This window comes from Leyella stercorea (assembly GCF_019052365.1).
Lineage (GTDB): Bacteria > Bacteroidota > Bacteroidia > Bacteroidales > Bacteroidaceae > Prevotella.
Map to the genome: position 1 here is coordinate 1 of NZ_JAHQUY010000027.1, position 40,416 is coordinate 40,416.

General features: G+C 49.2%; 33 protein-coding genes and 1 pseudogene. 17 read left to right on the forward strand and 17 right to left on the reverse strand.

Annotated elements, in window-relative coordinates:
- Window positions 1–646 precede the first annotated feature (646 nt).
- The 4 genes and pseudogenes from KTQ90_RS14035 to KTQ90_RS06550 form a co-directional block, all read left to right on the forward strand.
- A pseudogene (locus KTQ90_RS14035) lies at window positions 647–846 on the forward strand (IS1634 family transposase); the annotation flags it as partial.
- Between the two features lie 239 nt (window positions 847–1,085).
- Window positions 1,086–1,616: a GIY-YIG nuclease family protein gene (locus KTQ90_RS06540; protein WP_217317675.1), complete on the forward strand. Its 531-nt coding sequence runs from the start codon at window positions 1,086–1,088 to the stop codon at window positions 1,614–1,616.
- A 24-nt stretch (window positions 1,617–1,640) separates the two neighbouring features.
- Window positions 1,641–1,961, forward strand: a complete 321-nt coding sequence (locus tag KTQ90_RS06545) for a hypothetical protein (RefSeq protein WP_217317676.1) — start codon at window positions 1,641–1,643, stop codon at window positions 1,959–1,961.
- Window positions 1,958–2,131, forward strand: coding sequence for a hypothetical protein (locus KTQ90_RS06550; protein WP_217317677.1), 174 nt, complete (start codon window positions 1,958–1,960; stop codon window positions 2,129–2,131). Before KTQ90_RS06545 ends, KTQ90_RS06550 begins: the two co-directional genes overlap by 4 nt.
- A 643-nt stretch (window positions 2,132–2,774) precedes the next feature.
- Here the strand turns inward: KTQ90_RS06550 and argS are convergent.
- Window positions 2,775–4,592 (reverse strand): arginine--tRNA ligase, encoded by a 1,818-nt coding sequence (argS, locus tag KTQ90_RS06555; protein WP_217317678.1) that lies wholly within the window; start codon window positions 4,590–4,592, stop codon window positions 2,775–2,777.
- Window positions 4,593–4,910: 318 nt separating this feature from the next.
- On the opposite strand from argS, the gene pckA reads away from it, so the two are divergent.
- Entirely contained in the window at window positions 4,911–6,512 is a 1,602-nt protein-coding gene (pckA, locus tag KTQ90_RS06560; protein WP_217317679.1) for a phosphoenolpyruvate carboxykinase (ATP), read from the forward strand.
- Between the two features lie 316 nt (window positions 6,513–6,828).
- Here pckA and KTQ90_RS06565 read toward each other — a convergent pair whose 3' ends face one another.
- The 7 genes from KTQ90_RS06565 to KTQ90_RS06590 all read right to left on the reverse strand — a co-directional run bounded on the left by KTQ90_RS06565 (window position 6,829) and on the right by KTQ90_RS06590 (window position 14,759).
- Complete coding sequence (locus KTQ90_RS06565) at window positions 6,829–7,728, reverse strand: PfkB family carbohydrate kinase (RefSeq protein WP_217317680.1); 900 nt, start codon at window positions 7,726–7,728, stop codon at window positions 6,829–6,831.
- A gap of 21 nt (window positions 7,729–7,749) precedes the next feature.
- Complete coding sequence (locus tag KTQ90_RS06570; RefSeq protein WP_217317681.1) at window positions 7,750–10,824, reverse strand: C10 family peptidase; 3,075 nt, start codon at window positions 10,822–10,824, stop codon at window positions 7,750–7,752.
- A 368-nt stretch (window positions 10,825–11,192) separates the two neighbouring features.
- A complete protein-coding gene (locus tag KTQ90_RS06575; protein ID WP_022158965.1) occupies window positions 11,193–11,702 on the reverse strand; it encodes a hypothetical protein in 510 nt (169 codons plus the stop codon).
- 625 nt (window positions 11,703–12,327) lie between these two features.
- Entirely contained in the window at window positions 12,328–12,843 is a 516-nt protein-coding gene (locus KTQ90_RS06580) for an RNA polymerase sigma factor (RefSeq protein WP_217317682.1), read from the reverse strand.
- 351 nt (window positions 12,844–13,194) lie between these two features.
- Window positions 13,195–14,052 carry a sensor histidine kinase gene (locus KTQ90_RS06585; RefSeq protein WP_217317683.1) on the reverse strand — a complete coding sequence of 286 codons (858 nt, stop codon included), beginning with the start codon at window positions 14,050–14,052 and terminating at the stop codon, window positions 13,195–13,197.
- Window positions 14,037–14,168: a hypothetical protein gene (locus KTQ90_RS13870; protein WP_302180500.1), complete on the reverse strand. Its 132-nt coding sequence runs from the start codon at window positions 14,166–14,168 to the stop codon at window positions 14,037–14,039. The genes KTQ90_RS06585 and KTQ90_RS13870 overlap by 16 nt, the downstream gene beginning before the upstream one ends.
- A 66-nt stretch (window positions 14,169–14,234) precedes the next feature.
- Window positions 14,235–14,759: a response regulator gene (locus KTQ90_RS06590; RefSeq protein WP_217317684.1), complete on the reverse strand. Its 525-nt coding sequence runs from the start codon at window positions 14,757–14,759 to the stop codon at window positions 14,235–14,237.
- Between the two features lie 182 nt (window positions 14,760–14,941).
- Here KTQ90_RS06590 and KTQ90_RS06595 point away from each other — a divergent pair, with 182 nt between their 5' ends.
- The 4 genes from KTQ90_RS06595 (at window position 14,942) to KTQ90_RS06610 (ending at window position 21,079) form a co-directional block, all read left to right on the forward strand.
- Complete coding sequence (locus KTQ90_RS06595) at window positions 14,942–16,246, forward strand: TolC family protein (protein WP_217317685.1); 1,305 nt, start codon at window positions 14,942–14,944, stop codon at window positions 16,244–16,246.
- Between the two features lie 111 nt (window positions 16,247–16,357).
- A complete protein-coding gene (locus tag KTQ90_RS06600) occupies window positions 16,358–17,605 on the forward strand; it encodes an efflux RND transporter periplasmic adaptor subunit (RefSeq protein WP_217317686.1) in 1,248 nt (415 codons plus the stop codon).
- A 166-nt stretch (window positions 17,606–17,771) separates the two neighbouring features.
- Window positions 17,772–18,452 carry an ABC transporter ATP-binding protein gene (locus KTQ90_RS06605; protein ID WP_217317687.1) on the forward strand — a complete coding sequence of 227 codons (681 nt, stop codon included), beginning with the start codon at window positions 17,772–17,774 and terminating at the stop codon, window positions 18,450–18,452.
- A 248-nt stretch (window positions 18,453–18,700) separates the two neighbouring features.
- Window positions 18,701–21,079 (forward strand): ABC transporter permease, encoded by a 2,379-nt coding sequence (locus KTQ90_RS06610; RefSeq protein ID WP_217317688.1) that lies wholly within the window; start codon window positions 18,701–18,703, stop codon window positions 21,077–21,079.
- Between the two features lie 480 nt (window positions 21,080–21,559).
- Here the strand turns inward: KTQ90_RS06610 and recA are convergent, their stop codons facing one another.
- The 6 genes from recA to KTQ90_RS06640 all read right to left on the reverse strand — a co-directional run bounded on the left by recA (window position 21,560) and on the right by KTQ90_RS06640 (window position 28,101).
- Window positions 21,560–22,582, reverse strand: a complete 1,023-nt coding sequence (gene recA / locus KTQ90_RS06615) for a recombinase RecA (RefSeq protein ID WP_022158958.1) — start codon at window positions 22,580–22,582, stop codon at window positions 21,560–21,562.
- A gap of 25 nt (window positions 22,583–22,607) precedes the next feature.
- The gene (locus KTQ90_RS06620; RefSeq protein WP_007900564.1) at window positions 22,608–23,834 is read right to left on the reverse strand and encodes a saccharopine dehydrogenase family protein; all 1,227 of its coding nucleotides are present in this window, start codon (window positions 23,832–23,834) and stop codon (window positions 22,608–22,610) included.
- Between the two features lie 138 nt (window positions 23,835–23,972).
- A complete protein-coding gene (locus KTQ90_RS06625) occupies window positions 23,973–24,581 on the reverse strand; it encodes a DUF6621 family protein (protein ID WP_217317689.1) in 609 nt (202 codons plus the stop codon).
- A 99-nt stretch (window positions 24,582–24,680) separates the two neighbouring features.
- Window positions 24,681–26,291, reverse strand: coding sequence for a hypothetical protein (locus KTQ90_RS06630; protein WP_217317690.1), 1,611 nt, complete (start codon window positions 26,289–26,291; stop codon window positions 24,681–24,683).
- A 389-nt stretch (window positions 26,292–26,680) separates the two neighbouring features.
- Complete coding sequence (locus KTQ90_RS06635; RefSeq protein WP_217317691.1) at window positions 26,681–27,022, reverse strand: hypothetical protein; 342 nt, start codon at window positions 27,020–27,022, stop codon at window positions 26,681–26,683.
- Between the two features lie 74 nt (window positions 27,023–27,096).
- The gene (locus KTQ90_RS06640; protein WP_217317692.1) at window positions 27,097–28,101 is read right to left on the reverse strand and encodes a hypothetical protein; all 1,005 of its coding nucleotides are present in this window, start codon (window positions 28,099–28,101) and stop codon (window positions 27,097–27,099) included.
- A gap of 424 nt (window positions 28,102–28,525) precedes the next feature.
- Between KTQ90_RS06640 and KTQ90_RS06660 the strand changes: the two genes are divergently transcribed.
- The 8 genes from KTQ90_RS06660 to KTQ90_RS06695 all read left to right on the forward strand — a co-directional run bounded on the left by KTQ90_RS06660 (window position 28,526) and on the right by KTQ90_RS06695 (window position 36,380).
- Window positions 28,526–30,739, forward strand: a complete 2,214-nt coding sequence (locus KTQ90_RS06660) for a site-specific integrase (RefSeq protein ID WP_022328232.1) — start codon at window positions 28,526–28,528, stop codon at window positions 30,737–30,739.
- A 126-nt stretch (window positions 30,740–30,865) separates the two neighbouring features.
- Entirely contained in the window at window positions 30,866–31,612 is a 747-nt protein-coding gene (locus KTQ90_RS06665) for a hypothetical protein (protein ID WP_022328233.1), read from the forward strand.
- Between the two features lie 157 nt (window positions 31,613–31,769).
- Complete coding sequence (locus KTQ90_RS06670) at window positions 31,770–32,234, forward strand: helix-turn-helix domain-containing protein (protein WP_022328234.1); 465 nt, start codon at window positions 31,770–31,772, stop codon at window positions 32,232–32,234.
- Between the two features lie 2 nt (window positions 32,235–32,236).
- Window positions 32,237–33,349, forward strand: coding sequence for an AAA family ATPase (locus tag KTQ90_RS06675; protein ID WP_071122664.1), 1,113 nt, complete (start codon window positions 32,237–32,239; stop codon window positions 33,347–33,349).
- Window positions 33,350–33,527: 178 nt separating this feature from the next.
- Window positions 33,528–34,436: a toprim domain-containing protein gene (locus tag KTQ90_RS06680; protein ID WP_022328236.1), complete on the forward strand. Its 909-nt coding sequence runs from the start codon at window positions 33,528–33,530 to the stop codon at window positions 34,434–34,436.
- 130 nt (window positions 34,437–34,566) lie between these two features.
- A complete protein-coding gene (locus KTQ90_RS06685) occupies window positions 34,567–35,151 on the forward strand; it encodes a type IV toxin-antitoxin system AbiEi family antitoxin domain-containing protein (protein WP_010537134.1) in 585 nt (194 codons plus the stop codon).
- Window positions 35,152–35,161: 10 nt separating this feature from the next.
- On the forward strand, window positions 35,162–36,016 hold the full coding sequence (locus KTQ90_RS06690; RefSeq protein WP_022328238.1) for a nucleotidyl transferase AbiEii/AbiGii toxin family protein: 855 nt from the start codon (window positions 35,162–35,164) through the stop codon (window positions 36,014–36,016).
- Between the two features lie 112 nt (window positions 36,017–36,128).
- The gene (locus KTQ90_RS06695; protein ID WP_071122663.1) at window positions 36,129–36,380 is read left to right on the forward strand and encodes a hypothetical protein; all 252 of its coding nucleotides are present in this window, start codon (window positions 36,129–36,131) and stop codon (window positions 36,378–36,380) included.
- Window positions 36,381–36,427: 47 nt separating this feature from the next.
- On the opposite strand, the gene KTQ90_RS06700 is transcribed toward KTQ90_RS06695, so the two are convergent.
- The 3 genes from KTQ90_RS06700 to KTQ90_RS06710 are packed head-to-tail and all read right to left on the reverse strand — an operon-like array spanning window position 36,428 to window position 40,117.
- Entirely contained in the window at window positions 36,428–36,697 is a 270-nt protein-coding gene (locus tag KTQ90_RS06700; RefSeq protein ID WP_071122662.1) for a helix-turn-helix transcriptional regulator, read from the reverse strand.
- Between the two features lie 15 nt (window positions 36,698–36,712).
- Window positions 36,713–39,019, reverse strand: a complete 2,307-nt coding sequence (locus tag KTQ90_RS06705; protein ID WP_071122661.1) for a S8 family peptidase — start codon at window positions 39,017–39,019, stop codon at window positions 36,713–36,715.
- A gap of 6 nt (window positions 39,020–39,025) precedes the next feature.
- On the reverse strand, window positions 39,026–40,117 hold the full coding sequence (locus tag KTQ90_RS06710) for an AAA family ATPase (protein WP_071122660.1): 1,092 nt from the start codon (window positions 40,115–40,117) through the stop codon (window positions 39,026–39,028).
- Window positions 40,118–40,416 lie beyond the last annotated feature (299 nt).

Consider the following 40,416-nt stretch of genomic DNA (forward strand, 5'->3'; position numbering starts at 1 on the left):
TTAATCCGTTGTAATTCTACACACTTGTCTGTGTTTTATTTTTACAACGGATTGAACGGATTAAACGGATTTTTTTTGCTTGGTATATTTAACAACGGATTAAACGGATTTACTGCTGATATTTTTTTAACAACGAATTTATCGGATTAAACGGATTTTTTAGGGGGTGCACTTGTCTCAAGTGCACCAACCGAGCAAGAAGTGCACCAACCGAGTAAGAGAACGGATTAGATGGATGTCTGCTGCATTAAATTAACAACGGATTTATCGGATTAAACGGATTCGATGGCTGCGTAATATTAACAACGGATTTATCGGATTTACTGCTGATATTTTTTTTACAACGGATTTATCGGATTAAACGGATTCGATGGCTGCGTAAAAAAATCCGTTTAATCCGTTGTTAAAAATATCGTTGGTTGCTTAAAGAATCCGTTTAATCCCCTGACTTCGTCACTCAAAAAACACTGGTTGATAAACAATATTTTGTATCTTTGCGTCACCTAATATTGGGTGACGCGAAAGGTATTTTAACTATGTTTATCAGAAAGAAAAGGCATCGTTCCGGCAATATCGGAGTTATAGTTGTCGAGAAAATCGGTGGCAAGATGAAGGAACTTGCCACAATTGGAGTCGCATATAATGTGCGAAGATAAAGAACGAAAGTCAGGAAGTGAAAGACTGGATACAGGAACAGCCTAAGCTAGACTGCCAGATGGTTGAATATGACAAAGGAGGGGGACGTCGTCTCCTGGTCGGCTATACTGATGACCGCGCAAAGAAAGATGCTTATACCGAGAGAAGGGAATACGCAGGTTGGAAAAGGCTTACAAGCATGGTGCGCTTAATGCCAAATGACCTTAATGGCCACGAACAATGGCGCACTTATGGGGCTCATTTATATGTCACTTATGGGGTTCATTTATATGTCACTCATGGGGTACATTCACATGTCACTTATTGGGGTACGCTTATATGTCACTCTTTGAAAGACAAGGGGTTAGGCTACCTATTTTATTAGAAATATTCTAAAAAACTTGGTGCATTCTTAACAAATAACTACTTTTGCAAAAAACATTAAGAATATGGAAAATTTCAAACTTTTCGATCCTATGACAATGGACAGCAATACGCTTCCAAATGTAGCAGGTAATTATGTTTTCCTTTTACGCAAAGGAAATCAGTTACCTAAAGTAGACATTGAGCCCCAAATACCCGAAGTCACTTTAGATGGTAATACTTATCAAGCAATCTATACCGGTATTGCAAGTGAGAGTCTCAGACAGAGGGTCTACCGCACTCACTTTGTAGGCAATAACGCAAGTCGTTCAACTTTGAGGAAATCTATAGGTAGCCTTTTCGGATATGATTTAATACCACGAAAAGAGGGTGATTTAAAACATAAAAAATTCAAACTGGCTGATGAAGAAAAGTTGACAGAATGGATGATGAGCAACCTGTTACTTGCCTTTGTTGAAAATGCTGACCCTGAGTCGATGGAAGTCAAACTTATCGCAGAGCTAAATCCGCCTCTAAATCTTGACAAAAACACCAACATGGTGAATAAAGAGTTCAGAGCCTTGTTAAGTAAGTTGAGATGCAGACCTGTTATTTGATCTGCAGAACACTTCACTTCTTCTATGAAAACAACAATAAAAAAAACAATACATACACAATCTTGTTATCCTATAAATGGAGGAAAAATGGTAAAAATTATCCGTAGAAACGTCAACTTTAACAGAGAAACCAACAATTATAAATGTAAGTTTAACGATAGCTCAACCTTTGATATTTTAAGAGTAGAATGCTCTTATAATGGAGAAACAAAAGTGTATGAGATAGAGTCAAAATACCTGACAGACAGAGATACTATCAGATTCTATGCCTATCAGAACAGTGAATCATTCACTATTGTATGGCAAAAAGCTGTTGCAGATTATATAAAGGAGATAAAGTTATGAATCTCTACCAAGTAGAAATAACAACAGACGCAGACTTCGTTACCATAACTGTTAATGCAGATGATGAAAACGAAGCTGTTTCAATTGGACTCGGTATGTTTGATGCAGGACAATTAGACACAGCAGGCTCTTTTGTTGTAAATATCGCAGCCTTTCCGGCTTGTATTTAAAAAGAAATAAGTAGGTGTCTATTAGAGCTTAATCCGTTGTAATTCTACACACTTGTCTGTGTTTTATTTTTACAACGGATTGAACGGATTTTTTAGGGGGCGCACTTGTCTCAAGTGCACCAACCGAGTAAGAGAACGGATTAGATGGATGTCTGCTGTATTAAATTAACAACGGATTTATCTCTCGCACACTAACATCCGTGCAGATCCGAAATCTGTGGGAGAATATCGATTTTGCTCGGTTGGTGCACTTGAGACAAGTGCACCCCCTGGAAAGCACCCAAACTCCGTTTAATCCGCTTAATCCGTTGTTAAAAAATATCGTTGGCTGCTTAAAAAATCCGATTAATCCGTTGTTAACTTAACCAATGTTTTCTTACCTCGAATTAGGTTGATGCCTAAGAAATGGTTGTTACCACGAACAGGTAACGGCATTACATCTATGGTGTAACGATGTTACATATATGTGGTAATGGCATTTTCTCTATGCGGTAATTCTGCTTGGGATGTTTAACAACGGATTTTTGTGCTCCACCCTCCTACGAAAAAGCCACGCTTCCCGATGGAAAGCGTGGCTTTGTTTTGATTTATGCGGTGTGCGGCGTACGCCGCCCGTCACATTTCTTATTATTAAACGCTCCGATTACATGCGCTCCGGCACCTCGATGCCGAGCAGCGCCATGCCGTTCTTCAGCGTCTTGCCTACGTTCTGAGCGAGCACGAGGCGCACCACCTTCTCCTCTTCGGTGTCGGCACCGAGGATAGAGTAGTCGTGGTAGAACTGGTTGAACGCCTTTGTCAGCTCATAGCAGTAGTTGGCGATGCCGCTTGGTGAGTAGTCTTTGCCAGCCTGCTCTACAGCCGCACCGAACTCGTTGAGCTTCTGTATAAGCTCAATCTCCTTCTCGTTGAGCGGCATTGTGCCCTCGAGAGTAGTCGGGATGCTGATGCCCTCAGCCTGAGCCTTGCGCAGGATAGAGCGGATACGAGCGTATGTGTACTGGATGAACGGACCGGTGTTGCCGTTGAAGTCGATAGACTCCTCTGGGTTGAAGAGCATGTTCTTGCGAGCGTCAACCTTAAGGATGAAGTACTTCAGTGCGCCAAGACCCACGATGCGTGCAATCTCGTTGCGCTCCTCCTCGCTCATGTCCTTGAACTTGCCCAGCTCCTCGCTTGTCTGCTTGGCGTCAGCCACCATTGCTGCAATCAGGTCGTCGGCGTCTACGACAGTACCCTCGCGGCTCTTCATCTTACCGTTAGGCAGCTCCACCATACCGTAAGAGAAGTGTACGAGCTCCTTGCCCCACTTGAAGCCGAGGCGGTCGAGCAGGATAGAGAGCACCTGGAAGTGGTAGTTCTGCTCGTTGCCCACGACGTAGATCATCTTGTCGATGGGGAAGTCGTTGAAGCGCATCTCGGCTGTGCCGATGTCCTGAGTCATGTATACGCTGGTGCCGTCGCTGCGCAGCAGCAACTTCTGGTCGAGACCCTCGTTGGTGAGGTCAGCCCATACCGAGTTGTCGTCCTTGCGGAAGAACAGGCCCTTAGCCAATCCCTCTTCCACCTTCTTCTTGCCTACGAGGTAGGTGTTCGACTCGTAGTAGATCTTGTCGAAGCCCACGCCGAGCGCCTTGTATGTCTCGTCGAATCCGGCGTATACCCAGTCGTTCATCTTCTTCCAGAGCGCACGCACCTCGGGGTCGTTCTGCTCCCACTTCACGAGCATCTCGTGAGCCTCCTTGATGAGCGGCGACTCTTCCTTCGCCTTCTTCTCAGCCTGCTCCTCGTCCATGCCCTCAGCCACGAACTTAGCCTTCAGCTCAGCCACCTCAGCGCGGTAGTGCTTGTCGAACGCCACGTAGTAGTCGCCGATGAGGTGGTCGCCCTTCTTGCCCGAAGTCTCCGGAGTCTCGCCGTTGCCGAACTTCAGCCAAGCCAGCATCGACTTGCAGATATGAATACCGCGGTCGTTCACGATGTTGGTCTTCACCACTCGGTTGCCGTTAGCCTCCATGATCTGCGCCAGCGACCATCCGAGCAGGTTGTTGCGCACGTGTCCGAGGTGGAGCGGCTTGTTGGTGTTAGGCGACGAATACTCTATCATCACGAGCGGCGAAGCCTCGGTGACGGGCTTCTCGCCGAACTTCTCGTTCTGGTTCATCTCGTTGAGCAGTCCGAGCCACGCCTTCTTGTCGATGACGATGTTGAGGAAGCCGCCCACAGCGTTGAAGTCGGCGATAGCCTCGCAGTTCTGCTTGATGTACTCGCCGATTTCGCGCGCCGTCTCGTCGGGCTTCTTGCGCGAAATCTTAAGGAACGGGAACACTACGAGCGTGAGGTTGCCCTCAAACTCCTTCTTGGTCTTCTGAAGCTGCACCATCTTTTCGGGCACTTCCTGACCGTAAAGCTCTTTCACTGCCGCCAGGGCAGCGTTGATAATCTGCTGTTCTATTGTCATTGTTATATTGTATTTTTATATGCGATTACGCCGCATTACACACAACCTGTTACACCTTAATTATGTATAATGCTAAATGTTCAGTGCAAAGTTACAAATATTATTGCACAGAACGCCCCCGATAGCCGGCTTAATTGCAAACTGCGTATTGCAATACGCCATGCGTACGCCGCAATTTCTGATTATTTAACAAAAATAAGATAATGCGATGCAAATTTTGTACGTATGAAACGTGGGTTTATAGAAGATTTTTAATACCTTTGCGGTGGAATTTAAAGGATAATACAATTCACATCTAATAAATAATTATTTTTAAAAATGGCAAAGTTAGATTTGACACAGTACGGCATTACTGGTTCTACAGTAATCGCTCACAATCCTTCTTACGAGCAGTTGTTCGAAGAGGAGACAAAGGCAGGTCTCGAGGGCTTCGAAGTAGGTCAGCAGACAGAGCTTGGTGCAGTTAACGTTATGACAGGTATCTACACCGGTCGTTCTCCTAAGGACAAGTACATCGTGATGGACGAGAACTCTAAGGACACTGTATGGTGGACAACAGAGGAGTACAAGAACGATAACCACCCGATGTCTGAGGAAGTTTGGCACAAGGTTAAGGCTATCGCTAAGGAAGAGCTCTGCAACAAGAACCTCTATGTAGTAGATGGTTTCTGCGGTGCTAACAAGGATACACGTATGGCTGTTCGTTTCATCGTTGAGGTTGCTTGGCAGGCTCACTTCGTAACAAACATGTTCATCCGTCCGACAGCAGAGGAGCTCGAGAAGTTCGAGCCTGACTTTGTTGTATACAACGCTTCTAAGGCAAAGGTTGCTGACTACAAGGAGCTCGGCCTCCACTCTGAGACTTGTGTAGCATTCAACACAACAAGCCGCGAGCAGGTTATCATCAACACATGGTACGGCGGTGAGATGAAGAAGGGTATGTTCTCTATGATGAACTACTACCTCCCGTTGAAGGGCATCGCTTCTATGCACTGCTCAGCTAACTGCGACAAGAACGGTCAGAACACAGCTATCTTCTTCGGCCTCTCTGGTACAGGTAAGACTACTCTGTCTACAGACCCGAAGCGTCTGCTCATCGGTGACGACGAGCACGGATGGGACGACAACGGCATCTTCAACTTCGAGGGTGGCTGCTACGCTAAGGTTATCAACCTCGACAAGGAGTCAGAGCCGGACATCTACAACGCTATCCGCCGCAACGCTCTCCTCGAGAACGTAACAGTTGACGCTAACGGTAAGATCGACTTCGCTGACAAGAGCGTTACAGAGAACACACGTGTTTCTTACCCGATCTTCCACATCAACAACATCCAGCCGGGTTCTTCTGCACCAGCTGCTAAGCAGGTTATCTTCCTCTCAGCTGACGCATTCGGCGTACTGCCTCCGGTTTCTATCCTGACACCGGCACAGACTCAGTACTACTTCCTCTCAGGCTTCACAGCTAAGTTGGCAGGTACAGAGCGTGGCATCACAGAGCCGACTCCGACATTCTCTGCTTGCTTCGGTCAGGCATTCCTCGAGCTGCACCCGACAAAGTACGCTCAGGAGCTCGTTAAGAAGATGGAGAAGAACAACGCTAAGGCTTACCTCGTAAACACTGGCTGGAACGGCACAGGCAAGCGTATCTCTATCCGCGACACACGTGGTATCATCGACGCTATCCTCAACGGCGACATCGACAAGGCTCCTACAAAGCAGATCCCGATGTTCGACTTCAAGGTTCCGACAGAGCTTCCTGGTGTAGCTACTGAGATTCTTGATCCGCGCGACACTTACGCTGAGGCTTCTCAGTGGGAGGAGAAGGCTAAGGACCTCGCTGCTCGCTTCATCAAGAACTTCGCTAAGTACACAAACAACGAGGCTGGTAAGGCTCTCGTTGCTGCTGGTCCTCAGCTCTAATCCATACGTAAGTATGGGTCTGACAGCGTAAGCTCTTCGCTTCAGCGCAAGAGCTTGCGTCATTCGTAGACTTTACGATAAAGACCAAATAAATAAAGGTCTGCTTCCCTTGCGGGAGGCAGACCTTTTTGCTTTTATAGCCTTTGAGCCTTTGAGGCTTTTCTGAGCCTTTCTAAGCCTTTCTGAGCCTTTTTATTTTCTAAGCCTTTCTGAGCCTTCTTGAGCCTTTCTGAGCCTTTTTATTTTCTAAGCCTTTCTGAGCCAAGGAAGAACTGCTAACTAAGCCCTCCCCGATGGGGAGGGTTGGGAGGGGCTTTTACTCCGCGTACTCATTGAAGCACGGCGTGGTTGCAAGCACAGCCTGCACATCGTCTATTGTGCCCTCGAACGGACCGCTGTGTTCCAGTTTGCGTGTACACATGGCAGCCGCGAAGCGTCCAGACTCCTCTACGTCCATGCCCTGCGCACGACACCACAGATAACCAGCCGAGTAGGTGTCGCCACAACCCGTAGCGTCCACAATCTCCTTCGGCTCATAAGCCGGTATATCGTGGAACTCGCCGTCGACGAGGATGATAGAACCATAGCTTCCGAGCGTCACGCACACCTCCTTAACGCCCCATTCAGCCAGACGGAGCGCAGCCATGCGCGGGTTGCGCAGTCCGGTAATCACCTCCATCTCGTGCTCGTTCACCTTAATGATGTCGGTGTTAGCGAGTATCTCGCGCTTCTCAGCCCAGTCGATGGCGAACACCTCCTGATTGCGCACCTCGCGCAGATAGCCCTGAGCGTCGATAGAAATCTTGCCCTTCGTAGACAGATACTTCACAAGCTCCGGCGAGATGTCGTCGTTGAGCAGCGTACCGAGGTGGTAGACGCGTGCATCCACGTTCTTCATCTCCTCGATGGTGAACGGATCGGCACGCTCGAGCACACGCTGAGTGCGGTCGTTCTGGTCTTCGCCGTACTTGTTCTCGAAGTAAACGGTGTGGCTGCTTGGGTAAGTAAGCACGTCGATGCCCACGTTGCGCATGTCCTCTACAGCTTTCATCTCGCCCTCTCCGAGTTTCGTCACAAGCTGGAACGAAACATTGTCGGGCAGATGGTTTATGGCATAAGAGAAGTAAAAAGACGTGCCGCCAGCCATGTATACGGTCTGGCGCGGGGTGATGATCTTGTCTTTCGTGATGTGTCCTATGCAACAAATATCCTTCATACTTATATCTTTAAAGTTGTTTTATTTTGCGATGATTATGCTTGGCTCGTCAGTCCATACGCTGTTGGCGCCCTTCTGCAGTTGTGCTGTGCGCAGCAGCGTGCCGTTCAGCGTGTAGATGTATGCAGTCTGCGCCTTGTGTGAGTGGAGCGTTGTCCACTGCTTGCCTGCCACCTTCACTGGGAATGTGGTGCTGGAGTCGGCTGCGGCGTCCGTAATAGCGTCTGTCGGAGCGTCGGGCAGGTCAGCCACAACGTTGCCGAACTTGGTCCAGAAGCCCGTGGCGCGATAAGCAGCCTCGCTCGAAGCCGGCACGTGCAGCGTTACGTTCTGCGGACGACACTGAGCGAACGGATAGCTGTCGGTGTTGCTGCCTTCGGGCGGCGTCTGTGCGTAGCTGTAGATGTCCGTAAGATACTGGCATCCGCAGAATGCGTTGTCGCCAAGCGCCTCCAGGCTTGCCGGAAGCTTGATCTGCGTGAGCATCGGGCAGTTGCGGAAGCACTCGCTGCCGATATATCGCAGCGTCTCGGGCAGTTTCAGGTCGGCAAGACTGGTGCAACCCATGAACTGCATTGAGCGTAGCGTGTCGATGCGCAGCTCCAGGTTGAGTGCCGTCACGAACATATTGCCCACGAACGGCGACATACCGTCGGTGTTGTCGAATCCGCGTACGGTGTATTCTATGCCTTCGTAAGCGATTGTGGCTGGAATGGTGATTGCTCCGGTGTACATGTTGCCGCTCGGGAAAGTCACCTCAGCGAAGTTGCCGTCGCCGGCATATATCGCCTTGTAGTCGATGCCATCGTATGTGAAGCGCTGCGGCAGAGCGGGCAGGTCGTCGGTGAAGCGCTGGAACATGCTCCACTTGCTGCTCTGCTGGAAAGCACCGGCAAGACCCTGCTGCACGTGAACCGTCACCTTGCCAGGGTTGGCAAGTCCGTCGAAAGCGTCAGCCGCCACGCAGTCGGGCGACGACGGATGAGCGTAGATGTCCGCTAGAGCCTGACATCCGCTGAACAACTTGCTGCCGGTAGCCTGCAAGCATACGGGCAACGAGATAGATTGCAGAGCCGAGCAGCCACTGAACGTTTCGCTACCAATCTGCTTCAGCGAGCGAGGCAGCACACAACTGCTGAGACGGCTGAAGTTCTTGAACGTAGCGCCGAACAGTCCCTGCGGAGTGGTGGCGTTCTCAAGGTCAATCAGCTTCAGCGACTGCAGTGAAGAGAGATACTGCAAGTCCTCGTTGTTGAGTTCGCCCGTTATTGTGAGCGCCTCTACAGCGTCGGCGTCAGCCGTGGCCTTATTGATGGCAGCCTTGAGCTGACCGGGTTTCTCAACGTTGACGTTGCACTCAGCCACAAGCTGCTCTGCCGTGTATCCCTTCGCCTTGATGTAGAGCGTGTCGGCGGTGAGCTGCACGCCGTCGGTGTGCGCCGTGTAAGCCTTTCCGTCGAGACTCAGCATGTCGAGACTTTTCTCGACGTTGCCGTCGAAGCTCACCTTATATATATATGTAGAACCGAGGAGCGGTTTTCCGTTGTATGTCTTGTTCTGCGCATTGCTGCAATCGATGGTGGCGTTCTTCGCATCTACAACTACCTCCACCACCGGCACCTTGCGCTCGTATGCCTGCACTACGACCTCTCTGCCCAGCGCGTTGAGCACCGGCAGCCACTTCGTAGCGCCGTCCGCACACGCCATGAGCTGCAGATAGTAGCCCTTTGCGGCATTGTTCTTCGCCGTCAGTTCGAAGTCGACGGCTTGCGTGCTGCCTCCGTTCATGTCAATCTGCTTGCTGCCCAACGATTCCACTACCGATCCGTCGGCTTTACAGAGGTTCCACTGCAGCTTGCCTCGCCATGTGCTGAGCGCCGAGAGCGCCGAGAGGTGTACGCTTTGCTTTTCGCCCGCCTTCAATGAAGATATTGTGGTGCAGAATCCTTCATATTTGCCCTCGCAGTCGAGCTGTAGCGGTGCGGCTTTCTCAGCCTTCACGGGTGTGATGCCTATCACAGCCTGCTGCTTGTTGGCGAACTCGAAGTTGCGGTCGGTCGATGTTATGGCTGATATGGCGAAGAAGCCGTTGCCGCTGCCGTTCCATCCGAAGTTGAAGTGGAAGAGGTTGTCGCGGTAGCCGTCGAGCACGAAGCCGTGCGCTCCGCGTCCTTGTATCGATTCGCCGGTGTAGATAACCGGTCGGTTGCTGTCAATCTCCTTGCGCATCATGCCGTCCCACGTAGCGGCGTCGTAGTCGCTCGCTGTGAGCAGACGCGCCGTAGCTCCGTAGCGGAAGTATTGCTGCAGCGCCACGGGCACGAGTGTCTGTCGTGCTCCGCTGCTCTCCGCGTCGTAGTACATCTCGACCGACACGCCCAAGTGGCGCATGAGCACAGCCACGGCATTGGCTTGCGCGTCGTTGTACGACTCGTAGCTTACGGGCATGTTCGCCCAATCGTAGTGCGTCGAGCCGAAGTTGGCTGTCATCACCGAGTCTTTCCAGATATGCGTCTTGCTGCCGCTGCCCACGTCGGGCCACTGGTGGTAGCGCATCACGATAGCCATCGCCGTAGCGGCGCATCCCGTGGGGTAGTGCTGCGGCGTGAGGTTGTTGAACGGTGCCCACTGTCCCCAAGCTGCTGTGCTGAGCAGGCGTTCGCCCTTATAGAGAGCCGAACGGGCGGGCGTTGTAGCGGCGCTGCTGGCAGCGTTGCCCAGTGCGTTGTACTGCGCCGTGTATCCTTCGAGCAAGTCGGCGAGTCCGTCGGGTATAGCGTTGCCAGCGAGCGGTCGGTCGGTGTAGCCGAGAATGCGCTGCATGCGCTCGTCGCCCGACACGATGAGTAACTGTTTCTCACGTTCGTCGGTGAAGAGGTAGAAGGCTTCCGCCTGCTTTTCGTCGCGCGCCTTCTTCAGCAGATGGCGTCCGCTTTTGTTGTTGATGCGCAGTAGGCTGACTGCAGTTTTGTTGTCGTTAGCCAGAAAGAAGTTTTCAGCCACTTTCTGTGCCTCGGCCAAGGTTCGCTTCTGTGCGTTTGTGGGCGCTGCCACTGCCAGCAGAACGAACAATGCTGTGAATAGTTGTGCTCGCATAAGAGTCAATAGTATTTTGAATGTTATAGTATCTTAGGCTTCTATTGTGCTGAAACCCATATAGAGTATGTTTAAAAGCAACATGCAAAGTTAGATAAAACTTTTGAAAATGAGCCGTTTTTTGTGGCGTTTGTTGCGAAGGGCAGTGTTAAAACTGTCTGTATATGCGCCATGCCGCCATTGTCTGGTGCCATAAGGCCATAAAAACCAACTTGCCGCACAACGCCTCGTTGAGGGTCGTGCGGCAAGCAAATCATTAGTATGTTATGAATTTTTTTGGTGAGCCGGAGACTTCACAGCCTCAACTCGTTTGGTGTTTTAACTAAACATGATTTTATTGAGAAAGCATAGAAATTGTCTTTTTTGTCTTACTTGAGCATGGAGATGTCGTGCTGTTCCAACTGCTGTGGCACGGCGTCTGCGTCTGCCTTCTTCACCGAGTCGAGGTGAGCCGAGTCGTTGAGCGCCACCGACACTCCAGGCACGGGCTGCGTAGAGTAGACTTCCGGCATCGCCGTGTTGCTCGCATCGTTGCTCTGGAACGAGAGCTGCGCAGCCTGTGTCAGTGTGAGCACTATTGCTACCATTGCTGCCGCCTTGAAGAGTGGTGCGAAGCGTTGGCTGATGCGTATCGGCTGTGCCTTCACCTTCAGCTCCTGCGGCTCGTCGATCATGGACATGATACGCTCGTCGAAGTCGTCGCCGAGGCGGTCGGTCTTCGTTTCGGTCTGCTCGTAATTGAAGAGCGGACGATACTTTGCGAGTTCCTCCGGCACGCAAATCTGGCTGAAGAACGAGCGCAGTATCTGCTCTTCCTCAAGCGATGTCTCGCCCTTCCAGTAGCGGTCCAAGAGTTGGTTTATGTATTTATAGTCCATATTTACGATGTTGTTATATTGAGATGTTGAGGTGTTGAGATGTTGAGGTGTTTGGGTATTGAGCCTCTCGTTATATCTCTCGGGGTGTTCTTGGGTGTTTCTATATGTACGACGATTGAACGGAGAAAAGGTTACAGAGAAATTGTGCTTTTAACGCCCTTTAACAAAATTCGCTTTTAGGGGTGTCTTTTAGGGGGTATCTTTTAGGGGGTGCACTTGTCTCAAGTGCACCAACAAAGCAAAAGGAGCACCAACAAAGCAAAAGGAGCACCAACAGAATGGTAGGTGCACTTCTTGCTCTTGCAAGCGGCAAAGCCGAGCGGAGCCCGTCTTTGACCACATTATTAGTTTTACCGGACAGCAATAGTTTCTTATATTTTCGCAGTAAAACCTCACGAAAAGTCATCGTCACCCGAACGGAATCCGATTGGACGGCGAACGGAATCCGATTGGACGGCGGACGCAATCTGATTGGACGGCGGACGCAAACGGTGAGAAAAGCTTAGGCTGTGTATCACTCGAAATGTCAGTTGAACCAAAAATAAACCCCGAAGTCCATTTTTACTGAGCTTCGGGGAGGATATTTATGCTCTTTGCAGTTTTACCGGACAGCAATAATTGAGAATCAAAGTCCGTAGTTGTCGTAGCGTTCGAATTGCTGTTTTATTGTCTGTCTGGCGCGGAATATGTTCACCTTCACCTGCTCCTCCGTGATGCCGAGCACGGTGCCAATCTCCTTGTATGTCTTGCCCTCGATGTCGCGCAGCTGCATGCAGGCACGCTGCTTCTCTGGCAGAGCGTCGATGAGCTGTCGCACAATCTGCACCTTCTCGCGTTGTACGGTGCGCTCGTACGGGTTAGCCGTCGCCGTAGGGTTGCTGTCTACGGGCGTGTCGTCGAGCGACGCGTTCTGGTTCTCGTGCAGTCGCAGTCGGTCGAGCGCCATGTTGCGGCAGACGGTGAGTGCGAACGCCTCGATGTTCTCGATGGTGTCCCACGAGTCGCGACGGTTCCAGACACGTATGAGCGTGTCCTGCACGATGTCCTCAGCCTCCTCGCGGCTCAGCGTGATGCGTAGCGCGAGGCGGTAAAGGATATCCTTCATTGGCAATATGTCGCTTGCGAAACTAATCTTTTTCATTCGAGAACTTTTTATTTGTTTTTTTAGGGGGTGCACTTGTCTCAAGTGCACCATCATAATATAAGTGCACCATCCAAGTACAAGTGCACCATCCAAGTTAATAGCACTATTTTTTTGTTGGTGCAGCTGAGACAGCTGCACCCCCTGAGAGATCCAAGTTAATAGCACTATTTTTTTGTTGGTGCAGCTGGGACAGCTGCACCCCCTGAAGTAGCCAAGTTAATAGCGCCATTTTGTTTGTTGGTGCAGCTGGGACAGCTGCACCCCCTGAAGTAGCCAAGTTAATAGTGCCATTTTGTTTATTGGTGCAGCTGGGACAGCTGCACCCCCTGAAGTTAGCTGTAGCTCCTTCTATAGCGTTACGACGAACGTGGCGTGGTATCCTGCTTGTGGGCGTTCGGCGAGAGCGAGGTCGCCGCCCTGCGCCATCATCATCTGGCGAGAGAGCGAGAGACCGATGCCCGAGCCCGTGCGCTTCGTGGTGAAGAACGGTACGAACACCTCGCGCGCCACCTCAGCCGCTATCGGCGTGCCGTCGTTGCTGATGAGCAGTTGCGTGCACTGGTCGGTGCGTTGTGCGCAGATATCTATGTTGTGCGCGCCAGCCTCCGCCGCATTCTTCACGATGTTGGTCAGCACCTGGTGCATCATGCTTGCGTCGGCGCGCAGCGTCTGCATGTCGTTGATGTCCATGTGCCAGGCGAGAGTGGGATAGAGCGCTTGCAGGTTGGAGACGAGTCGCTGCAGGTCAATCTCCTCGAAGCTCACCGTCTGCAGCTGCGTCATCTTGCGGTAGCTCTCCACGAATGCCGACAGGCTGCGACTCGTGTCGTATATCGCCTGGATGCCCTCCTCGAGCGGCGTTCCCTTCACCATCTTGCTGCCTATATACGCCTGTGTGATGCTCTGTATCGGCGTCACGGCGTTCATTATCTCGTGCGTCAACACGCGTGTCAGCCGCTGCCACGACTCCACCTCGCTGCGTGCCATCAGCTTGTTAATCTCTCCGCCCATCTCGTTGAGCATCTTCTGCAGGTCGCGCTCGCCGGGCATGATGCTGTCCGTTGGCAGTCGGAACATGAAGTCGCGGTTGCGCAGCGCCTCGCGCATAAGGCGCACTCGGGTGGAGAGGCGTCGCTGGTGGAGCCACTCAAAGACGAAAAGCACTACGAGGAGTGCGGCGAGAAGAATTGTTATATATGGTGCCATGTTGTGATGTTGAGATGTTGAGGTGGTGAGATGTTGAGGTGGTGAGGTGGTGAGGTGGTGAGATGTTGAGATATGATGTTGAGATGTTGTTTTGTTGAGATGTTGAGATTTCTCACTATTGTCACCACATCACCACCTCACCATTACAACATCATATCTCACCACCACACCATCTCACCATCTCAACCTTTTAACTTCCTATACAGCGTCTGCCTCGTTATTCCTAACAGTTCCGCCGCCTTGCTCATGTTGCCGTGACACTGGTCCACCACGCGATGCACGTGCTGCTGTTCGAGTTCGTCGAGCGTCACCACCTCGCGACTCTTCTCCACCGCGTCGCGCAGCGTGCGCACCAGTTCGTCGTTGTCCCAAGGCTTTGTCACGAAGTCGGCAGCCCCGTTCTTCAGTCCCTTCACCGCCAACTGCACGTCGGCATACGCCGTCATCAGCACCACCGGTGTGTCGGGATGCAGCTTCTTCAGTGTGCGCAGCCAGAAAAGTCCGTCCTGCCCCGTGTTCACGCCTAATGAGAAGTTCATGTCGAGCAGCACCACGTCAACATGCTCCTCGCTCATAGTGGCTACGAGCCGGTCCGTATTGCTGAGTGTCACGATGCGCGTGAACACCCCTGCAAGACAAATCTTCAAGGCGGTGAGTATCGCCGGGTTGTCGTCGACGATGAGTATCGTGTTGTAATAGTTGCTCATATTAAGCACTTTATGTTTCTACTGCAAAAGTACAAAAAAAAGTGCAAGCCACTGGCACATGTGTATCATTTTCATACACTCTGCTGTATGATAATCATACAACCGCCGTTTTTCCCCTGCCAACCCCTTCCGTTTGCTTGTGTAAAGACGTAAATTTGCAGCAGAAACAAAACAGAAACGATATGAACCGATTACTCGTCACCCTATCCCTCGTGCTTGCCACGATGACCGTTGAGGCAGCAGAGCCGTGGAGCGTGGAGCGCTGCATGGAGTACGCCGCCGAGCACAGTCACACGGTGCGCCTGCAGCAGTACGACCTCGACGCAAGTCGCACCGAACGCACACGCGCCATCGGCGCCTTCCTGCCCGACGTGTATGGATCGGTAGGCGCACAGATGAACTTCGGACGCGCCATCGACCCCGAGACCAACACCTACACCGATGTTAATACCTTCTATAACGGCTACGGCTTGCAGGCGTCGCTCGTCGTCTTCGACGGCTTGCAGCGCTACAACGAACTGCGCATGGCTCGCGCCAATGTGGCGATGGGTAGGTCGGCGTTGCAGGCGGAGAAAGACGCCGTGCGACTGAGGGTGTACAAGGCGTGCATGGATTTGCTCTACTGCGAGGGTGCCGTGGAACACACCAGCCGCAAACGCGACGAGAGTCGTGCGCTGCTCCATCAAGTAGAAGTGATGGCTGAGGTGGGGCAGAAGAGCGAAGCCGACGTGGCGCAGATGCGAGCTACACTGGCTGCCGACGACTACGAGCTGACACACATGCAGAGCCAGACCACGAAGGCGCTGCTCGCGCTGAAGCAGCAGATGAACTTCCCCATCGCCGACACGCTCATCGTTGAGAAGCCTTCGGTAGACGCTCCGCTACAGTCTTCAGACAATGCGTATAATATATATAATGTGGCGCTCGCAACCAATCCGCGCATAGCGCAGGCTGAGAGCAGTGTGGCTGCAGCCCGCTACGCCTTGCGCGCAGCCCGCGGCGCCTTCCTGCCAACGCTCTCTCTCTCCGGTGGCGTCTCCACCTCGTTCTACCGCAATATGGATGTGGGTGGACACGCTCCGTTCAGCAAGCAGTTCAAGAACAACGCCGGCGAATACGTGGCTCTCTCGCTGAGCATTCCTATTTTCAACCGTCTCGGCTCCGTTTCCTCCGTTCGCTCGCGCCGCATAGCTCTCGACCGGGCACGCGAATCGCTCTGCTACGAGCGCTCCGAGCTGCAGCGCATCATTGCCGAAGCTGTCGCTGACGTGGAGAACAGCGCCAAGGAGGTGCAGAAGATGAAGGATCAGGTTGAGGCTGACAGCTTAGCCGCCTATCTCACTACGCGCAAGTTCGAGGAGGGCATGGCGTCGTCTATCGACGTGCGCACGGCGGCGGTCACGCTCCTGCAAAGCCGTGTAAAACTGCTGCAGAGCCAGCTCACAATGATGTACAACCGCCAGGTGCTGGCGTACTATGAAAAGTAAAAAAGCCCCTCCCAACCCTCCCCATCGGGGAGGGCTTAGTAAACAATGCTTAGAAAGGCATAAAGAGGCTTAGAGAGGCTTAAAAAGGCTTAGTTTAAAAAAATAACCATTATGGACCGACAAATAGAAAAGAAATCATTCCTCCGCCGCTACGCATGGTATATTGCTGCGGCTGCCGCACTCGCTGCGTTTCTCGTGTGGATAGTGCTCGGCACAACCGCCAATACGATGACTGTAGACGCCATAGACATCACCATCAGCGACGTCACTCGCGGCAAGTTCGACGACTATGTGCGTCTCAACGGACAGGTGCTGCCTATCCAGGTGGTGCAGATCTCGCCCGAGGAGGGCGGCATAGTGCGCGAGAAGGTTGTGGAGGAGGGTACACGCGTCAGAAAGGGCGACGTGATACTCCGACTCAGCAACAGCAATCTCGACCTGCAGATTCTGAATGCTGAGGCCGAACTCGCCGAGAAGCAGAACCTGCTGCGCAACACGCAGGTGGCGATGCAGCAGGACCGACTCAACAACCGCACCGAGCAGGCTACGCTCGACACCGACTGCGACCGCAAGCGCCGCGCCTACGAACAGAACGCACGCCTCTACAAGGAGCGCCTCATCAGCAAGGAGGTGTATCTGCAGAGTCGTGAGGACTATAAGCTCGCACGCCGCAAGCAGAGTCTTATCTCGCAGCGCCTGAAGCAGGACAGTCTCTACCGCCACGTGCAGATGGCGCAGATGGAGGACAACCTCGACAACATGCGCAAGAACGTGCTCTTAGTGCGCGACCGCAAGAACAAGCTCGAGGTGCGCTCGGCTATCGACGGCGAACTCGGACTGCTCGACGTTGAGTTGGGACAGAACATCGCTGCCGGACAGAACATCGGACAGATAAACGACCTCTCCGACTTCAAGGTGCAGGCGCAGATTGACGAGCACTACATCGACCGCGTGCGTCCCGGTCTCTCGGCTTCGTTCAGTCGCGACGGCAAGACCTACCGGCTGCGTGTGCGCAAGGTATATCCCGAAGTGCGCAACGGAACGTTCCGCACCGACTTTGTCTTCGTCGGCGAACGCCCGGCGCAGATGCGCAGCGGACAGACTTTCTACGTGGAGCTGGCTCTCGGCAAGTCGCAGCAGGCCACGCTCATACCGCGCGGCACGTTCTTCCAGACCACCGGCGGCAACTGGATATTCGTGCTCGACAAGTCGGGACGCAAGGCCTACCGCCGCAACATCAGCATAGCCCGCCAGAACCCGCAATACTACGAGGTAACAGACGGACTGGAACCTGGCGAGCGCGTCATCACCAGCGGATACGAAGCGTTTAAGGATAACGAGGTGCTGGTGATAAAGTAAAAGCCCCTCCCAACCCTCCCCGTCGGGGAGGGCTTAGTTACCATTGATTTCTCAAGGCTTAGAAAGGCTTAAAGAGGCTTAGTTTTCCCAAGGCTTAGAAAGGCTTAAAGAGGCTTAGAGAGGCCTATTCCCCCCCCCCAAAAAAAAAAAATAAATAGCATAAATTATGATAAAGACTCAGAACCTTACCAAGGTCTTCCGCACGGAAGAAGTGGAGACAGTCGCCCTCAACGGCGTTAGTATAAATGTAGAAGACGGCGAGTTCGTCGCCATAATGGGACCGAGCGGCTGCGGCAAGTCGACACTGCTGAACATCCTCGGACTCCTCGACAATCCCGACTCGGGCGACTATCTGCTCGACGGCGAATCCGTGGCTAACCTTAAGGAGAAGGACCGCACACGCTACCGTCGCGGACGTATCGGCTTCGTGTTCCAGAGCTTCAACCTCATCGACGAACTTACCGTTGAGGAGAATGTCGACCTGCAGCTGCGCTATATGGGCGTAGCGGCGAAGGAACGCCGCGAGCGTGTTACGGAGATTCTGCGCAAGGTGGGCTTGAGCCACCGCGCAAAGCACTATCCGCAGCAGCTCTCGGGCGGTCAGCAGCAGCGTGTGGCGATAGCTCGCGCCGTGGTGGGCAAGCCGAAACTGATTCTCGCCGACGAGCCTACGGGTAATCTCGACTCGAAGAGCGGTCTGGCTGTCATGGAACTGCTCTCGCAGCTCAATGCCGAGGGCACAACAATCGTAATGGTGACCCACTCGCAGCACGATGCGCAGATGGCAAGCCGCATCATCAACCTCTTCGACGGACAGGTTGTGGAGGGCAGTTCTTTTAGTTTATAATTGAGAATTGAGAGTTGAGAGTTGTCTCGGTTGAGAATTGAAAGTTGAGAGTTGAAAGTTATGATATGCACTATAGATGATATGTACTAATGATATTGTGTTTCGTACAATTCTAAATGATAATCATCGCTCGGCTTTGCCGCTTGCATAAGCAAGAACTCTCAAGGTAATCATAACTCTAAACTCTCAACTTTCAATTCTCAACAGAGACAACTCTCAATTCTCAACAAAATAAAACATCATAAATAATGAAGACATTCCTATATATGTTCCGCCGCTACCGCATAGCCACGCTGCTCAACCTCTTCGGCTTGAGTGTGGCTGTAGCGACGTTCTACCTGTTCATGACACAGGTGATATACAACCGCACGTACAACCACAACATCAACGACTACGAGCATACGTACCGCCTCGAAATCTACGGCAATCTGTTCGGCGACAACTGGGGTTGCACTATCTGCCGCCCGTTCGCCTCAATGCTGAAGGATGTACCGCAGGTTAAGAGCGTTGTCTATTACTGTCCGTATGTCAATAAGACCGATGTTAAGGTGAACAACCGCACCATAACCGTGCCTGTAGTGAACATGAGCAAGCCTGGCATCGAGTTCTTTACCGGCAAACTCATCTCCGGCTCAAGTAAGTCATGGGGCACTGGAGCTACTGCCATCGTTAACCGCAGCACAGCCGAGAAGATGTTCGGCACGGCGAACGCTGCTGGCAAGACGTTCGAAATCAACACCGACGATGGCGGAATGAAACCCATCACCGTGGTGGGCGTGAGCGAGGATATGCCCGACAACTGCACCATACCCAACGGCATGTATCTCTGCGATAACGAAAGCGGAATGACCGACTGGAGCGAGTGGAGCTACTATATATATGTGCGACTTGACAATGGCGCAAGTCCTGAAAAGGTAGTGCGTGGCTTGAAACAGGGCTTCATGAAAGCCCAAGGCATCAGTCCTAAAGACGAGAAAGAGTTTGACAAGCAGATGAAGTTCAGAATAACCTCCGTTGACGACGTCTATTTCTCTGGCATCGGACAGCAGGACAAGGGCAACCGCAGCCTTGTCGACGTGCTCACCGTGACTTCTGTCTTCGTGCTGTTCATCGCCCTGCTCAATCTGCTCAACTTCCAGCTCTCTGAGGTGCCGATGCGTATGCGCGGCATCAACACACGCCGTGTGATGGGAGCCTCTGTTGGCGGTCTGCGCCTTAAGATGATAATGGAGAGCGTGCTGTTCGCCTTTGTGGCTTTGATAGTCGGCGTTCTGTTTGTAGTGGCGTTCCAGCGCAGCGAGGCGTGCATGAAGCTCGTTTCGGGCGACATCAGCTTCTCGGCACACTGGTTGCTTGCCGCCGTCATGGCTGTGTCGGCACTCGTCGTGGGAGCGTTGGCGGCTGTTGTGCCGGCGTTCTACAGCACGTCGTTCGCTCCGGCTTTGGTGCTGAAAGGATCGTTCGGACTCTCGCCGCGCGGCAGACAGCTGCGTCTGGCGATAATGGCGGTGCAGTTCTGCGTGGCTTTCGTGCTCGCTATATATATAGGTGTAATGTCGAGCCAGTCGAACTACATCTTCAACTGCGACTACGGCTTCAACAAGAACGAGGTGTTCTACGCATGGCTCTCTAATGAGGCAAAGGCGAAGCGCGAGACGATACGCACCGAACTGAAGAAGCTTCCGTTCGTGGAGAGCGTGGGCTTCGCGCAGAGCGCCATCGGCGCAAGTGATGCTTATATGGGCTGGGGACGTGGCGACGATGAGCATCAGATGTCGCTGCAGGTGCTGCCCTGCGACTATGAGTATACGCAAACTATGGGACTGAAGATTCTGGAGGGTCGCAACTTCAACGAGGCTGACATGAAGACGGGTGCCTACGTGCTCAACAAGGCTGCCATGCAGCAGTACAAATGGCTCGCCGTGGGCGACTCTATCGGTCGTCAGAACGAATGGGGACCTATGGCAAACTATCTCATTGTGGGTGTCTGCAACAACTTCAAGCTGAAGTCGATGCGCAACGACAACAGTCGTGTGGCTATAGCGTTCATCATCTTCGGACCGGACATGGAGCAGTGGGGCGACCGCTGCAACCGGGTGTTCGTGCGCGTCGCAAAGGGGCAGGACAAGGTGGAGGCAAAACGCCGCATAGCCGACGTGCTCAACCGTCTTGACGCGTCGCAGAAGTACGAAATGAACTTCCTCGACAACGACCTGCAGCAGACCTACGTCGAGGAGTTCCGCTTCATATCGCAGGTGAAGTTCTTCGCCATCATCTGCATCATCATCACCGTTATCGGTGTGTTCTCGCTGACGATGTTCGAGACCGAGTATCGCCGCAAGGAGATTGGCATACGCAAGGTGATGGGTTCGTCGGTTGGTTCTATCGTGCGCCTCTTCGCCATGCGCTACACCGTGCCGCTCGTGGTGTCGTTCGCCGTTGCTGCTCCCGTGGGCTGGTGGCTCAGTATGCAGTGGCTGCAGAGCTTCGCCGAGCACACGCCGCTCCACTGGTGGCTCTTCCCGCTCAGCTTCGTCGGTGTCTCTGCCGTTGTCATTGCGACGGTCGTGGCGCAGTCGTGGCGCGTAGCGACGCAGAACCCGGTGGAAAGCATCAAGACAGAGTGATGGTGAGATGGTGAGGTGGTGAGATGTTGAGATATGCTGTTTTGAATTGTTTGGCGAAAATATCCACCATATCTGCCAGCATCGCCGTAACACTCACGGTATAAGAACAATAAAGGCTGGTAGATAGACTGGGAAATGCAAAATCTTCCAGTCTATCTACCAGCCTTTCTGTCAGTCGTTACTTGCTGTGATATATTCTTCCACAGAACTTCTCCCCCTTAAAGCACCATAACTTCTGTGTAAATCTGTGTGATCTGTGGGAGGCTCTTCTCTGCAAGAAGATTCTGTGCGTTCCGTGCCTTCTGTGGGAGAACCACTTCTTGCTTGGTTGGTGCAGCAGAGACTGCTGCACCCCCTAGGATTGCATCTGTAGGAGGCTATTCCAAGAATGAGGGTGCGTGGATATGGCAAGAACTGAAAGTCAGCGGCGCGTAGCGGAAAGCTAATGCCATACCCTCCTATTGCACGACTCTCCGCGCTTTACGCCTCGCGGTGCTCTGCGATAGCCTTTTTGATGAGCATCTCGAGCTCCTCGCAGAGTTCGGGGTTGTCCTTCAGCAGAGTCTTTGTAGCGTCGCGACCCTGCGCCAGCTTCGAGCCATTGTAGCTGTACCACGAGCCCGACTTCTGGATGATGCCGTACTCTACGCCGAGGTCTACAATCTCGCCAACCTTTGAGATGCCCTCGCCGAACATAATCTCGAACTCGGTCTTGCGGAACGGAGGCGCCACCTTGTTCTTGATCACCTTCACGCGCACCTGATTGCCGATGATCTGGTCGCCGTCCTTGATGCCCGTCACCTTGCGGATGTCGAGGCGCACCGAAGCGTAGAACTTCAGGGCGTTACCGCCGGTGGTTGTCTCGGGGTTGCCGAACATCACACCGATCTTCTCGCGCAACTGGTTGATGAAGATACACGTAGTATTGGTCTTCGAGATTGTAGAGGTGAGCTTGCGCAGTGCCTGCGACATAAGACGAGCCTGCAGACCCACCTTGTTGTCGCCCATGTCGCCCTCAATCTCCGCCTTCGGAGTGAGCGCAGCCACAGAGTCGATGACGATGATGTCGATAGCCGATGAGCGGATGAGCTGGTCGGCAATCTCGAGTGCCTGCTCGCCGTTGTCGGGCTGCGAGATCCAGAGGTTGTCTACGTCTACGCCGAGCTTTGCTGCGTAGAAGCGGTCGAAGGCGTGCTCGGCGTCGATGAATGCTGCGATGCCGCCTGCCTTCTGTGCTTCGGCGATGGCGTGGATGGCAAGCGTTGTCTTACCTGACGACTCCGGGCCGTATATCTCGATGATTCTGCCCTTCGGGTAGCCGCCGACACCGAGTGCGGCGTCGAGACCGATGCTACCGGTAGGGATTACCTCGACGTTCTCCACCTGCTCGTCGCCGAGTTTCATGATGGAGCCCTTGCCGAAGTCCTTCTCTATCTTTGACATCGCAGCCTGGAGGGCTTTGAGCTTGCCCGCCTGGTCGATGTTCATTTCTTCTTTTGCCATTTCTTTTTGAGTTTTGAATTTTGAATTATAATTCAATGTCTACATTGAACAGCTCGTGCCACGGCAGACCCTGCTTGTTGAGCTGCTCCATGAACGGATCCGGATCGAACTCCTCTACGTTCCAAACGCCCGGCTTGCGCCACAGACCCTTGAAGAACATCATTGCGCCGATCATAGCCGGAACACCTGTTGTGTAGCTTACGCCCTGCATGCCGGTCTCCTTGTAGGCAGCCTCGTGCGAGCAGTTGTTGTAGACGTAGTAGGTCTGCTCCTTGCCGTCCTTGATGCCACGGATGCGGCAGCCGATAGAAGTCTGTCCGTCGTAGTTCTCGCCGAGGTCCTGCGGGTTAGGCAGCACAGCCTTGAGGAACTGCAGCGGCACGATCTTCACCTTCACCTTCTCCGAAGGATTGTCGGCGAGCGGAGCCTCGTATGTTATCTCGTCGATGCGCGACATGCCGAGGTTCTGGATGCAGTCGAGGTATGTGAGATACTGCTGGCCGAAAGTCATCCAGAAGCGAGCGCGCTTGATGGTCGGGTAGTTCTTCACGAGCGACTCTATCTCCTCGTGGTGGAGCAGGTAGCTTTCCTTCGGACCCACCTCCGGGTATGTGAGCGGCTTGTGAATCTCGAGCGGAGCTGTCTCCACCCATTTGCCGTCCTCCCAGTAGAGACCCTTCTGAGTGATCTCGCGGATGTTGATCTCCGGGTTGAAGTTGGTAGCGAACGCCTTGTGGTGGTTGCCGGCGTTGCAGTCTACGATGTCGAGATACTGAATCTCGTCGAAGTGGTGCTTAGCTGCGTAAGCGGTGAAGATGCTTGTAACGCCCGGGTCGAAGCCGCAGCCTAGAATAGCTGTCAGACCAGCCTCTTCGAAGCGCTTCTTGTAAGCCCACTGCCAAGAATACTCGAAGTGAGCCTCGTCCTTCGGCTCATAGTTGGCGGTGTCGAGGTACGAGCATCCGCAAGCCAGACAAGCCTCCATAATGGTGAGGTCCTGATATGGCAGGGCGAGGTTGATGACCAGTTCCGGCTTGTAGTCGTTGAAGAGAGCCTTGAGCTGCTCAACGTCGTCAGCGTCCACCTGAGCGGTCTTGATGTTGGGGTTGCCGATTGCCTCGACAATGCGGTCACACTTCGACTTCGTGCGGCTTGCAATCATGAAGTCGGTGAAAACGTCAGCGTTCTGCGCAATCTTGAACGCTGCAACTGTAGCGACGCCACCGGCGCCGATCATAAGTACTTTTCCCATTGTTTCTATTTTTTTAGTTTGTTGTTTTTTTTGTTTTACTATGGGCTAGGTTTTTCTGGGTTTTCTAGGTTAACTAGTTTTTCTAGAACACCTAGAACACCTAGAAAGCCTATTCCCCTAGCACTCCAGCCCACCGCTTTACAGCTCGTTGCCCTTTATTCCGAGGGCGTTCATGAGCGAGTAGCCTAAGATTTCCTGCTTGAAGTTGCCACCTTCGAGGGGCTGCATGGCGAAGAGCGTAATGCGCTTCTCCTCGTCGTCAACGTCGCGCAGGGCGTGGCGCAGAGCGTCCCAGAGAGCGGGGTGCTCAGCGTTGGGGATAGCCATCACGCGGTGCACGTCCTTGTGGTTGACCACGGTCTTGAGGATGTCGAGGAAGAAGTCGTCGTGCTTCACCACCTCCTCTACGGGGTAGGAGCTGAGCACGAACTCGCCCAGTCGGTCCTTGAACGCCTTTGCGTTGAGGTCTGCCTCGTAGTTGCCGGGCGCGAAGTTCTCGAGCGCAGCCTTCTCCTTAGAGTGGATGAAGATGACCTGCGTCTCGCCCTCGCTGTCGCGGCTCTCGCGCATTCCGCCGTCGAGCGCCACGCAATCGATCCAGCGTGCGAGGTCGGCTTTCGGGATGCGTCTGCCGAGCATGCGTTCGAAGTTGACAGAGAGGTTGAAGGCTACGGAGTCGACATAGTCGCCGTCTACGAGGATTATGTTGCGACTCCAGTTGGTATTGTTGAATTGCTGTATGTCCATTTCTTTTTTATTCGTAGCGGAGGTCTCCGGCCTCCGCAGCAAGCAATAATATTTGTTCTATTTGGTGATGCGGAGGCCGGAGACCTCCGCTACGGAGTACTACTTCACTATTTCCTTTGTAACCCTGCGCTCGCCGTCGGCGTATGTCACGCTCTTCAGCACGATGGCGCCCTTAGCAGGTGTCGCGATTTGTGCACCCTCCATAGAGTAGTAGCGTGTGCTGACCGACTGCTTCGCTGCGGTGTTGCTGCTGATGCCCGTCGGGTCGAAGTCGTAGAGTGCGCGGTCGGAAGCGGTCGCTGTGCCGTCGACGGTGTAGACGCTCTCCACGTGCAGCTTCTTAGCCTGCAGATTGTGGAAGTAGACCACCTTCTGCGTGCCGTTGTTCACGAAGTCGAAGTTGTCGGTGAAGCCGAACGGAATCTCGTCCATGTCCTTTGTGAGGTGGGTGTAGAGGTCGGTGGTGAACGTATAGCGCTTGCCGTCGGCGTAGATGCGGTAGCTCAGCTTGTCGGCGTTGATATACTCGCCGTCGACGTCCTCGGTCGGCATGTTGAACACGAGCGCCGAGTTCAGATCGTCCCACTGCAGGTCGGTCGGCATGGCAGGCTTGGCAGCGTGGTCGCCGGCGTAGTAGGTCATCGTCACGCCCGTGGCTGTCGTCACGAAGTTCTTAAGGTCGTATGTCGTCTCGCAGAGAAACGCCTTTTCGGGCGTCATCGTGAGCAGCTTGCGGTCGTCGGAGAAGTTGAAGTTGATTGTGCGGAGGAACTCGTAGTTCATGTCCTCGTCCACGCTCACCGGCGCAATGCGGTAGAAGAAGAGGTCGGCGTCCTTCACAATCTGGAACGACGGGATGGAAGCCGTTGTGCCGCTGTACGTGCCCTCGTACACCTCCTCGGGCGACTTCGAAGCGAGTCCGCTGATGAAGAACTTGCCGTCGCTGAACGCTATCTTCACCTGGCGCGACGCCTTCACGCCGTTCGCATCCGTACCGCTGAGCACGTAGGTCTGCGGCTTCACACCCTTTGGGAATTCGAAGCGCACCAGTTCGCCGAGCGGTCGCAGCTCCATCGTGTAGAAGAATCCGAAGAAGCCAGCCTCGTCCTCCGTCTCTGCGTCCTCGTAGATGGCGAAGATGTCGCCGTTCTGCGTTGTCAGCTCGCCCTGAGAGCCGATGGCGAGGCGCGCCTCCTTCTCGAAGCTCGTTATGTTGCCCTCCTCGTCGGCGTGTACAATCTCAAGGTAGAGCGTCTTGGCGTCGTTCTGCACGAGCACCTGACCCGCCTTGATGACAATCTCCTCGCCCACCTTCTCGCCCTTCAGCCAGCTCTCCTTGGCTCCGCGGTAGTCGCGGTTGCCGCCCGGCGTGAGTCCGTTGAGATAGTAGGTGGTGCCGTCCTGGCGCACCGTCACCTTGCCGTTCGTATACTGCTGCTCGTAGAAGCCGTTGTTCTCGGTGTACGCCATGATGTACGCCTCGTCCTCGCCCTCGGGGTCGAAGATGGGCTTCTCGTCCTTAGGCACGCTCAGCTTGTGCATCAAAGCCTTGCTGGGAGCCTTCAGCACGCGCTCTGCAGGAGCAGCTGCATTGTTGGCTGATGTTGTTTTCAGAAGTGGTGCGTTGCCCGATACGGCGTCTTTGAACGACTGCGCGTTGGCAACTATTGCGGTGAGCACGAAGCCCAGCAGGAGTAGAGTCTTCTTCATAATCCGAATCGCTTAAAAGGTTATTATCAAAATTGCTTGAAAGGTTTAATTTTAGGTTTTGCAAGTCAACGACATACAAGACCAGTTTTAGATGACAAAGTTAGCGAGAATTATCCGAAAAACCAAGTTTTTTAGGCGCCATGTTGATGATAAAAACAAACAGACAAAACAAGTATCTTGTTACAGCAGCGTGGTAAGCCCATTACCGCGTATCGGCTACAATATTACAGCCCCGCGGTAACAGCAGTTCCGCCCCACGGTAATCGGGGCTTCTCTGTATAAAAAAAAGGAACAAGGAGGTTTGTACTTAGACATATTCACTGTCTAATACAATTCTCCTTGTTCTCTTTATCGTAGATAGTCATTCTTTCTATGACATTGCATAGAAATTATTTGTATCTTTTGTTGCAGTCTGGGCATACCCAACGCCAACCCATTATTGGTTCATATCTTTTTCCGTGGCAATAATTGCACGGATCGCAGAGAGAACCATCTCTTCTACATTGCTCTTTTGTCTTGTTCGCTGTTCCATACCAGCCTTTACCTTTGCAGCCTTGACATTCTTTCTTGCCGACCTTGACATAGCGTTCTACAAGTTTTGTCTTACAGTCTGGACAATACTTTTCCACCTGTTGGAAGGTCTTTGTCTTCACCGATTCTGATGTGTTCGGTTTTGCTGCCCATGCTAATGTGGCAACAATAAGAACCAGAATTAAAAATAATTTTTTCATACAAAAATACATTTAGTGAAACATAAAATGAACTATAAGCGAGTTAGATAAACTATCTCGTATGCGGTTTTGTGCTAAATTCTGACAGTGAGTCCGACACGAACATCCCAAACGAATTTTCCTGGGAATGGTTCGGTTTCTTCATCGTATGTGACAACCTCCTTGAAGTTTCCTATACCTAAGCTCAATCCGCCAAAGAAACCGAATCTATAATTAGCATCAAAATAATAACGATAATCGAAATCGAAATTAAGAGAATAATCGGCTCTTACTGCATTGTCGGAGAATGAAAATCCGAAAGTCATCTGGCTTTGGTCTTCGTCGTCGCCATACATAAAACCAAATCCAGCAAACCAGTTCATTTTGTCAGAGTTTCTACCTTTGAAAAGCCAGTCTTTGCCTACTCCGCCATATGTAGTAAATGCATATTCGTTGCTGGTCATCAGTCGTAATTCGGCAAACTCTCCGAACATTCGTGATGCTCCAACACTTATACCCAAGTGCATTCCAGACCAATCCATCCCTCTGACACCATCTGATAGTGTATTTATGAGCGATACCGTGTGGTCGCTATACTTATTGTTGCCTGGTATCGTGCTTGGATCAATAAGCGGTTTGTGTTTGTTGTTCGTGGGCTGAGTCTCAGAATCGTCTGTGATATAATCATTACTGTTGTCATACGACGAGTCTGTATCGTCGTATTCCGATTCATTCTCATCACTCTCATTCTGGTTTGAAGTTGTCGGGAATAAGGTTGTAAGTTCATAGGTGCGTACAGTAGTCTGTCCAGTTCCAACAGACACCGACCCACCAGTATCCATTATCTTTCGATTCTGACAATCGAAAGCTTCCCACCAAGACAAAGCCTTTGGGATTCTCAACTCTGAAGTCAACGTGTAAGTGCCGTATGGCGTTTTTATAGTTATAGGTGTACATACTTCGTCACCTGCCTTAAATACCGTGACGTAATCATTGTCATCATTTGAATTAAAACCAAATGCAGACAAGGATATCGTTAAAAGGAAAAATGATAATAACAATGTCCTTAATTTAGAACAACATTCTTTAGAAAGTCTCATATGTTTTAGTTTGTGCCTTACCAACTCCTAAAAAGGCTGATTAATAATAGTTGGCGTATATATACAAAAAGACGTGGAGCCACACTGTTACCCGTTCCACGATTCGTGGGCCTTCGCATTGCCCTGTCTGTCGAAACGAGCAACGCTGATACAACGCCAATACAACGTCAAATCTCATGCAACAATCAAAATGATAAGAAATCGCGCGTAAATACCAATATATACAGCATATAGCAAGTATTTAATAAAGTATGTATTTTGTTATTTGTTTGTTACTTTGCCATTTAATTTTATTATTTATCATAGTTAATGGTTCGTAATTGGTTCTTATTTTGGGTAACAAATCCAATTATTTTTCGTATCTTTGCACCGCGAGTAACAAATCTCGCAAAATGACAATAAGTAGAATAAATAACAAAGTAACATGAGAAGTAACAATGAACCTGTGCGCATACGCTACAAGGATTTGGCGAATGGCACAAAGTCGATTTATCTCGACACTTACAAAAGTGGAAAGAGGTCGTATGAGTTCTTGAAGCTTTATCTGCTTCCCGAGGACGATGACAAGGCTAAGGCAGTCAATGCCGAGACCTTGCAGAAGGCAGAAGCTATCAAGAACCAACGAGTGCAAGAAATCCTGTCGGGAAAGTTGGAAACAGTGAAGGCTTCCTTGGAGCATCCTGCTTCTACAACAACTTCAAGCAAGAAGACCGCACGTTTAAGTAAGAAGAAAAAAGTCGGCAGTGATAAAACTGGCAAAAGTGTCAAGGGAAAGGAAAGTGAGGTAAACGAAGTCGTTGGAGCCGTTTCTGGCAGAGAAGGACACCAATGGAAGTTTATTGACGATGACGGTGAGGACAGAGCCATAGATGGAACAATCAAAAAACATAGAGGCAGACCCAACAAGCGTGAAGCTGTCACTCTTCGTTTCAAGGACCTTGCCAACGGCAGTAAGTCGCTCTACTTCGACATATATTATAATGGTGAGCGCAAGTACGAGTTTCTGAAGCTCTATATCAACCCAGAGATTACCGAGGCTGACAAGCAGAATAATGCCTTGGTCATGGAAACCGCAGAGCGTCTGAAAGAACGCAAGATGCGAGAGGTTGTCAATGGAGAGACTTTCACGGATCCTTCTGACGAGCTGAACCAAGTGGAGAAAGTTGAGGAATACACCAGTTCTGTGATAGTCCGTAGTCGCAAGATGCGCAATGGAGACCGTTCCCTCTTCCTTGATATATATTATGGTAAGGGACAACGTGCCTATGAGTCAGTTGGTCTTTACCTTCGTAAGGATGACAGCGAGGATAAACACAAGGAAATCTGGAAAGAAGCTGAGAAAAAGGCCAAGGAACGCATGAAGGCATTGAAGGACGGAACCTTTGAGAAGCGTGTCGGCAGAAGAGGCTACAAGCCGCATGGAGAAGATCCAGATGCCAACGTGGACAAATACAAGGAGTATCTTGCCACTAAGAAGGTGAAGACAGAGATTGCCGTTGCAGAGACTGAGCGCAAGAGAAATTCCAAGACCAAGGAGCCTGTGAGAATCCGCTTCAAGGAACTTGCCAACGGCAACAAGTCGGTCTATCTATCCATCAATGTCAACGGTCGCCGTACCTATGATTATCTGCGCCTTTATCTCATACCAGAGGTTGACGCAGCTGCCAGGGAGCAGAACAAGCAGACAATGCAAGCAGTCTATGCTATCAAGGCACAACGCATCATGAGCATCACTAACGGTATCGCAGGGCTCAAAGACAAGTCAAGAATCAAAATGCGACTTGTGGATTGGTTGGAGATATTCCGTGACGCACAAGTGGAGCGAGGAAGACAATCTGCCCGAAACTGGGTGAACAGCGTGCTGAATGCAGTGAGAGAACACTCGCCAAATGTGACACTCGCAGAGATGACCAAGGAATACTGCAATGGTTTCATGGTGTTCTTGTTGAACGACTATATCACCTACAAGCACACCCATCCGTCCAAGTCCACGGTGATGAACTATCTCAAATGCCTCAAAGCAGCCTTCAACATGGCTATTGAGGAAGAGATAATGGACGACAATCCCGTATTGCGTCTTCGCATGGATGTTCTGAAAGGTGGCGGCACCAAGCGAGAGTACCTGACCGTTGACGAGGTGAAGAGACTGATTGACACCCCTTGCAAGCGTGAGGATATCAAGGCGGCGTTTCTGTTTTCATGCTTCTGCGGACTCCGTATCAGTGACGTGAAGAGTTTGAAGTGGAAGAACATCATCACCGAGGGTGACAAGACACGAGTTGAGATATTGCAGTACAAGACCAAGCAGCCTCTCTATCTTCCTCTCAACAAGCAAGCCCTTCGTTGGATGCCTGAGCGTGGATCTGCAAGTGACGAGGACAATGTGTTTCCAACACTGCCAAGCAAGAACTACGACTGCATCCCGGAATGGAGCCGTGCGGCAGGTATCAGCAAGCATGTAACCTACCATGTCTCAAGGCACACGTTCGCCACGATGGAGCTGACCATGGGCGCAGACCTATACACTACAAGCAAACTTCTCGGTCATACGGAGGTGCGCACGACACAAATTTACGCAAAAATCATCAACAAGAAAAAGGACGAGGCTGTTTCTCTGTTGGACAGTGCGTTCGAATAATAAAAATGGAACATAATAATACATCAAACAACCAAGGACGAGAAGACTCCTCGTTCTCTCTTTTTACCCCAATGCAATGAATGCACCTTCGCTAACGGTGTAGGTGGCATTTGTGGTACCAACAAATTGTGGCTGTTCTTCAAGGAAGCCCATGAGTGCTATCAGACGGAAGTCATAGGATGCGGTAAACTGTATCACCGCTACAAAAAGGACTTTCTCAACAGCCATTCCTATACGGACTGCCAGTATGCGGCAGGAAAGAACGAGCACAAGAAGAACTTCTACATCATGGAGGAGTTTCTTGAAGAACGTGAGGATTTGGTAGTCATATTCTTTACCAAAGTGGATTTCGAGTATCATGACTACAAGGCTCTTCATCACAAGTTCAACACCACGGAGCCGCCTCCAAATGGTCAGTATCTCCATGGTAAACCACCGTCAATATTACAAACAGCACAAGAAACCAAACCGAAACAGGACTTTCAATGTTACTTTGATTCTACTCAGTTGAACCTCATTGCGCGCCATGCCAATGAGGTTCATTTGTTCTCAGCCGATGTGTCGGAAGAGGATATGCGAAAACTCTTCTCGTGCCAAGTTTGCAAGCAGCTAAAGGCGAGAAGTAACAGACGTGTGGCATTCTTCTTTGACATGCTCTGCAGCAAGAACTTGATTTGCAAGCAATGGCAATCGGTCATTGCCAAGCATAAACTCATCCTGTCTTCATCAACAGACAAGCCACTTACAACAACCAAGCTGTCCTCAGCAACCAGTGATGCCAAAAGTACCAACGCCAGTATCTATGAGGCTATCCGCAAGAAAGTGCAAGAAATAGCAGAATGCGGTAAAAATGATAGCAAGGACACCATCTGACAGATGAAAACCTTGACAGTTGGCTTGATAGTCGGTTGACAGTCAAGCGCCCTTCCATCCGATTGGGCAGAAATGCCCTTACCTTTGCCCTCCGTAATCAGAAACCTGGTTATGGAGGGCGACCTCGTTATGTGTAACGATAAATAAAATTACGACAATGATTGGACAGACAACAAATCAGGCAAACAATCCGCCAAAGGATGGTGCGATACTACCGCCAACGATAGACGTGGATAAACACGAGTTGACAGAACAAGAACTGGCAGACATGACACCAATGAGACTTGCCGAGCGCATTCAACAGATGGAAGAAGCATTCAAGCTGCTTGGACCAGTGGAGGATGTGCTGAACCGCATCAAGTGCTTGGAGAAATGGCTCTTTGCAGGAAAAGACGTGCTCACCCTTGACGAGGCAAGCGTATTCCTTGACGCTTCAAAGAGTCAGCTTTACAAACTGACACGTACCTTTGCCATTCCCCATTACAAGCCAAACGGCAAGACCATCTATTTCAGCAAGGAAGAACTGGTGGAATGGATCAAGAAGCACCCTGTGAAAACAAAAGACGTGTATGAGCAGGATGCCATACGCTATGTGATGAACAAACCCTTGAAGAGCAGATGACGATGGAAGACATGAACGACATGAGCCTCTTTGAAGGCGCAGCGGACAATGCTGATTTGTTGGAAAAGTTGCTGAAGGCATCGCTTATCCATGCGGATGAGACCTACCAGACACCGCCACAGATAATATGGGTGGACAACTCGACCATAGCCACGCTTGGCAACTTCAGTGCCTCCACAGGCAAGGCGAAGAGCCGAAAGACGTTCAACGTGTCCGCTTTGGTTGCTGCCTCGCTTGCTAACGGAAAGGTGCTGCAATATACGGCAAAACTACCCGATGACAAGCGTAAGATACTCTACGTTGATACGGAGCAGAGCCGTTTCCACTGTCACAGCGTGATGCAGCGCATCCTCCGGCTTGCAGGATTGCCCGACAACATGAACAGTGAGAACCTTGTGTTCTTCGGACTGCGAGAGTACAGTCCCAACCTCAGACTGCGACTGATAGAATATGCCTTGCAGACGCAAAAGGGCTTTGGCTTGGTCATCATTGACGGCATAAGGGACTTGATGCTCGACATCAACAATCCGAGCGAGTCCGTCCATATCATCAACAAACTGATGCAGTGGTCAAGCCGCTATGACCTGCACATCCATTGCGTCTTGCACCTGAATAAGGGTGATGACAATGTAAGAGGTCACATTGGCACGGAACTCAGCAACAAGGCAGAGACGGTACTGGTGATAAGTAAGAGCAATTCGATGGCGAATGTGAGTGAAGTGAAACCGCTCAACATCCGAGACAAGGACTTTGTCCCTTTTGCGTTTCAAATAAATAAGGAGGGATTGCCAGAGATTGCCAAAGACTATGTGGTTGACTCTACCACAGCCAAACAGCCTAAGATGACAATAGCCGACATTACCGATGAGCAGCATGACAAGGCACTTGGAATGGCTTTCGGCAAGAAAGTGGTGTCAGGTTATGAGAATGTGATAAACGCATTGACGAAAGGATATACAACTATTGGTTTTGCCAGAGGTAGAACAGTGATGTCAAAGTTGCTGACCTTCCTATTGAAGAGCAAACTGGTGGTGAAGTGTGGCAATAACGAGTATTGCAGAATGAAGGATTATCCTTCGCTTCCGCTGCTTGAAGAGCAGGAGGTGAAGAAGTGAGGATGAAGCGAAAATCACTTCAAAAACCACTTCATTCACCTCGGTGTATATATAATAGTAGAACGGACGGATTTTGTGAAGTGGCATCATATTTAACTACAAAATGACTTCACAAAACCGTTCATTCACTCTGGTGTATATATAATAAGCGCACGAATGAACAAAAAATGAATGAAAGATGAACATACAACAAGCAAAGGAAATCAAACTCACGGACTATCTGAGCGCATTGGGACATCAGCCCAAACGATGCAGCAAGTCCACATCTTATTATCTGTCGCCATTGCATGCGGAGACAAAGCCATCGTTCAAGGTGAACTTCAGCCGAAACCAATGGTATGACTTTGCTCTTGGCAAGGGTGGCAACATCATTGCTCTTGCCCAACTTCTCTACAATACGGATGATGTGGGTGCTGCATTGCAGCATATAACAGCGGACATGAACAACCCAAAGTCCACAAAGGCAAAACCTCCCATACCGACACAAGTAGAGACAAACAAAATGGACAAGGTACATATCCAAGACTTGTCCTACCCTGTGCTTATGTCGTATCTGCGTTCACGCCATGTGGATGCGGACATGGGTAAACGCTATTGCAAGGAGATCTGGTACACGTTTAAGGGCAAGCGGTATTTTGGCATAGCCTTTCCAAATAACCGGGATGGGTATGAACTGCGTAACCCATATTATAAAGGTTGTTTGGGCGAGAAAGACATATCCTTGATACATTCACAGCAAGTTGGAGTGCAGGACAGATGCTGCATCTTCGAGGGGTTTATGGACTTTCTTTCGTACAAGACTTTGGAAAAGCGAGGCGACAATGTGATTTGCATACAAGAGCCATGTGATTATATTTTACTGAACTCCATCAGTAGCCTTGGGAAATGCATGGAACGATTGGCGTGTTACACTGCTATCCATTGTTATCTTGATAATGACCAAGCAGGAACGGTGGCTGCCCATACAATCATGGACTGTTATCAAAACAGGGCAATCAACGAATCCATAAGATATGCAGAATACAAGGATGTCAATGATTATCTTATCGGCAGAAAATCCATTATTCCGCATAAAGAGGATGTATAAAACGATAATTTTCTACGGAGAAAGTCAATATTCTCCGTAGAAAACTATATTTTGCGTGATTTTTGCGTAGATTTCCGTACAAACATACTACATTTTTGAAAATATGTAGTAACTTTGTACAGAATTAAAGATGCAAATCATGGAAAAGCGTATGACAAATCCAAAATCTGAAGGCTATATCTCTGCAAAAGATATGGCAGGAAGAGCTGCATACTATAAAGTATTGCAAGCCGCCAAGAATGGCGAACTCACCAGAATAAAAAGAGGTGTGTATGCAACCGATGACCATTTGGCAAGTCAAATGCTTGATGTGGAAAAGGTTGTTCCTGGTGGTGTGTTGTGTCTGTATTCCGCTTGGTCACATTATCAGTTGACTACACAGGTACCACAAGAATATTGTCTTGCAATAAAAAGAGGCCGAAAAATCACCCTTCCAGATTATCCCCCAATTACACTATACCATTGGAGTGATACCGCCTTTAACCTTGGAATTACGAATACAGAGATTGAGGGTTTCAAGGTGAGGATATATGACGTGGAGAAATGTGTCTGTGATGCAGTAAAGTATAGAAACAAAATCGGCATAGATGTCTGTACGGAGATTATAAAGGAATATCTGAAACGCAGAGATCGTAATGTCAGCAAACTGATGAAATATGCCTCACAACTGAGAGTTGCCAAAACATTGGGAACATATCTACAAATGGAACTATAAAATAATAAATATGACAACGAAGAATTATGCTCGCTCGGTAAGAGCGAAACTGCTTAATATATCGAAAGAAGAGAATGTCTTCTACCAATCGATATTGACACGATACTTTCAGGAGCGTCTGTTGTACCGTCTGTCGGTAAGTCCATACAAAGAACGCTTTATATTGAAAGGTGGTGCATTACTGTATGCCCATGAGCATTTGAAAGCAAGACCAACATTGGACATAGATTTCCTTGGTCAACAGATTAGCCGTGAGTTGGACAATATCAAGGAGACATTCAGAAATTTATGCGACATAGAATGTCCGGAAGACGGAGTTGTCTTTGAAAAGGACAGCATTAGCGTAGAAGAAATCACTCTCAAAAAAGAATATAATGGTGTGCGAGTGCATGTCAAGGTAGGACTTGACACGGCAAGCCAAGTTATTTCCATGGATGTAGGCTTTGGCGACATCATAACTCCTGCACCCGTTGACCTTTCTTATCCGGTGTTGCTGGACACATTACCAGAAGTTGACATCTTGGCTTACTCTTTAGAGACCGTGGTGGCTGAAAAGTATCAGGCAATGATAGACCATGCGACAGAGAACAGCCGCATGAAAGACTTCTTTGATGTGTACAGAATACTAAAAGCAGGAAATATTGACTTGGACACATTGCAAGAAGCCATCACAGCCACGTTTGAGAATAGAGGCACCGCCATCTCTACGGAATATAGCCTTTTCGAGGATTCTTTTGCGACAGATGCCAAACGAAATATTATGTGGAATAGTTATTTGAAGAAAATCAAATTCAAGGAGCCACTAACCTTCCAAGAAGTTTGGACATATATCACACAGGAACTGAAACAATACATGGAAAAATAACAGTTCACCAAGAATTTGCCAAGCTCTCCGTTTCGGAGGGCTTTTTTTATGCCCTTTTCATAAGCAAAGATTATAAGGATGTAAACGATTGTCTAATAGGGAGAAAGAAAGCATGAGGGAAGCAAAAGTGGAATATGACGATATAGCGGATATACACTGGTGGATGGTGGATCATATTCACTATCTGCCAGCCATGATATATGCTGTATTGTTGATAGATATAGTATCAATCGTTGTCATCATCAAACATAGCAAGGGGCTGGAGCAAGACGAGGTATTGGAACGATTGAAGATAGGATGCAGTGTGGCAGTGTTCCTGCTTGGGATGCTGTTGGTGTATTATATAGCATATCTGTTTTGGTAAGGTGATATGGGAAAGTTTGAAAAACGATAGTTTTCTACGGAGAATATTCATTTTCTCCGCAGAAAACTGTTGTATTGAATTTGGATGTTCAGAAGCAATGAAGCAGGAATCCCCATAACTGATTCTATCTGTAAAGCCATTTCTGTGGATAGTTGTCTTTTCCCAGAAATTGTTTCATTTAAAGCTATCAATTCGATATTAGCTTTTTCTGACAATTGCTCTACAGACAGTCCCGACGCAACAAGCTCGTCGTTTATCAGTTCTCCAACATGAGTGGGCACATAGGGAATGGCGTTTGAAAAATCATATGTAGCCATAATAAAGTACGATCATTAATTATCAACTCTAATATCATTATGAATATTGATATCGTTGTGTACATATCCTCTTTGTTCTAGTAAATCGAGACATTCGGTATATATAGTGCCACGATGTCTAGGGTCTTTTATTGTCACAACGACAACAACGTCTTGCGAAAGTACTTCTCCGTCTCTCTCCAAAGCTTGTACAGCTGCATCACGGTAGAGTCCAGTGAGTTTCAGTGCCCATTTTCTGTTTTCTCCCAATGCCTTTCTCCTGTTAGTGTCAGTCATCTTGGAAAGATCAACATAATACTTCTTGATAGGTTGATATTTATCTCCCTGTTCAATCAGCATACGTTCTTCTGCGAACTCCTTTTTGAAAGCTTTTGAGCTATAAATCGATGCATTGAGTACATTAACGGCATCTTTTGATGTTCTTGACTCATTGCGCATCATACCTTCGCCCAATTGAACATGTTCAACATGGTCATAAGTTTCCAATAGAACATCCACTTGACTTTGGCAATACTCACAACCTTGCCCCGCATTAATTACAGGATTCACAGCCATTGACAATGTAATTTCACCGATGAAATAACCGTTTTCAACCAAACTTTGTGGGTATGGAAAATCCAAAGAAACAATATTTGTTCCTTTCTGTAAAGTCTGATGAAAAACCATAGTGCACTCATCAGCATCGTTGTTAAGCATATCTGTAATAACAGATGGCAAACCGAACCCCATTTCCCTGCGAAGTTCTTCTGGCGTTTTCGATAAACCTACAGGGTAATCAGAGTTGTGAACAAGCAATGCTTTCAAAAGCAAGGGATTGCATTCACCTCCAATCATCTGATTAAGATTAGCAGCCAAAGCTGTAATTCGCGGAGTAGAAAAACTAGTTCCACTCCAGCGGCAAAACTGTCTTCCCCATTCTGAAAACAGGGACAGATGTGTATCCATATTGCCGCCATAGTGCACCAAATCTGGCTTTACTGCATTTTCAACACCAGGACCAATGCGAGAAAAAGGACTTCTGTCATTTTCTTTAGCATCATTATTGGTAGTTTTCTTATGAGCTATAGATCCTACAACGAGACTAAGCAAAGAATCGGCGCCATCAGTAATTCTTTGATTTTCTGCTCTTGGATCAACATTACCTGCAGATTTGCAAATCAAGATTCTGTTGTCTTTCTGCAAGCTGTCCAATGCGATGCCCAAGTCGGAATATCTGTCATTATCTATCGTTTTTGTTGTACCTTGCGAGAGATTCCAGATTTTTATATCTGGATGTTTAGCGATAGCATTTTGAATGTTGGCTACCAACTCGTTTTCGTATATTTGGGTTCTGTCTGTATTGACAATACAACTCTTTATTTTACAAGGTCCACATTTCGTCAAATCTTTATTTTCAAGAAAATCACCATAGTTGATGACACTTGCAACAGCAGTTCCATGACTTCTGTTTATGTCTTCATCTTCCAAATCAGCGATATTATCTTCATCATCAATCATCCAAGGACGCAGGTAATCATTATCGCCAACACCAGAATCCAACAAGCCTACCACAGGATATGTTGCGCCTTCCAATGGTGTCATCACTTCGATGCTGGAGTTGTCTTCGTCTGGGGCAGTTTCAAATTCTATTGTAGGCATTTTTCTAACCGCCAAGACACAATCCATGGATGCAATAGCCTGAAGTGCTTCCTCTGACACATGTTCCAAGGAAAACAAGCGTAAGCTACTAGCATAATTCAGCTCTTCTAATTCAACTCCAAATTCCTTGCATTTTATACTCAAAGCAATACGAGAACGATGATTGTACTCACTATTCAGATAATCAACCAACTGCAGTTTGAGACGGTCATTTTCTTGAATGCTATCATCAACAACAGCCTTGTATCGAGAAATGTTTTCTATTGCAGACAAACCAATCTTTTTGTCTTTCGGCAGATTGGCTGTATTTACCACCTTAAAACCTCGCTCCATTTTCTTCAAATCATTGGCGGTATCAATCTTTACCAAGATTTTACCTACCGATGTGACTCCTAGGACATTTCGTTTAGAGTTTACATCCATCATTTTTCGCACTGCTGGACGATGAGATTTAGCTGTTGCTTTTTTGTTCAGTGTAATCTCTGTAAGCACAGGCATCGTTCTATTTGCATCAGAGAATAATTCTGAGAACAACTCCAATTGATCGTAAACCCTTTCTGCATTAACGGAAATAGCAGTATCATTAACCCACTTTGGTAATTCACTGCCACCACCAGCTTCCGTCAAGAAATTGTCTGTTTCTCCCCTAAAAGATACATTTTGTATAGGATATTCTTTTGCCATAATTCACTATTTTTTAGATAATACATTTCTGACCAATCTTGCACTAATATTTAGTTTTTGTACAATCTTGGCTTGACTAACTCCGTTTGTGTTAAGGAACATGATGAGTTTATCTTGTGCTTCGTCTTTTCCTTCGAACTCAAAGATAGTAACAAGTAAGTCCTCATATTCAATAGCTTTGCTTCCATTGATAACGCCCTTCACTTTTAGTTTGTTAAATATCGTAGAGATGTCAGAGGGAGACATTTTTTTTGTTAAGTCACAAACCGTTTTCATCTTTTGTCCATCCTCTACAAAAGGACAATTGAACCCAGATGTTAAGTCCAAAATTATTTTTTTTCTTGCTTCGTCATCAGGCATTCCGACTTCAATTTTTGTTGTGAAGCGTCTCCAAACGGCCTTGTCTAACAATTCGGGATGGTTTGTTGCTGCAATCAGAACGCAAGAAGTTGGCATGGAGTCAATGTTTTGAAGCAAGCTGTTGATGACACGCTTCAGTTCTCCCAGCTCGTGATTGTCGTCACGTGCCTTGGCTATAGCATCAAATTCGTCAAGAAACAAGATGCATGGCATGCTACTAGCATAGCTGAATATTTTTCTTAAGTTCTTTGCTGTACTACCAAGAAGTGATGAAACAATTCCATCCAATCTTGCTACCACCAATGGTAAATTGGTGTTTTCACTGACATAGTGAGCTATAGAGGTCTTACCACAACCAGGTGCTCCGTAAAGAAGCATGGACTTAGGCATATTAACCCCTGCCTGTTCCAGTTCGTCACTGTGCCTCACCAACTCAATGAATTCACCTACTTGCCTTCCGACATTATCAGAAAGGACAATATTGGTACGTGTTGAGTCTTCGGGAATTACTTCTACTATTTGCAATTTGCTGTCCGAATCTAAAGGTAACATACGCATGGCATCAGCTGTTGCAGAACTTCTTGTGTTAGAGTTTTGAATTTGCTCTTTGATGCAACGAGCCAATTGAATGTCGCCCTCGGCTTCAAGACGAGTAGCTAAACGATTGGAGTAACTTATGATTTTTCTCCTATCGTTATTCAATCCTCCTTCTATAATTCTTAATATATCTGATGACATATGGCTTGTTATACATGTTATTATTATTTTTTGAATACAAAAGTAATAAAATAAAATCCAATGCGGCAAACATATTGAAACATTAACTCATTTTTAACACTAAACGTACATAAAATCAAAATATCTGTACGAATACCTCTGTTTTATGTTATATTACGTATTAAACAAGTACATATTACAAGATTTAAACAGATAAGGTATTCTATACTTAAAAACATCCGTCTAAGTATAAGGAAGAAATATGCGAAAACTAACAGAAGAAGCTGATTAAAGTATGATTGAGAGTATGATATATGATT

What these genes read in the sequence shown, in the direction of transcription:
- KTQ90_RS06670 (WP_022328234.1), top strand. Translation starts at nt 31,770, where the DNA reads ATGATTGGACAGACAACAAATCAGGCAAACAATCCGCCAAAGGATGGT.
- KTQ90_RS06690 (WP_022328238.1), top strand. Translation starts at nt 35,162, where the DNA reads ATGACAACGAAGAATTATGCTCGCTCGGTAAGAGCGAAACTGCTTAAT.
- KTQ90_RS06580 (WP_217317682.1), bottom strand. Translation starts at nt 12,843, where the DNA reads ATGAAAAAGATTAGTTTCGCAAGCGACATATTGCCAATGAAGGATATC.
- KTQ90_RS06700 (WP_071122662.1), bottom strand. Translation starts at nt 36,697, where the DNA reads ATGGCTACATATGATTTTTCAAACGCCATTCCCTATGTGCCCACTCAT.
- KTQ90_RS06595 (WP_217317685.1), top strand. Translation starts at nt 14,942, where the DNA reads ATGAACCGATTACTCGTCACCCTATCCCTCGTGCTTGCCACGATGACC.
- KTQ90_RS06540 (WP_217317675.1), top strand. Translation starts at nt 1,086, where the DNA reads ATGGAAAATTTCAAACTTTTCGATCCTATGACAATGGACAGCAATACG.
- KTQ90_RS06685 (WP_010537134.1), top strand. Translation starts at nt 34,567, where the DNA reads ATGCAAATCATGGAAAAGCGTATGACAAATCCAAAATCTGAAGGCTAT.
- KTQ90_RS06545 (WP_217317676.1), top strand. Translation starts at nt 1,641, where the DNA reads ATGAAAACAACAATAAAAAAAACAATACATACACAATCTTGTTATCCT.
- KTQ90_RS06605 (WP_217317687.1), top strand. Translation starts at nt 17,772, where the DNA reads ATGATAAAGACTCAGAACCTTACCAAGGTCTTCCGCACGGAAGAAGTG.
- argS (WP_217317678.1), bottom strand. Translation starts at nt 4,592, where the DNA reads ATGACAATAGAACAGCAGATTATCAACGCTGCCCTGGCGGCAGTGAAA.
- recA (WP_022158958.1), bottom strand. Translation starts at nt 22,582, where the DNA reads ATGGCAAAAGAAGAAATGAACATCGACCAGGCGGGCAAGCTCAAAGCC.
- KTQ90_RS06640 (WP_217317692.1), bottom strand. Translation starts at nt 28,101, where the DNA reads ATGAGACTTTCTAAAGAATGTTGTTCTAAATTAAGGACATTGTTATTA.
- KTQ90_RS06660 (WP_022328232.1), top strand. Translation starts at nt 28,526, where the DNA reads ATGAGAAGTAACAATGAACCTGTGCGCATACGCTACAAGGATTTGGCG.
- KTQ90_RS06705 (WP_071122661.1), bottom strand. Translation starts at nt 39,019, where the DNA reads ATGGCAAAAGAATATCCTATACAAAATGTATCTTTTAGGGGAGAAACA.
- KTQ90_RS06620 (WP_007900564.1), bottom strand. Translation starts at nt 23,834, where the DNA reads ATGGGAAAAGTACTTATGATCGGCGCCGGTGGCGTCGCTACAGTTGCA.
- KTQ90_RS06695 (WP_071122663.1), top strand. Translation starts at nt 36,129, where the DNA reads ATGAGGGAAGCAAAAGTGGAATATGACGATATAGCGGATATACACTGG.
- KTQ90_RS06570 (WP_217317681.1), bottom strand. Translation starts at nt 10,824, where the DNA reads ATGCGAGCACAACTATTCACAGCATTGTTCGTTCTGCTGGCAGTGGCA.
- KTQ90_RS06590 (WP_217317684.1), bottom strand. Translation starts at nt 14,759, where the DNA reads ATGAGCAACTATTACAACACGATACTCATCGTCGACGACAACCCGGCG.
- KTQ90_RS06575 (WP_022158965.1), bottom strand. Translation starts at nt 11,702, where the DNA reads ATGGACTATAAATACATAAACCAACTCTTGGACCGCTACTGGAAGGGC.
- KTQ90_RS06610 (WP_217317688.1), top strand. Translation starts at nt 18,701, where the DNA reads ATGAAGACATTCCTATATATGTTCCGCCGCTACCGCATAGCCACGCTG.
- KTQ90_RS06630 (WP_217317690.1), bottom strand. Translation starts at nt 26,291, where the DNA reads ATGAAGAAGACTCTACTCCTGCTGGGCTTCGTGCTCACCGCAATAGTT.
- KTQ90_RS06600 (WP_217317686.1), top strand. Translation starts at nt 16,358, where the DNA reads ATGGACCGACAAATAGAAAAGAAATCATTCCTCCGCCGCTACGCATGG.
- KTQ90_RS06550 (WP_217317677.1), top strand. Translation starts at nt 1,958, where the DNA reads ATGAATCTCTACCAAGTAGAAATAACAACAGACGCAGACTTCGTTACC.
- KTQ90_RS06565 (WP_217317680.1), bottom strand. Translation starts at nt 7,728, where the DNA reads ATGAAGGATATTTGTTGCATAGGACACATCACGAAAGACAAGATCATC.
- KTQ90_RS06625 (WP_217317689.1), bottom strand. Translation starts at nt 24,581, where the DNA reads ATGGACATACAGCAATTCAACAATACCAACTGGAGTCGCAACATAATC.
- pckA (WP_217317679.1), top strand. Translation starts at nt 4,911, where the DNA reads ATGGCAAAGTTAGATTTGACACAGTACGGCATTACTGGTTCTACAGTA.
- KTQ90_RS06585 (WP_217317683.1), bottom strand. Translation starts at nt 14,052, where the DNA reads ATGGCACCATATATAACAATTCTTCTCGCCGCACTCCTCGTAGTGCTT.
- KTQ90_RS06675 (WP_071122664.1), top strand. Translation starts at nt 32,237, where the DNA reads ATGGAAGACATGAACGACATGAGCCTCTTTGAAGGCGCAGCGGACAAT.
- KTQ90_RS06635 (WP_217317691.1), bottom strand. Translation starts at nt 27,022, where the DNA reads ATGAAAAAATTATTTTTAATTCTGGTTCTTATTGTTGCCACATTAGCA.
- KTQ90_RS06710 (WP_071122660.1), bottom strand. Translation starts at nt 40,117, where the DNA reads ATGTCATCAGATATATTAAGAATTATAGAAGGAGGATTGAATAACGAT.
- KTQ90_RS06680 (WP_022328236.1), top strand. Translation starts at nt 33,528, where the DNA reads ATGAACATACAACAAGCAAAGGAAATCAAACTCACGGACTATCTGAGC.